59 protein-coding genes and 1 pseudogene (2 of these 60 running past the window's edge) are annotated in these 53,965 nt (G+C 72.7%); 32 read left to right on the forward strand and 28 right to left on the reverse strand.

The window, feature by feature from the left end; translation table 11 throughout:
* A protein-coding gene (locus ACFY0D_RS25315) for an IclR family transcriptional regulator (RefSeq protein ID WP_390800333.1) crosses the window boundary here: on the forward strand, positions 1-585 show its 3' portion. 285 nt of this gene lie to the left of the window's left edge; the window shows 585 of its 870 coding nt (coding positions 286-870); its start codon lies beyond the left edge, outside the window; the stop codon is at positions 583-585.
* An 85-nt stretch (positions 586-670) separates the two neighbouring features.
* Here the strand turns inward: ACFY0D_RS25315 and ACFY0D_RS25320 are convergent, their stop codons facing one another.
* From ACFY0D_RS25320 to ACFY0D_RS25345, 6 genes are all read right to left on the reverse strand, one after another.
* Positions 671-1,738, reverse strand: coding sequence for a 2Fe-2S iron-sulfur cluster-binding protein (locus tag ACFY0D_RS25320; RefSeq protein WP_390800334.1), 1,068 nt, complete (start codon positions 1,736-1,738; stop codon positions 671-673).
* On the reverse strand, positions 1,731-1,970 hold the full coding sequence (locus ACFY0D_RS25325) for a hypothetical protein (RefSeq protein WP_390800335.1): 240 nt from the start codon (positions 1,968-1,970) through the stop codon (positions 1,731-1,733). The genes ACFY0D_RS25320 and ACFY0D_RS25325 overlap by 8 nt, the downstream gene beginning before the upstream one ends.
* Positions 1,970-3,172, reverse strand: a complete 1,203-nt coding sequence (locus ACFY0D_RS25330; protein ID WP_390800336.1) for a Rieske 2Fe-2S domain-containing protein — start codon at positions 3,170-3,172, stop codon at positions 1,970-1,972. Before ACFY0D_RS25330 ends, ACFY0D_RS25325 begins: the two co-directional genes overlap by 1 nt.
* A 181-nt stretch (positions 3,173-3,353) precedes the next feature.
* Complete coding sequence (dmpG, locus tag ACFY0D_RS25335; RefSeq protein WP_390800337.1) at positions 3,354-4,403, reverse strand: 4-hydroxy-2-oxovalerate aldolase; 1,050 nt, start codon at positions 4,401-4,403, stop codon at positions 3,354-3,356.
* Complete coding sequence (locus ACFY0D_RS25340; protein WP_390800338.1) at positions 4,400-5,293, reverse strand: acetaldehyde dehydrogenase (acetylating); 894 nt, start codon at positions 5,291-5,293, stop codon at positions 4,400-4,402. The genes dmpG and ACFY0D_RS25340 overlap by 4 nt, the downstream gene beginning before the upstream one ends.
* Before the next feature lie 26 nt (positions 5,294-5,319).
* Positions 5,320-6,102 carry a 2-keto-4-pentenoate hydratase gene (locus tag ACFY0D_RS25345; RefSeq protein ID WP_390800339.1) on the reverse strand — a complete coding sequence of 261 codons (783 nt, stop codon included), beginning with the start codon at positions 6,100-6,102 and terminating at the stop codon, positions 5,320-5,322.
* 263 nt (positions 6,103-6,365) lie between these two features.
* Here ACFY0D_RS25345 and ACFY0D_RS25350 point away from each other — a divergent pair, with 263 nt between their 5' ends.
* From ACFY0D_RS25350 to ACFY0D_RS25405, 12 genes are all read left to right on the forward strand, one after another.
* Complete coding sequence (locus ACFY0D_RS25350; protein WP_390800340.1) at positions 6,366-6,890, forward strand: flavin reductase family protein; 525 nt, start codon at positions 6,366-6,368, stop codon at positions 6,888-6,890.
* A gap of 38 nt (positions 6,891-6,928) precedes the next feature.
* A complete protein-coding gene (locus ACFY0D_RS25355; protein ID WP_390800341.1) occupies positions 6,929-7,285 on the forward strand; it encodes a chorismate mutase in 357 nt (118 codons plus the stop codon).
* 58 nt (positions 7,286-7,343) lie between these two features.
* A complete protein-coding gene (locus ACFY0D_RS25360; RefSeq protein WP_390800342.1) occupies positions 7,344-8,843 on the forward strand; it encodes an FAD-binding oxidoreductase in 1,500 nt (499 codons plus the stop codon).
* A gap of 44 nt (positions 8,844-8,887) precedes the next feature.
* Positions 8,888-10,066, forward strand: coding sequence for an acyl-CoA dehydrogenase family protein (locus tag ACFY0D_RS25365; RefSeq protein ID WP_390800343.1), 1,179 nt, complete (start codon positions 8,888-8,890; stop codon positions 10,064-10,066).
* Between the two features lie 48 nt (positions 10,067-10,114).
* Complete coding sequence (locus tag ACFY0D_RS25370) at positions 10,115-11,059, forward strand: methionyl-tRNA formyltransferase (protein ID WP_390800344.1); 945 nt, start codon at positions 10,115-10,117, stop codon at positions 11,057-11,059.
* 3 nt (positions 11,060-11,062) lie between these two features.
* Positions 11,063-11,569 (forward strand): cupin domain-containing protein, encoded by a 507-nt coding sequence (locus tag ACFY0D_RS25375; protein WP_051774646.1) that lies wholly within the window; start codon positions 11,063-11,065, stop codon positions 11,567-11,569.
* A 61-nt stretch (positions 11,570-11,630) separates the two neighbouring features.
* A complete protein-coding gene (locus ACFY0D_RS25380) occupies positions 11,631-12,224 on the forward strand; it encodes a TetR/AcrR family transcriptional regulator (RefSeq protein ID WP_390800345.1) in 594 nt (197 codons plus the stop codon).
* Between the two features lie 167 nt (positions 12,225-12,391).
* Positions 12,392-13,588 (forward strand): MFS transporter, encoded by a 1,197-nt coding sequence (locus tag ACFY0D_RS25385; protein ID WP_390800346.1) that lies wholly within the window; start codon positions 12,392-12,394, stop codon positions 13,586-13,588.
* Between the two features lie 46 nt (positions 13,589-13,634).
* Positions 13,635-14,387 carry an SDR family NAD(P)-dependent oxidoreductase gene (locus ACFY0D_RS25390; RefSeq protein ID WP_390800406.1) on the forward strand — a complete coding sequence of 251 codons (753 nt, stop codon included), beginning with the start codon at positions 13,635-13,637 and terminating at the stop codon, positions 14,385-14,387.
* Positions 14,388-14,579: 192 nt separating this feature from the next.
* Positions 14,580-16,214: an FAD-binding oxidoreductase gene (locus tag ACFY0D_RS25395; protein WP_390800347.1), complete on the forward strand. Its 1,635-nt coding sequence runs from the start codon at positions 14,580-14,582 to the stop codon at positions 16,212-16,214.
* On the forward strand, positions 16,211-17,566 hold the full coding sequence (locus tag ACFY0D_RS25400; RefSeq protein WP_390800348.1) for an amino acid permease: 1,356 nt from the start codon (positions 16,211-16,213) through the stop codon (positions 17,564-17,566). Before ACFY0D_RS25395 ends, ACFY0D_RS25400 begins: the two co-directional genes overlap by 4 nt.
* Positions 17,567-17,630: 64 nt before the next feature.
* Positions 17,631-18,350, forward strand: coding sequence for a TetR/AcrR family transcriptional regulator (locus ACFY0D_RS25405; RefSeq protein WP_390800349.1), 720 nt, complete (start codon positions 17,631-17,633; stop codon positions 18,348-18,350).
* A gap of 10 nt (positions 18,351-18,360) precedes the next feature.
* Here ACFY0D_RS25405 and ACFY0D_RS25410 read toward each other — a convergent pair whose 3' ends face one another.
* The 3 genes from ACFY0D_RS25410 to ACFY0D_RS25420 form a co-directional block, all read right to left on the reverse strand.
* Positions 18,361-18,804, reverse strand: coding sequence for a VOC family protein (locus ACFY0D_RS25410; RefSeq protein WP_351159461.1), 444 nt, complete (start codon positions 18,802-18,804; stop codon positions 18,361-18,363).
* 83 nt (positions 18,805-18,887) lie between these two features.
* Complete coding sequence (locus ACFY0D_RS25415) at positions 18,888-19,799, reverse strand: SDR family oxidoreductase (RefSeq protein WP_390800350.1); 912 nt, start codon at positions 19,797-19,799, stop codon at positions 18,888-18,890.
* A 1-nt stretch (position 19,800) separates the two neighbouring features.
* Positions 19,801-20,565, reverse strand: coding sequence for an SDR family oxidoreductase (locus ACFY0D_RS25420; RefSeq protein ID WP_390800351.1), 765 nt, complete (start codon positions 20,563-20,565; stop codon positions 19,801-19,803).
* Positions 20,566-20,621: 56 nt separating this feature from the next.
* On the opposite strand from ACFY0D_RS25420, the gene ACFY0D_RS25425 reads away from it, so the two are divergent.
* The 5 genes from ACFY0D_RS25425 to ACFY0D_RS25445 are packed head-to-tail and all read left to right on the forward strand — an operon-like array spanning position 20,622 to position 25,036.
* Positions 20,622-21,371 carry an enoyl-CoA hydratase family protein gene (locus ACFY0D_RS25425; RefSeq protein ID WP_390800352.1) on the forward strand — a complete coding sequence of 250 codons (750 nt, stop codon included), beginning with the start codon at positions 20,622-20,624 and terminating at the stop codon, positions 21,369-21,371.
* Positions 21,368-22,219 (forward strand): CoA transferase subunit A, encoded by an 852-nt coding sequence (locus ACFY0D_RS25430; protein WP_390800353.1) that lies wholly within the window; start codon positions 21,368-21,370, stop codon positions 22,217-22,219. Before ACFY0D_RS25425 ends, ACFY0D_RS25430 begins: the two co-directional genes overlap by 4 nt.
* Complete coding sequence (locus tag ACFY0D_RS25435; protein ID WP_390800354.1) at positions 22,216-22,974, forward strand: CoA-transferase subunit beta; 759 nt, start codon at positions 22,216-22,218, stop codon at positions 22,972-22,974. Before ACFY0D_RS25430 ends, ACFY0D_RS25435 begins: the two co-directional genes overlap by 4 nt.
* A 4-nt stretch (positions 22,975-22,978) precedes the next feature.
* Entirely contained in the window at positions 22,979-24,061 is a 1,083-nt protein-coding gene (locus ACFY0D_RS25440; RefSeq protein WP_390800355.1) for an NAD(P)H-dependent flavin oxidoreductase, read from the forward strand.
* Positions 24,062-24,091: 30 nt separating this feature from the next.
* Positions 24,092-25,036, forward strand: coding sequence for a tyrosine-protein phosphatase (locus ACFY0D_RS25445; RefSeq protein WP_390800356.1), 945 nt, complete (start codon positions 24,092-24,094; stop codon positions 25,034-25,036).
* A 79-nt stretch (positions 25,037-25,115) separates the two neighbouring features.
* Here ACFY0D_RS25445 and ACFY0D_RS25450 read toward each other — a convergent pair whose 3' ends face one another.
* Both ACFY0D_RS25450 and ACFY0D_RS25455 read right to left on the reverse strand, forming a co-directional pair.
* The gene (locus ACFY0D_RS25450) at positions 25,116-26,798 is read right to left on the reverse strand and encodes a DEAD/DEAH box helicase (protein ID WP_390800357.1); all 1,683 of its coding nucleotides are present in this window, start codon (positions 26,796-26,798) and stop codon (positions 25,116-25,118) included.
* A gap of 101 nt (positions 26,799-26,899) precedes the next feature.
* On the reverse strand, positions 26,900-27,103 hold the full coding sequence (locus ACFY0D_RS25455) for a cold-shock protein (RefSeq protein WP_030010141.1): 204 nt from the start codon (positions 27,101-27,103) through the stop codon (positions 26,900-26,902).
* A 431-nt stretch (positions 27,104-27,534) separates the two neighbouring features.
* Between ACFY0D_RS25455 and ACFY0D_RS25460 the strand changes: the two genes are divergently transcribed.
* Positions 27,535-28,176, forward strand: coding sequence for an SIMPL domain-containing protein (locus ACFY0D_RS25460; RefSeq protein ID WP_390800358.1), 642 nt, complete (start codon positions 27,535-27,537; stop codon positions 28,174-28,176).
* A gap of 210 nt (positions 28,177-28,386) precedes the next feature.
* On the opposite strand, the gene ACFY0D_RS25465 is transcribed toward ACFY0D_RS25460, so the two are convergent.
* From ACFY0D_RS25465 to ACFY0D_RS25480, 4 genes are read right to left on the reverse strand one after another with little or no spacing between them, the layout of a single operon-like run.
* On the reverse strand, positions 28,387-29,544 hold the full coding sequence (locus ACFY0D_RS25465; RefSeq protein ID WP_390800359.1) for an acetyl-CoA C-acetyltransferase: 1,158 nt from the start codon (positions 29,542-29,544) through the stop codon (positions 28,387-28,389).
* 30 nt (positions 29,545-29,574) lie between these two features.
* Positions 29,575-30,204: a TetR/AcrR family transcriptional regulator gene (locus ACFY0D_RS25470; protein ID WP_390800360.1), complete on the reverse strand. Its 630-nt coding sequence runs from the start codon at positions 30,202-30,204 to the stop codon at positions 29,575-29,577.
* 26 nt (positions 30,205-30,230) lie between these two features.
* Positions 30,231-31,013 carry an SDR family oxidoreductase gene (locus tag ACFY0D_RS25475; protein WP_390800361.1) on the reverse strand — a complete coding sequence of 261 codons (783 nt, stop codon included), beginning with the start codon at positions 31,011-31,013 and terminating at the stop codon, positions 30,231-30,233.
* The gene (locus tag ACFY0D_RS25480) at positions 31,010-32,158 is read right to left on the reverse strand and encodes an acyl-CoA dehydrogenase family protein (protein WP_390800362.1); all 1,149 of its coding nucleotides are present in this window, start codon (positions 32,156-32,158) and stop codon (positions 31,010-31,012) included. Before ACFY0D_RS25480 ends, ACFY0D_RS25475 begins: the two co-directional genes overlap by 4 nt.
* 63 nt (positions 32,159-32,221) lie before the next feature.
* Between ACFY0D_RS25480 and ACFY0D_RS25485 the strand changes: the two genes are divergently transcribed.
* Genes ACFY0D_RS25485 through ACFY0D_RS25495 form a run of 3 tightly spaced genes read left to right on the forward strand, consistent with a single transcriptional unit; the run spans position 32,222 to position 35,279 of the window.
* A complete protein-coding gene (locus ACFY0D_RS25485; protein ID WP_390800363.1) occupies positions 32,222-33,094 on the forward strand; it encodes an enoyl-CoA hydratase in 873 nt (290 codons plus the stop codon).
* The gene (locus ACFY0D_RS25490; RefSeq protein WP_390800364.1) at positions 33,094-34,239 is read left to right on the forward strand and encodes an acyl-CoA dehydrogenase family protein; all 1,146 of its coding nucleotides are present in this window, start codon (positions 33,094-33,096) and stop codon (positions 34,237-34,239) included. The genes ACFY0D_RS25485 and ACFY0D_RS25490 overlap by 1 nt, the downstream gene beginning before the upstream one ends.
* Positions 34,239-35,279 (forward strand): acyl-CoA dehydrogenase family protein, encoded by a 1,041-nt coding sequence (locus tag ACFY0D_RS25495; protein ID WP_390800365.1) that lies wholly within the window; start codon positions 34,239-34,241, stop codon positions 35,277-35,279. The genes ACFY0D_RS25490 and ACFY0D_RS25495 overlap by 1 nt, the downstream gene beginning before the upstream one ends.
* Here ACFY0D_RS25495 and ACFY0D_RS25500 read toward each other — a convergent pair.
* Positions 35,260-35,985 carry a class I SAM-dependent methyltransferase gene (locus ACFY0D_RS25500; RefSeq protein WP_390800366.1) on the reverse strand — a complete coding sequence of 242 codons (726 nt, stop codon included), beginning with the start codon at positions 35,983-35,985 and terminating at the stop codon, positions 35,260-35,262. The genes ACFY0D_RS25495 and ACFY0D_RS25500 overlap by 20 nt on opposite strands.
* Positions 35,986-36,041: 56 nt before the next feature.
* Here ACFY0D_RS25500 and ACFY0D_RS25505 point away from each other — a divergent pair, with 56 nt between their 5' ends.
* Complete coding sequence (locus ACFY0D_RS25505; protein WP_390800367.1) at positions 36,042-36,485, forward strand: hypothetical protein; 444 nt, start codon at positions 36,042-36,044, stop codon at positions 36,483-36,485.
* A 533-nt stretch (positions 36,486-37,018) separates the two neighbouring features.
* Here the strand turns inward: ACFY0D_RS25505 and ACFY0D_RS25510 are convergent.
* From ACFY0D_RS25510 to ACFY0D_RS25525, 4 genes are read right to left on the reverse strand one after another with little or no spacing between them, the layout of a single operon-like run.
* Complete coding sequence (locus ACFY0D_RS25510) at positions 37,019-37,567, reverse strand: hypothetical protein (protein ID WP_390800368.1); 549 nt, start codon at positions 37,565-37,567, stop codon at positions 37,019-37,021.
* 7 nt (positions 37,568-37,574) lie between these two features.
* Positions 37,575-38,498 carry an alpha/beta hydrolase gene (locus ACFY0D_RS25515; protein ID WP_390800369.1) on the reverse strand — a complete coding sequence of 308 codons (924 nt, stop codon included), beginning with the start codon at positions 38,496-38,498 and terminating at the stop codon, positions 37,575-37,577.
* Positions 38,495-39,226, reverse strand: a complete 732-nt coding sequence (locus ACFY0D_RS25520) for an SDR family NAD(P)-dependent oxidoreductase (protein ID WP_390800370.1) — start codon at positions 39,224-39,226, stop codon at positions 38,495-38,497. Before ACFY0D_RS25520 ends, ACFY0D_RS25515 begins: the two co-directional genes overlap by 4 nt.
* 3 nt (positions 39,227-39,229) lie before the next feature.
* Positions 39,230-40,351: an LLM class flavin-dependent oxidoreductase gene (locus ACFY0D_RS25525; protein WP_390800371.1), complete on the reverse strand. Its 1,122-nt coding sequence runs from the start codon at positions 40,349-40,351 to the stop codon at positions 39,230-39,232.
* A gap of 129 nt (positions 40,352-40,480) precedes the next feature.
* Here ACFY0D_RS25525 and ACFY0D_RS25530 point away from each other — a divergent pair, with 129 nt between their 5' ends.
* Positions 40,481-41,065 carry a PadR family transcriptional regulator gene (locus tag ACFY0D_RS25530; RefSeq protein WP_351159516.1) on the forward strand — a complete coding sequence of 195 codons (585 nt, stop codon included), beginning with the start codon at positions 40,481-40,483 and terminating at the stop codon, positions 41,063-41,065.
* On the opposite strand, the gene ACFY0D_RS25535 is transcribed toward ACFY0D_RS25530, so the two are convergent.
* Positions 40,987-41,517 carry a flavin reductase family protein gene (locus ACFY0D_RS25535; protein WP_390800372.1) on the reverse strand — a complete coding sequence of 177 codons (531 nt, stop codon included), beginning with the start codon at positions 41,515-41,517 and terminating at the stop codon, positions 40,987-40,989. The two genes, ACFY0D_RS25530 and ACFY0D_RS25535, sit on opposite strands and share 79 nt — an antisense overlap.
* 99 nt (positions 41,518-41,616) lie before the next feature.
* Here ACFY0D_RS25535 and ACFY0D_RS25540 point away from each other — a divergent pair, with 99 nt between their 5' ends.
* The 4 genes from ACFY0D_RS25540 to ACFY0D_RS25555 are packed head-to-tail and all read left to right on the forward strand — an operon-like array spanning position 41,617 to position 45,610.
* Positions 41,617-43,224 (forward strand): FadD3 family acyl-CoA ligase, encoded by a 1,608-nt coding sequence (locus tag ACFY0D_RS25540; protein ID WP_390800373.1) that lies wholly within the window; start codon positions 41,617-41,619, stop codon positions 43,222-43,224.
* Complete coding sequence (locus tag ACFY0D_RS25545; RefSeq protein ID WP_390800374.1) at positions 43,221-44,309, forward strand: acyl-CoA dehydrogenase family protein; 1,089 nt, start codon at positions 43,221-43,223, stop codon at positions 44,307-44,309. The genes ACFY0D_RS25540 and ACFY0D_RS25545 overlap by 4 nt, the downstream gene beginning before the upstream one ends.
* Before the next feature lie 30 nt (positions 44,310-44,339).
* Complete coding sequence (locus tag ACFY0D_RS25550; protein ID WP_390800375.1) at positions 44,340-45,068, forward strand: VWA domain-containing protein; 729 nt, start codon at positions 44,340-44,342, stop codon at positions 45,066-45,068.
* 35 nt (positions 45,069-45,103) lie between these two features.
* Positions 45,104-45,610: a pyridoxamine 5'-phosphate oxidase family protein gene (locus ACFY0D_RS25555; protein ID WP_351159527.1), complete on the forward strand. Its 507-nt coding sequence runs from the start codon at positions 45,104-45,106 to the stop codon at positions 45,608-45,610.
* On the opposite strand, the gene ACFY0D_RS25560 is transcribed toward ACFY0D_RS25555, so the two are convergent.
* Together ACFY0D_RS25560 and ACFY0D_RS25565 are read right to left on the reverse strand one after the other, a co-directional pair.
* Entirely contained in the window at positions 45,607-46,890 is a 1,284-nt protein-coding gene (locus tag ACFY0D_RS25560) for a DUF1906 domain-containing protein (RefSeq protein ID WP_390800376.1), read from the reverse strand. The two genes, ACFY0D_RS25555 and ACFY0D_RS25560, sit on opposite strands and share 4 nt — an antisense overlap.
* Before the next feature lie 255 nt (positions 46,891-47,145).
* A complete protein-coding gene (locus ACFY0D_RS25565) occupies positions 47,146-48,081 on the reverse strand; it encodes an NAD-dependent epimerase/dehydratase family protein (RefSeq protein ID WP_390800377.1) in 936 nt (311 codons plus the stop codon).
* Positions 48,082-48,193: 112 nt separating this feature from the next.
* Between ACFY0D_RS25565 and ACFY0D_RS25570 the strand changes: the two genes are divergently transcribed.
* Positions 48,194-49,156: a GlxA family transcriptional regulator gene (locus tag ACFY0D_RS25570; protein WP_390800378.1), complete on the forward strand. Its 963-nt coding sequence runs from the start codon at positions 48,194-48,196 to the stop codon at positions 49,154-49,156.
* 71 nt (positions 49,157-49,227) lie between these two features.
* On the opposite strand, the gene ACFY0D_RS25575 is transcribed toward ACFY0D_RS25570, so the two are convergent.
* From ACFY0D_RS25575 to ACFY0D_RS25585, 3 genes are read right to left on the reverse strand one after another with little or no spacing between them, the layout of a single operon-like run.
* Entirely contained in the window at positions 49,228-50,262 is a 1,035-nt protein-coding gene (locus ACFY0D_RS25575; protein WP_390800379.1) for an ABC transporter permease, read from the reverse strand.
* The gene (locus ACFY0D_RS25580) at positions 50,259-51,158 is read right to left on the reverse strand and encodes an ABC transporter ATP-binding protein (RefSeq protein WP_390800380.1); all 900 of its coding nucleotides are present in this window, start codon (positions 51,156-51,158) and stop codon (positions 50,259-50,261) included. The genes ACFY0D_RS25575 and ACFY0D_RS25580 overlap by 4 nt, the downstream gene beginning before the upstream one ends.
* Entirely contained in the window at positions 51,155-51,562 is a 408-nt protein-coding gene (locus ACFY0D_RS25585; protein ID WP_390800381.1) for a GntR family transcriptional regulator, read from the reverse strand. The genes ACFY0D_RS25580 and ACFY0D_RS25585 overlap by 4 nt, the downstream gene beginning before the upstream one ends.
* Before the next feature lie 186 nt (positions 51,563-51,748).
* Between ACFY0D_RS25585 and ACFY0D_RS25590 the strand changes: the two genes are divergently transcribed.
* The 3 genes and pseudogenes from ACFY0D_RS25590 to ACFY0D_RS25600 form a co-directional block, all read left to right on the forward strand.
* Positions 51,749-52,078 (forward strand): PadR family transcriptional regulator, encoded by a 330-nt coding sequence (locus tag ACFY0D_RS25590; protein ID WP_390800382.1) that lies wholly within the window; start codon positions 51,749-51,751, stop codon positions 52,076-52,078.
* A gap of 2 nt (positions 52,079-52,080) precedes the next feature.
* Positions 52,081-52,467: a DUF1048 domain-containing protein gene (locus ACFY0D_RS25595; protein WP_390800383.1), complete on the forward strand. Its 387-nt coding sequence runs from the start codon at positions 52,081-52,083 to the stop codon at positions 52,465-52,467.
* Positions 52,468-52,484: 17 nt separating this feature from the next.
* Positions 52,485-52,850: pseudogene (locus ACFY0D_RS25600) on the forward strand (alpha/beta fold hydrolase); the annotation flags it as partial.
* 486 nt (positions 52,851-53,336) lie between these two features.
* Here ACFY0D_RS25600 and ACFY0D_RS25605 read toward each other — a convergent pair.
* The gene (locus ACFY0D_RS25605; protein ID WP_390800407.1) at positions 53,337-53,537 is read right to left on the reverse strand and encodes a DUF397 domain-containing protein; all 201 of its coding nucleotides are present in this window, start codon (positions 53,535-53,537) and stop codon (positions 53,337-53,339) included.
* Positions 53,522-53,965: the 3' portion of a helix-turn-helix domain-containing protein gene (locus tag ACFY0D_RS25610; protein ID WP_390800384.1), read on the reverse strand. The gene runs 393 nt beyond the window's last position; only the last 444 of its 837 coding nucleotides appear in the window; the start codon falls outside the window, past its right edge; the stop codon is at positions 53,522-53,524. Before ACFY0D_RS25610 ends, ACFY0D_RS25605 begins: the two co-directional genes overlap by 16 nt.

Here is a 53,965-nt window from a genome sequence, read left to right on the forward strand (position 1 = left end):
TTGCACGCCCTGCACGAGCAGACCGGGCACGTGGTGCACCTGTCGGTGCTGGACGGGGCCGAGGTGGTCTGCCTGGAGCGGATCGGCGGCTCGGAGGCCACCACCGTGCCCTCCCGGGTCGGCGGCCGGATGCCCGCGTACAGCACGGCCGCCGGCAAGGCGATCCTCGCCTTCGGCGACCCGGAGGCGGTGGATCACGTCCTCGCGCAGGGGCTGCGGCCGCGCACGGCCCGGACGCTGATCAGGCCGCTCGCCCTGCGCGCGGAGCTGGCGGCCGTCCGCGAGCGCGGGGTGGCCCACGACCGGGAGGAGAGCTTCCGCGGCATCTGCTGCGTGGCGGCGCCCCTGCGCGGCGCGGGCCGGGCCGTGGCCGCGGTCTCGGTGTCCTCGTGCCGGGGAGAGCGTGAACTGGCCCGGCTGGGACCGGCCGTGCTGGCCTGCGCGCGGGCCGTGTGGCGCGAGCTGTACGGGCCGGGACGGGCCGGCCGGGCGGCGGCCGCGCGGACTCAGGACCCGCGGCCGGCGGTCTCGGAGCAGGAAATGGACAACATGATGGGCTGGTTGCGGTTCAGCGAGTGGATGTAGCGGGTAGTCATAGGACATCGCACCGATGAAGACTCGGGCCCGACCCCTCGCCAGGGGGCCGGGCCCGCTTCCGTGCCGCGCCGTTTCAGCCCTCGTAGGTGATCCGTACCCGTACCCGGTCGTCGCCGAGCCGCAGCGCCTGGCAGGCCAGGATGTAGCCCTCGGCGAGGTCCGTCTCGTCCAGGACCTCGTTGCGGGACAGCTCCACCTCGCCCTCGACGACCCGGCAGCAGCAGGCGCTGCAGGCGCCCTCCCGGCAGGAGTACGGAGCGGGGATCCCGGCGGCGAGCAGCGCGTCGAGCAGCGGGGTGCCGCCGGGCCAGGGCACGGTGTGCACGGTCCCGTCGAGTTCCACCTCCGCCTGCGCGGCGGCACCGTCGCGGGACGGCGGCGCGGCGGTCGGCGCGGCGGTCGGCGCGGCGGCCGCGAAGACGTCCGTGCCGAGCGAGAAGTACCGCTCGCGGTGGATCGCGCGCGGCGCGGCCCCGGCCCGGCGCAGCGCCGCCTCGGCGGCGTCCATGAACGGGCCGGGCCCGCACAGGTAGGCCTCGCGGCCGGCGTACGGGGCCGTCAGCGGCCCGAGCAGCGCGGCGGTCGGCAGCCCCTGGAGGCTCTCCAGCCAGTGCACGACGGCCAGCCGCCCCGGGTACGCCTCGGCCAGCCCCCACAGTTCGTCGCGGAAGATCACCGACTCGGCGTCCCGGTTGGCGTACACAAGGGCGACCCGGCCCCGGCCCGCGGCCAGCGCCGACTTGGCGAGGGAGAGCACCGGGGTGATCCCGCTGCCGCCCGCCACCAGCAGGAGGTCGCGGTCGAGGCCGCCGGGGCCCGGGGTGAAGGTACCCGCGGGCGGCAGGACCTCCAGCTCGTCCCCGGCGGCCACCTCCTCGCAGAGCCAGCCGGAGCCGAGCCCGCCGGGCACCCGCTTGGCGGTGATCCGCATCGGCTCCCCGGTGTGCGGGGAGCTCGCCAGCGAGTAGCAGCGGGCCGCACCACCCGGGATCCGGACGGTGAGGAACTGGCCCGGGGCGTACGGGAGTTCCGCGTCCAGGACGAGGGAGACCGCCTCGGGAGTCTCCTGGACGCGTTCCTTGACGCGGACCCGCAGCGCGCGGGCGGCCGTGTCCTGTTCCCGGAGCCGGCTGTCAGGCATCGGCGGGCACCTCCAGGGCGCCCTCCCGGACGGCCGCCTCGATGCTCGCCCGCAGCTCCCGGCAGGAGCGGACGCGGGCGCTGAGTTCGCCGGCCGCGACCCGGGCGGCGATGCGCGGGCAGCGCGCGGCGGCGTCGCCGGTCCACTGGATCTGGGTGTGGGCGGGGCTGAACTTCTCGCAGAGCACCCGGTTCCCGCACTCCTGGCAGGTGACGGGCGATCCGGCGCCCATCAGGCGTCCTGCGCCTGCGTGTGCGCCTGCGTCTGTGCCTGCGTCTGTGCCTGCGTCTGTGCCTGCGCCGCGCGGCGGGCCAGGTTGCCGGCGACCTCGGCCTTCCAGGCGGCGGTGGCCCGGCCGGTGTCGATCTCGAACTCGAAGCGCCGGACCATCTCGTCCTCGACGTCGGCGGCGTCCACGTAGAACTGCTGGTACCAGCGGCGGAGCTGGTAGACGGGGCCGTCCTCCTCGGTCAGGAGCGGGTTGTCTATGCGCGTCTTGTTCTTCCAGATCTCGACGTCCTGCTCGAAGCCGACGGCGAGGCCCTCGGAGGTGAGGCGGGCGGCGTCGGCGGCCTGGGCGTCGGTCATGCCGGGGAGCTTCTTGACGATCGCCCCGTACATGAGCATGAAGCTGTTCTCGTCGATCGGGTAGTGGCAGTTGATGAGGACGGATTCGAGCTCGACGCCGCCGCCGACGTCGCTCCACAGCTTGTCGATCATGTAGGAGGGGCCGTGGTAGGAGGCGTCGGAGCGCAGGCCGCCGCCGGTGGAGAGGGTGCCGAGGTCGACGTCGCCGCGTGGGGTGGATTCCATGTACTGGGTGGCGACGTGCCCGTCGAAGACGTTCTTGAAGTAGTGCGGGAAGGCGTAGTGCACGTAGTAGAAGTGCGCCATGTCCACGACGTTGTCGACGATCTCCCGGCAGTTGGAGTTCTCCACGCGCAGGAAGTTCCAGCTCCAGTCGCTCCAGTCGGGGCTGTCCACCCCCTCGATCTCCGGGATGGTGACGGCGGCGGGGGGCGGGTTGCCCTCGGGGTCGTGCCAGACGTAGAGCTGGCCGTTGCGCTCCAGAGCAGTCCAGGCGCGGGTCCGGGCCCGGGGCGGGACGCGGCGGGCGTACGGGATGGCGGCGCAGCGGCCGTTGCCGGACCAGCGCCAGTCGTGGAAGGGGCAGGCGAGGGTGTCGCCCTTGACGGTGCCGTGGGCGAGGTTGCCGCCCATGTGGGGGCAGTAGGCGTTGAGGACGTGCAGTTCGTCCGTCTCCTCGCCGCGGAAGACGACGAGGCGGGTGCCGAAGGCTTCGACCTCGTGCGGGGTTCCGTCCCGGAAGGGGGCGGCGAGTCCGAGGCAGTGCCAGCCGCGGGCGAAGCGGGCCGGTACGGCTGCCGCCTCGATGACGCGGGGTCCTTCTTCGGCTTCGGCCGGTGCGGTCATGGGGCCCTCCACTTCGTTGTGGTGTCGTACGTTCACGGTCGGCTGCGGCGCCGTGTCCTGGGGCTCCGCCCCAGACCCCGCGCCTCAAACGCCGGCAGGGCTGGAGTGGGTGCGCCTCGGACACCGGCGGGGCTGGGTGGGTGCGGCGGCATGACGCCGGCCGGGCTGGAGTGGGTGCGCCTCACACGCCGGCCGGGCTGGAGTGGGCGGATGCGGTGGCCAGTTCGACGGCGATGTCGATGAGCTGGTCCTCCTGGCCGCCGACGAGGCGGCGCTCGCCCGCGCGGAGCAGGATCTGGGCGCCGGACACCCCGTAGCGTTCCGCCTGCCGGTAGGCGTGCTTCAGGAAGCTGGAGTAGACCCCGGCATGGCCCATCAGGAGGGCCATCCGGTCGAGTCGGCACTCCTCGTCCATGACGGGCCGGACCACGTCCTCGGCCGCGTCGATGACGGCGAGGACGTCGATGCCGGTGCGGATGCCCATCTTCTGGCAGACGGCGGCGAAGGCCTCGACGGGCGTGTTGCCCGCGCCCGCGCCGAGCCGCCGGGTGGAGCCGTCGATCTGGAGCGCCCCGGCGCGTACGGCGGCGACCGAATTGCCGACGCCCAGGCCGAGGTTCTCGTGGCCGTGGAAGCCGACCTGCGCGTCGTCGCCGAGCTCGGCGACGAGGGCCGCGACGCGGTCGGTGACCTCGTCCATGACCATGGCGCCGGCGGAGTCGACGACGTACACGCACTGGCAGCCGGCGTCGGCCATGATCCGGGCCTGGCGGGCGAGGTTCTCGGGGGTGGTGGAGTGGGCCATCATCAGGAAGCCGACGGTTTCCAGGCCCATCTCGCGGGCGAGCCCGAAGTGCTGGACGGAGATGTCGGCCTCGGTGCAGTGGGTGGCGATGCGGCAGATCTCGCCGCCACCGGCGTGGGCGGCCCGGATGTCGTCCTTGACGCCCAGTCCCGGCAGCATCAGGAAGGCGATCTTCGCGTTCCGGGCGGTGTCGGCGGCGATCTTGATGAGTTCCTGCTCGGGGGTCTGGGAGAAGCCGTAGTTGAAGGAGGAGCCGCCGAGGCCGTCGCCGTGGGTGACCTCGATGACGGGGACGCCGGCGGCGTCGAGGGCGGCGACGACGGACCGGACGTCCTCCCCGGTGAACTGGTGGCGCTTGGCGTGCGAGCCGTCGCGCAGCGAGGAGTCGGTGATGCGGATGTCGAGGGTGTCGGAGTACGTCGTCACGCGGTGAGTCCCTTCGCGAACTCCTCGCCGACCTTGGTGGCGGCGGCGGTCATGATGTCGAGGTTTCCGGCGTACGGGGGCAGGTGGTCGCCCGCGCCCTCCACCTCCAGGAAGATCGCGACGCGGGCCTGCCCGCCGCTGAGTGCGGAGGGTTCGTCGAACTGCGGCTCGGCGCGCAGCCGGTAGCCGGGTACGTACGCGGCCACCTCCGCGGCGATCCGGTGCACGGAGGCGGTGACGGCCTCCTGGTCGGCGTCCGGCGGGATCGCGCAGAAGACGGTGTCGCGCATGATCACCGGGGGCGTGGCGGGGTTGAGGATGATGATCGCCTTGCCGCGGTCGGCGCCGCCGATCTCCTCGATGCCGCGGGCGGTGGTGCGGGTGAACTCGTCGATGTTGGCGCGGGTGCCGGGGCCGGCGGAGACGGAGGCCACCGAGGCGACGATCTCGGCGTAGGCGACGGGGACCACGCGGGAGACGGCGTACACGATGGGGATGGTGGCCTGCCCGCCGCAGGTGATCATGTTGACGTTGGCCCGGTCGAGGTGGGCCGTGAGGTTCGCGGGCGGTACGACGGCGGGGCCGACGGCGGCCGGGGTCAGGTCGACGGCCTTGATGCCGAGTTCGGCGTAGCGCGGGGCGTGCGCGCGGTGGACGTACGCCGAGGTGGCCTCGAAGACCAGGTCGGGCAGTTCGGCCCGGCCGAGCAGGTGGTCGACGCCCCGGTGGGAGGCGTCGAGTCCGGCGCGGCGGGCCCGGGCGAGGCCCTCGCTGTCGGGGTCGACGCCGATCATCCAGCGGGGCTCGATGTACGGGGAGCGCAGGAGCTTGTGGAGCAGGTCGGTGCCGATGTTGCCGGAGCCGACGATGGCGGCGGTCGCTTTCTTCATGCTGTGCCCCCTGGGGCGTCGGTCACTCAGGAGAAGGTGAGGGACACCGGGCCGAGCCCGGTGAAGTCGGCGGTGTAGGTGCGACCGGCGGTCACGTCCACGGCGCGGGTGCACGAGCCGGGCAGGATGAGGTGGCCCTTGCGCAGCGGGACGCCGAAGCGGGCGACGGTCCGGGCCAGCCAGGCGACGGCGGTGGCGGGATCGCCGAGGACGGCGTCGCCGCGGCCGGTGGCGAGGGTCTCGCCGCCGCTCGCGAGGCGCGCTTCGACGGACTTGAGGTCCAGCTCGCGCGGGTCGCGGCCCTCGCCGATGACGTAGCCGGCGGAGGAGGCGTTGTCGGCGACGGTGTCCGCGAGGGAGATCCGCCAGTCGGCGATGCGGCTGTCGATCAGTTCCAGGGCGGGGACGACCCGTTCGGTGGCGGCCAGGACGTCGGCCTCGGTGCAGCCCTCGCCGGGGAGGTCGGCGCCGAGGACGAAGCCGACCTCGACCTCGATGCGGGGCGCGCAGTAGGCGGCGACGGGGACGGGGGTGTCCTCGCGCAGTTCCATGGTGTCGAGGAGGTGTCCGTAGTCGGGCTCGTCGACGCCCATCATGGCCTGCATCACGGGGGACGACAGCCCGACCTTGTGCCCGGTGACGGCGGCGCCCTCGGCGCAGCGGCGGCGGATGCCCAGGAGCTGGATCTCGTACGCGTCCTGCGCGTCGATGGCTTCGTACCGCTCGGTCAGCGGCCGTACCGGGGCCCTCCGGTGCTGTGCCGCGTACAGGATCTCGGCGGCCTCGCGCCGGTGCCGGTCGTTCAGCATGGGGGTCCTTCCGGCCGCGGTGGTGCGTGGTGTGTGGTGCCGCAGACGGTAGGCGGGGCGCGGGCGCGGGCGGGAGGCCGTGTTCCCGCTGAGCGGGAAAGCCCGCCGACGCTCGGGACGGGAGCCGCCATGCTCCGTTAACTCCATGGTCCAACGGCTATTTCGATTGCGTTAAATGCCGTCAGTAGGCCCCTGACCTGGCTTTCGATCGTTACTAAACTCTGTTAAGTTTTCTTCTGCCGATAACTCCTGAGGAGGGGGAAATGGCCACAACTCTGGGCCCTGCCATGCCCGTACCGGACGATCTCCGGTCGGTGATGCGCCTGTTCCCGACCGGCGTCACCGTGCTGTCGTCGGGACAGGGCGCGCACGCGGCGGCGATGACCGCCAACTCGTTCGTCTCGATCTCGCTCGAACCACCCCGCGTCCTGGTCTCCGTCATGAAGTCCTCCCGGACCTACCCGGCGATCGACACGACCGGGGAGTTCCAGGTCCACCTGCTCTCCGGCCGACAGGGCGACCTGGCGCGGCTGTTCGCCTCCCGTGACAAGCCGTTCGGGCGGGAGCTGGACGCGCACTTCACCACCGAGGGCGAGGGCGTGGAGGCCCGCCCGTACCTGCCCGGCGCCCTGGCCTCCCTCGGCTGCCGGATCGAGGAGCGGTTCCCCGGCGGGGACCACACGCTCTTCCTCGGGCGCGTCGAACACGTACGCCCCGGCGAGGACACCGGAGGCGCGCTGCTGTTCCACCGGGGCCGGCTCACCCCCGCCCCGGCGGGCGCGGAGTGAGCCCCGAAGCCGCAGCAGGGCCTCTCACGCCGTCGGCGGTGACAGCCGTACGGGCCGTGCGCGGCGCGACCACGGTGGCCGAGGACACCCCCCGGCACATCGCCGCCGCCACCCGCGAGCTCGTCGCCGAACTCCTGGTCCGCAACGGCCTGGAGCGCGAGGCCGTCATCAGCCTGCTGTTCACCTGCAGCCCGGACCTCACCAGCGACACCCCGGCCCTCGCGCTGCGCGAGGAGGGCTGGGAGGTGCCCGCGCTGTGCGCGGCCGACACCGCCTGGGCCGGCGCGCCGGCCCGCACCGTACGCGTCCTGGCCCACGTCACCTCGTACGGCCCGCTCGCACCCGTCTACCTCGGCGACTCCGCGCCCACCCGTCCCGCGCAGTCCCCCCGGTAGATCAGTCCCACCAGTCGTCCACCTCACCGACCACCCACATCACGATCGAGGTCGAGGCATGCAAGACCCGTCCCTGTACCCGGATCTCAAGGCCGTGCTGGAAGAACTCCAGCAGGCCCTCGGCGCGGAACGCGCGCGGCACGACGCCGGCGCACCGCTGCCGCCGGACCCCAACGTCTCCGCGTTCGCCCCGCGCGACACCCGTGCCGTCCTGCGTCCCGGTTCGGTCGCCGACGTGACGGCCCTGGTCGGCGCCTTCCACCGCGCCAAGGCCGCCGGCGCCGGACTCCCCGGCCTCCAGCCCCTCTCCACCGGCCGCAACTGGGGGCTCGGCTCCAAGGAGCCGGCCGCCGGCCCCGTCGTACGGGTCGAACTGGCCGGGCTCGACGCCCTGCGCGCCCTCGACACCGAGGCGGGCTACGCGGTCGTCGAGCCGGGCGTCACCCAGAAGGAACTCTCCGAACTGCTGGCCGGCACCGGCCGGATGCTGAACGTCACCGCGTCCTCCGGCCACACCAGCGTCCTGGGCAACACCGTGGACCGCGGGGTGGGCCTGCGCCACCAGCGCACCGAGGACCTGCTCGGCCTGGAGGTCGTCCTGCCCGACGGCTCGGTCGCCCACATAGGCTGGTGGCCCGGCGACGGCGTGCACGGCAAGGGCGACGGCTTCAACCCGCTCGGCCTCGGCCCCAGCCTGCTGCACCTGTTCACCCAGTCCGACCTCGGCATCGTCACCGCCGCCGTGGTCCGGCTGCTGCCGCGCCCGCTGCACCAGAGCACCGTCCGCGCGGGGTTCCACCGCGAGACGCTGCACCAGGCCGTCGACGCGCTGCGCACGTGGAAGGCGAACGGCCTGATCGCGGGCGTCATCAAGGTGTACGACACCGCCTCGACGGCCACGTACGGCGGCGGGGACACCGCCGGCGGCTACGTCGCCCACCTGAGCGTGGAGGGCACCGAGCGCTCGGCCGCCGCCCTGAAGACGGCCCTGCTGGCCGAGATGGCCGAGACGGGCCTGTTCACCTCGGTCACCTCCAGCGACGAGGAGGCGCCCGCCGACGAGGACGTCGTCGCCCACGTGGTGCACGCGGCCTACCGCGGTTCGGTCGCGCACAACGAACGGATGCTCGCCTCGGCCACCGGCGCCGCCGCCGAGCGGGTGGACACGGACGGCAACGGCTGGCTGTTCTTCCTGCCGTTCCTGCCCTTCGACGGCGCCTCGGTGGTCCGGGCCCTGGACATCCTCGACCGCATCCACCTGGCGACCGGCATCCGGCCCGGCTCCACCGTCAACGCGCTCGACGCCGACGTCATCGACCTGGTCGTGTCCTTCCCCTTCGACCGCGCCACGCAGACCGAGGCCGCCCACCGGGCGCTCGACCTCGCCCACCTCTGGTTCGGCGAGGCGGGCCTGCGCCCCTACCGGCTCGACTCCGGTCACTCACGCGCCGCCACCGGCACGGCCGGCACCGCCGGCACCGCCGAGGCCGCCCTCCAGCGCGCCCTGCGCGAGGCCGTCGACCCGCACGGGGTCATGGCCGCCGGCCGCTACGCATGACCGCCGCCCCGTCCCGCCCGCCCCGCACCCCCGATGAGAACGTGATGACGACGATGCCGTACGTACCCGACACCGCCGAGGCGATCCTGGACCGCGCCCGCGCCCTCGTGCCCGTGCTGCGGGAGAACTCCCCGCGCATCGAGGCCGAGCGCCGGCTGCCCGAGGACATCGTCGAACTGCTCCGCGGGGCCGGCGTGTTCCGCGCCGCCATGCCCAAGACCTGGGGCGGCCCGGAGCTGACCTCGATGCAGCAGGCCGAGCTCCTGGAGATCCTCTCCGCCGGCGACGTCTCCGTCGGCTGGTGCGCGATGATCGGCATGGACTCCGGGATCTACTCCGGCTACCTCGACGACGAGGTCGCCCGCGGCATGTGGCCCACCCTCGACATGGCCAACTCCGGCTGGATCTATCCGCAGGGCAAGGCGGTCCGGGTGCCCGGCGGCTTCCGGGTCACCGGCCGCTGGAAGTTCGGCTCCGGCTCCTCGCACTGCGACTGGCTGGGCGCCGGCGTCCACGTCTTCGGCGAGGACGGCAAGCCGGAGGCCGACCCGGTGACCGGCGCCGCACGCCACTGGCGGGTGATGATCGCCCACCCCGGCGACTACGAGTTCCACGACACCTGGCACACCACCGGTCTGGCCGGCTCCGGCTCGCAGGACTACTCCTGCACCGACCTCTTCGTGCCCGAGGAGCGTTCCTTCTCCTTCTCCGAGCCCCGGCGGACCGGCCCGCTGCACGCCACCCCGGACGCCATCCTGCGCAAGATGCCGGGCATCCCGCTCGGCATGGCGCGCGCCGCGCTGGACCACGTACGCGAGCTGGCAGCGCAGCGGACCGACCGCGAGACCGGCACCCCGTGGCGCGAGGACTACCGGATCCAGTCGGCGATCGCCCGCCTGGAGGGGGAGCTGATCGCCGCCCGCGCCGGTGTCTACAGCACCCTCCAGGTGCAGTGGGACGCGCTCGCCTCCGGTGACGAACTGAGCGACGACGCCCGCGTGGCCACCGCGATCGCCCGGCGCCACGCCTTCCGCACGGCGCGCTCCATCGTCCACGAGCTCTTCGACCTCGTCGGCGGATCGTCCGTCTACAAGCCCCATCCGCTGGACCGGTGGCTGCGCGACGCCAACACCATGTGCCAGCACGCCGTCGCCCAGGACTCGGTGCTCCAGCTCACCGGCAACGTCCTGCTGGGCGGCTCCTCCACCTCCCCGTTCTTCTAGAAACAGAGACGAGAGAAGCGTCCGACCGTCATGGATTCCATACGTGTTGTGCTGTTCACCGAAGTCAATTCCAAACTCGGATCACCCTTCCTGAGCATCCTGCACGGCCACCCGAACGTGGAGCTGGCCGCCCTGGTCACCTCACCGCCCGGGAAGCTGTGCGCGTACTTCACCGATGACGAGGAGGCCGTCGACGTCGCCGACCATGCGCGCGCCCTGGGCGTACGCGTCCTGCGCCCGCGCTCGGCGAACGACCCCGACGCCGTGGAGGCCCTCGCCGCGCTGGACGCCGACTACTTCCTCGTCGGCAATTTCCAGCAGCTGCTGAAGGCTCCGCTGCTGGCGCTGCCGCGCCGTACCTCGGTCAACTTCCACCCCTCGCCGCTGCCGGAGTTCGCGGGGCTGGCGCCCTTCTACTGGATGGTCCGCGAAGGGGCCGCGGAGAGTTCCGTCTCCGCCATCGAGATGGGCGTCGAACTCGACGACGGCGACCTGCTGATGCAGCACCACATCCCGCTCTCGGGCCGCGAGACCGGCCTGGAGCTGCGCACCATGCAGGAACGCGCCAACGTCCTGATGCTGCTCGACCTGATCCCGCATCTGGTGGAGGGCACCCTGGAGCGCACGCCCCAGGACCTGTCCCGCCGCTCCTACTACGGGCGGCCCCGCGACGAGCACTACCGGCTCGACTTCGGCCGGCCGGCCGCCGTCGTGGAGCGCCACGTACGGGCGGCCTACCGCAATCCCGGTGCCTGGTTCACGGCCCCCGGCGGGCAGCGCATCCGGCTGCTGTCGGCGGCGTACGGGGAGGGCGGCGGTCCCGCGTCCGGCGGCCGGCCGCCCGGCACGCTGGTGCGCGACGGCAGCGGGCTGTACGTGGCGTGCGCGGACGGCGAGTGGCTGCGGCTGGTCACGGTGGAATGCGCAGGACGTGAGGTGGCGGTCGACGACCCGGTCCTCGCGCTCCTCGGCGAAGCGACGACGGTGGGTTGAGAGATGTCTTTGTTCGAAGCGACACAGCAGGCCGAGGTGCCGACCGAGGTGCGGCGGGTCCTGCACGTCCCGGCGGGTGGCGGCAAGGCCACCTGGCTGTCCGGTGACGTCTACAGCGTCAAGGCGGGCGCGGTCGAGACCGGCGGTTCCATCGCCGTGCTGGAGGCGTCCGTACCGCCCGGCGGCGGCCCCCCGCCGCACCGCCACGCCGACGAGGACGAGGCGTTCTACGTCCTGGACGGCCGGCTGACCATCCGGGTCGGCGAGAACACGTACGAGGCGGCCACCGGCGACTTCGTGTTCGTGCCGCGCGGTACGGCGCACCAGTTCCACAACCACTCCCTGCACACGGCGAAGCTGCTGCTGATCTTCACGCCGGGCGGGGTGGAGAACTTCTTCCTGGAGGCCGGTACGGAGCCCACCGCGGGCGTGCCGGTGCCGGTGGAGGACCCTCCGGGCGTGGCCGAGGTCGGGGCGCGGTACGGAGTGGTTCCGGCCAGTTTCGACTGACCCCGGACTGCTGTGCCACCTTTCTGAAACGACCGGTTGGAAATGGGGTAGCCTCGTGCTCATGGCAAGGCCCAAGGAGTTCGACCCGCAGACCGCCCTCGTGGCGGCCATGGAGCTCTTCCGCCGCCAGGGGTACGAGGCCACCTCGATCCAGGACCTGGTGGACGCGCTGGGCATCAACCGCTCCAGCATGTACGCCGCCTACGGTTCCAAGCACGACCTCTACCTCAAGGCGCTGGACCTGTACTGCGCCGTCGAGGCGGACCGGGCGCAGGAGAGCCTCGCCGAGTCCGACGAGGGTCCCGCCCTGCCGGTCCTGCGCGCCTTCCTCCTCTCCTACGTCGAGTCCGCGCTGGCCGATCCGCTGCGCGGCGGGTGCATGGTCACCCACGGCGTGCTGGAGCGGCTGCCGGGGGACGCGAAGGCCGCCGAACGGCTCGGCGGGGCGCTGGGCTCCCTGGAGGAGGCCTTCGCCTACCTCCTGCTGCGGGCCCGGGTGGCCGGGGAGCTCGCGCCCGGCACCGACGTGCGCACCACCGCCCGCCTCCTCGTCACCCTCACGCAGGGACTGCGCGTCATGGAGCGGGCGGCGGACCGGGACTACCTGACCCAGGTCGTCGACCAGGCCCTCAAGGGCCTGTCCTGTACCGGCTGACACCCGTCCGGCGTCCGGCTCTGCGGACCTGCTGACCTGCTGACCTGCTGACCTGCTGACCTGCTGACCTGCTGACCTGCTGACCTGCAACCACCTTGCTCCGCCCCTGGGTTGCGCCTGCCCACGTTCTGGAACGATCGTTTAGTTATAGAAAGGTTGTGACGGCCGTGCCCAAGGCCGTGTACGTCCTCGCCCTCGGCATCTTCGCCATGGTCACCAGCGAATTCGTGGTGGCCGGCCTGATGCCCCAGATCTCCGAAGGACTCGGGGCCACCATCCCCCAAGTCGGCTACCTGATCACCGCGTTCGCCGTCGCCATGGCCCTCGGCGGGCCGTTCCTGGCCACCGCCGTGCTGAGGCTCCCGCACAAGAGCGCCCTGATGGTGCTGTTCGCGGTCTTCCTCGGCGGCAACATCCTGGCCGCCCTGTCCACCGACTACGTGACGATGGCCATCGGGCGCGTCATCACGGGTGTCGCCTCCTCCGCCTTCTTCGGCGTCTCGCTCTCGGTCGTCGCCGAGATCACCAAGCCGGAGATGCGCGGCAAGGCGATCGGCGCCGCCATGAACGGGCTGATGCTCGGCACCCTGCTCGGCCTGCCCATCTCCACCTTCGTCGGCGGCCAGTTCGGCTGGCGGGCCGCCTTCTGGGCGATCTCGGGGCTGACCGTGCTCGCCGCTCTCGCCACGATTGTCGGCGTCCCCTCCGTGACCGGCGCCGAGGGGGAGGCCGGACCCTCCGTCAAGGAGGAGATGCGCGCCTTCAAGAACCCGCGGCTGTGGCTGGTGTTCTCCACCTCCACGCTGATCATCGGCGCCACCTTCTCCGCCTTCAGCTACTTCACGCCGATCCTGACCGAGCTCACCGGCTTCAGCGAGGGCTCGGTGCCGTGGCTGCTGGTCGCCTACGGAGCCGCGACCGTCGTCGGCAACAACATCGTGGGCCGCTTCGCCGACAAGCACACCATCGTCACCCAGCTCGTCGGGCTCGGGCTCAACATGGTCTTCCTCGCCGGCTTCGCCGTCTTCGCCGAGGTCACCGCGCCCGCGCTGATCTTCATGATGGGCATCGGCCTGGTCGGCGTCACCATGAACCCCTGCATGATCACCCGGGTCCAGCGCACCGCGAACGCCCGCCCGCTGGTCAACACCGTGCACTCCTCCTTCATCACTCTCGGCATCGTCATCGGCTCCTGGCTCGGCGGTGTCGGCATCAACGCCTACGGGCTCCGGGCCCCGCTCGTACTCGGCGTGATCATGGCCTTCCTCGGCCTGTTCACCCTCCTGCCGGACCTGCGGGCCAAGAAGGACGGCAGCGGCGGCGCCGCCCCGGCCGCTCCCGAGCGGCAGCCCGCCACGGCCTGAGCCCGCCACCCTTTCCCTTCACCCAACTCCCCCGCACAGAACAGGAATTGATGTGACGACCACTCTCCACGGCGTGGCCCTGGTGACCGGCGGCTCCCGCGGCATCGGCGCCAAGATCGCCCGTACGCTCGCCGCCCACGGCGCCGACGTCGCGATCACCTACCGCTCGAACAAGGAACAGGCTGAGGAGGTCGCCGGGCAGGTACGGGCCCTCGGGCGCCGCGCCGTGGCCGTCGAGGCCGACGCCGCCGACGCCGAGGCCGTGACGGCCGCGGTGGACCGGGTCGTGCGCGAACTCGGCCCGGTCCGCATCCTCGTCAACAACGCCGGCTACGGGGACATGACCTGCCCGCCGCTCGCCGAGGTGCCGCTGGCCACCCTCGACCGGACCCTGGACGTCAACGTCCGCGGCGCCTTCCTCACCGCGCAGGCCGTCTCCCTGGCCATGCCCGACGGCGGCCGCATCGTCAACGTCGGCTCCTGCCTCGCCACGCAGGTCCCGGCCGCGGGCTTCACCCCGTACGCCATGTCGAAGGCGGCGATCCAGGGCCTGACCGTGGGCCTCGCCCGTGACCTGGGCGAACGCGCCATCACCGTCAACCAGGTGGCGCCCGGCTCCATCGACACCGACATGAACCCCGCCGACGGCCCCTCCGCCGACTTCCAGCGCGGCCTGAACATCTTCGGCCGCTACGGCCGGGCCGCGGAGATCGCGAGCGCGGTCCTCTACCTGGCGAGCGACGAAGCCTCGTTCGTCACGGGCACCACCCTGACCGTCGACGGCGGCGCCAACGCCTGACCGGCAGGACCAGGGGGTGTCCTGCCGGTCAGGCCTGGCCCGACCGGCAGGACACCCCCACCTGGACCCCGGGCCCCGGAGGCGCACAGAGCCCCCCGCTCGCCTCCGGGGCCCGGCTTTACGCCCAGCCCGCCCTCACCCCACCCATCGCACAGCCCCGTACCGCACTCGCGCCACGCAAGGGACCCTGTCATGCCGAATCTGGACCGCCGCGGATTCCTCGCCGCCTCGGCCGTCGCGGCGGGCGCCGCGACAGCCGGCCCCCTCACCGCCACGGACGCCGCCGCCTCCCCCGCCCCCGCCCCCGGGGCGGCGGGACCGAAGATCCTGCCCTCCGACGCCCGCTACCCCTCGCTCCAGACGGGCATCAACCGCCGCCATGTGGCCCGCCCCGAGCACGTCAAGATGGTCCGCTCGGCCCGTGACGCCGAGGACGCGCTCCGCGAGGCGATCGCCCGCCGCAAGCGGGTCTCCGTCCGCTCCGGCGGCCACTGCCTCGCCGACTTCACCTGCAACCCCGAGGTGGAGGTCCTCCTCGACTTCTCCGAGATGACCGCCGTCGGCTACGACGAGCGGCGCCGCGCCTTCTACGTCGAGCCCGGTGCCCACCTCATGGCCGTCTACGAGGCCCTCTACAAGGGCTGGGGCGTCACCCTGCCCGGCGGGGTCTGCCACTCCGTGGGCGCCGGCGGGCACATCAGCGGCGGCGGCTACGGCCTCCTCTCCCGCGACTTCGGCCTGGTCGTGGACCACCTGTACGCCGTCGAGGTGGTCGTCCCGGGCAGCGGCGGCCGCCCCCGCACGGTCGTCGCCACCCGCGAGGCCGGCGATCCGCACCGCGAGCTGTGGTGGGCCCACACCGGAGGCGGCGGCGGCAACTTCGGCCTCATCACCCGCTACTGGTTCCGCACCCCCGGTACCGAGCACGCGCCCCCGGAGCGTCAGCTGCCCGCCCCGCCGGCCCGGCTGCACGCCTCCGCGATCGACCTGTCCTGGAGCGAGCTCACCGAGGACCGCTTCGTGCGGCTCCTGCAGAACTACGGCGCCTGGCACGAGCGCAACTCCGGCCCGGACGCGCCGGGCCGCCACCTGTCCACCCTCTTCAACGCCAACGCCCGCCGCTTCGGCTCCCTCGCCCACTACGCCCAGTCCTCCTCCCGCGCCACCCTCGACCAGTACCTCGCCGCCCTGCTGGACGGCACCGGCCTGACCCCGCGCCCGGTCGAGCGGCCCAGCGGCGAGCTGGCGGCCATGCCGAACCTGTTCACCCCCCGCGAGCTGCCCTGGCTGGACGCGGCCCGCATGGTCGGCTCGCCCAATCCGGTCTGGGCCAACCCGCTGGCCCGGGTCGGGCTCAAGTCCGCCTACCACCGGCGCAACTTCACCGGGCACCAGCTGAAGGCCGCGTACCGGCACCTGTCACGGACCGACAACCCGGACACCTCGCTGGTCCTGCTCTCCTTCGGCGGCGCCATCAACGCCCACGGCGAGGCGGACACCGCCGCCGCCCAGCGCGACTCCGTCTTCAAGGTCCTCTACCAGGCGATCTGGTCGCGGCCGCAGGACGACGAGAAGGAGACGGCCCGGCTGCGCGCCTTCTACGGCGACGTCTACGCCGAGACCGGCGGCGTCCCGGTGACCGGCGGGGTGACGGACGGCTGCTACATCAACTACCCCGACACCGACCTGGCCGACCCTGCGGTCAACACCTCCGGCGTCCCCTGGCACGAGCTCTTCTACAAGGGCGGCCACGAGCGGCTGCGGGCGGTCAAGCGCCGCTACGACCCGCACGCGGTCTTCCGGCACAAGCTCTCGGTCGCGCCGTGACGAAGGACGGCGGGCAGGCGTTCCGCAGCCGCCACCTGACCATGATGGCGATGGGCGGCGCGGTCGGCACCGGTCTCTTCGTCGGTTCCGCGCAGAGCATCCGGGCCGCCGGGCCCGCCGCCCTCGTCAGCTACGCGCTGGCCGGGCTGCTGGTGCTGCTGGTCATGCGGATGCTCGGGGAGATGGTCGCCGCCCGCCCGATGGCCGGGTCCTTCGCCGACTACGCCCGCCTCGCCCTCGGCGACTGGGCGGGATTCACGGTCGGCTGGCTCTACTGGTACGCCTTCGTCGCCATCGTGGCCATCGAGGCGATCGCGGGCGGCCAGATCGTGCACGCCTGGTTGCCGCAGGTGCCGGCCTGGTCCTGCAGCCTGCTCCTGCTCGGCGGGCTGACGGCGGTGAACCTCCGCTCCTCCCGCGCCTTCGGGAACGCGGAGTTCTGGTTCGCGGTCGTCAAGATCGGCGCGATCCTGGCCTTCCTGGCCCTGGGGACCGCGTACCTGCTGGGCGAGGGCCCTTCCGGTCCCCCGCTGGGGAACCTCACGGCGTACGGGGGGTTCGCCCCGCACGGCTTCGGCCCGGTCCTCACCGCCACCGTCGGCGTCGTCTTCGCCTTCGGCGGTACCGAGATCGTGGCCGTCGCGGCCGCCGAGTGCCCCGACCCGGGCCGGGCCGTGGCCCGCGCCACCCGCCAGATCGTCTGGCGGATCCTCGTGTTCTTCCTCGGCTCGGTCCTGCTGGTCCTCGCGATCGTGCCCTGGCCGGAGATCACCGGCGGCGAGAGCCCGTACGTGACGGCCCTGACCCGGATCGGGGTGCCCTTCGCCGGAACGGCCATGAGCATGGTGATCCTGACCGCGCTGCTGTCGGTGCTGGGCTCCACGCTGTACGCCTCCTCGCGCATGCTGGCCACCCTCGCCGGGCACGGCGACGCGCCCCGGTGGGTAGCGGCACCGCGGCGCGCGGTCCTGCTCGGTACCGTGGCGGGCTGCGGGGCCGTCGCGGCGCAGGCGGTCAGTCCGGGGCGGGCGTTCCCGTTCCTGCTCAACTCGACCGGCGCGGTGCTGATCATCATGTACCTGGGGATCGCCGTCTCCCAGTTCGTCCTGCGGATCCGCACCGAGCGCACCGCCCCCGAACGGCCGGCTTTCCGCATGTGGGGCTTCCCGTACCTGACGCTGCTGGTCATCGCGGCCTTCTCGGCGATCCTGTGCTCGATGCTGTTCAGCGCACAGGCCCGCCCCCAGCTGCTGATGAGCCTGGGCAGCCTCGCCGTGGTGCTGGTGGCGTGCGCCCTCACCAAGGTCCGGAGGAGGTCTGCCGAGTTGCGGTTCGTCAACACGGTAAGGTAAGTAAACGGTGTTTGTACGGGGGTAGAAGACACTCTCGCCGTGTCCCTGAGGAGGAGCCCCCGCCATGCAGACCCTGTCGCGCCGTGAACGTCTTCGGATCGAGACCACCGCCGAGATCAAGGAGGTGGCGCTCGCCCTGCTCGCCTCCGGCGACGTCGCCGGGATCACGCTGCGCGGCATCGCACGCGAGATGGGCATGACCGCCGCGGCCCTGTACGGGTACTTCGACACCCGGGACGATCTGCTCGCCACGCTGGCGGCAGACACGTACAACCGGCTCGCCGACCAGCAGGAGCTGGCCCGCGACGCGCTCCCCGAGGAGGCGACCGCGGCCCGGCTCCTCGCGGTCGCGGACACCTTCCGGGAGTGGGCCCGGACCCGCCCGGCGGAGTTCCGCCTCACCTACGGGGACAGCTCGCCGGGGTACGCGCCGACCCACGACAACGTGGTGGCGGCCGCCCGCCGGTGCTGCATGATCCTCCTGGGCCTGGTCGACGCCGCCTGGCCCGCCGCTCCCGAGCAGCTCAAGCGGGCCGAGGCGCAGTGGAGCGACTTCGTCCCCTCCCTCGCGGCCCTCGCCCGCGAGTGCTTCCCCCACTTGCCGCCGCAGGCGCTGCTGGCCTCGCTGCGCGTGTGGGGCCGCATGTACGGCCCCGTCGCGCTGGAGGTCTACGGTCAGTTCGGCCCCGAGGCCAACCCCCGCGTGCTGTTCCAGGCGGAGATGGACTCGGCGCTGGAGATGCTCGGCCTCGACCAGCCCCGGCCGGGCGGCGCCGGCTCCTGAGCCCGGCCCCTCACCCGCCCGCGCTGGGCGGGGCCGCGACGTTCAGCTGCCAGGAGACTCCGAAGCGGTCGTTCACCCAGCCGAACCGGTGGCTGAATCCGTACGAGCCCAGGGGCATCAGCTCCTGGCCCTGCTCGGCGAGCGCGCGGTAGAGGCGGTCGATCTCGGCGTCGTCCTCGCACTGGACGTACAGCGACACCGCGGGCGTGAAGCCGAACGCGTGCTGCGCCGGGCTGTCGATGCACATGAACTGCTGTCCGGCCAGGGAGAAGGTCGCGTGGCGCACGGTTCCCGCGGGCCCGGCCCCGGGTCCGGTCTCGTCGGGGCCGTAGCGGCTGACGGCAAGCACCTCGGCGTCGTCGAACAGCGAGACGTAGAAGCCCATGGCTTCCTCGGCCCGCCCCTCGAACATCAGAAACGTGGTGATCTTCTGCGGGGTCGGCGTGACGGCCATCGTCGGTACGTGTCCCTTCGGCTTCTTGTCCCGGACCAGGAACCTTAGCCTCCGCCCGCGCCGCCGGGACCGGACCGGGGCGGCTACCGCGCGCCGTACACCGGCAGCGGAGCCTGCGCCGCCGCGAGGAGTTCCAAGGCGGCCGCCCCCGCCTGCGCCGGGGTCCAGCGGGCGCCCCGGTCCGCCGTGGGGCCCGGCCGCCAGCCCTCCATCACCGTGATCCGGCCGCCCTCCGTCTCGAAGACCCGGCCCGTGACCCCCGCCGAGGCGTCCGCCCCCAGCCAGACGACCAGCGGGGAGACGTTCTCCGGGGCCATCGCGTCGAAGCCGCCCGCCTCGGGGGCGGCCATGGTCTCGGCGAAGGTCCGCTCCGTCATCCGGGTCCGCGCCGCCGGGGCGATCGCGTTGACCTGGACCCCGTAGCGGCCCATCTCCTGCGCCGCGACCATCGTCAGGCCGAGGATCCCGGCCTTGGCCGCGCTGTAGTTGCCCTGGCCGACCGAGCCCAGCAGTCCGGCCCCGGAGGAGGTGTTGACCACCCGGGCGGCCACGGGCCGACCCGCCTTGGCCTCCGCCCGCCACCACGCGGCCGCCGACCGCAGCGGCAGGAAGTGGCCCTTCAGGTGGACCCGCATGACCGCGTCCCAGTCGTCCTCGTCCAGGTTGACCAGCATCCGGTCCCGCAGGAAGCCCGCGTTGTTGACGAGGGTGTCCAGGCGCCCGAAGGTGTCCACGGCCGCCGTCACCAGTGAGGCCGCGCCCTTGGACGTGGCGATGTCCCCGCCGTGCGCGAGCGCCTCACCGCCCAGCGCCTCGATCTCGGCGACCACCTGGGCCGCCGGGCCGTCCGGCCCCGGCAGCCCGTCGAGCCCGACCCCGAGGTCGTTCACGACGACCTTCGCCCCCTCCGCCGCGAAGGCCAGCGCATGGGCCCGCCCCAGCCCCCGCCCCGCGCCCGTCACGATCACGACCCGGCCTTCACACAGTCCCGCCATCTCAGCTCTCCTTGTTGACAGTTGCCGCATCCAGGAACGCCGGGCGCTCCCCGCCCCCGTGCACCAGCAGGCTCGCCCCGCTCACGTACGCCGCCCGGTCCGAGGCCAGGAACACCGCCGCCTCCCCCACGTCCGAGGGTTCCGCCAGCCGCCCCAGCGGGACGGTGGCGCCGACCGACGCGATGCCGGCCTCGTCGCCGTAGTGCAGGTGGGCCAGTTCGGTCCGCACCATGCCGAGGAGGAGTGAGTTGACCCGCACGTCGGGGGCCCATTCGACGGCCATGGACCGGGCCAGGTTCTCCAGCCCGGCCTTGGCGGCGCCGTACGCGGCCGTCCCCGGCGAGGGGCGGGTCCCGCTGACGCTGCCGATCATGACCACCGAGCCGCGCGCTTCGCGCAGCCAGGGGTAGGCCGCGAGCGAGGCGGTCATCGGCGCGAGCAGGTTGAGCTCGACGACGCGCGCGTGGCGCTGCGCCTCGCCCTCGCCCAGCAGCCGGTACGGGGTGCCGCCCGCGTTGTTGACCAGGCAGTCGAGTCGCCCGTACCGGCCCGCGACCGTGCCGAAGAACGTGTGCACGGCGGCCGGATCGCGCAGGTCGACCGGGGTGAAGGCGGCCGTCCGGCCGTCCGCCGCCACCTCCTGGTCCGGTGGCCGCCGGGCGCAGACGACCACGTCCGCGCCGGCCGCGAGGAACGACCGGGCGATCCCGGCGCCGACGCCCCGGGTTCCTCCGGTGACGACGACGACCCTCCCGTCGAGCTCCATAGGCTGCTACCTTCCTCACCTAACAAATGTTTGGTGGAAAGGTAGCTGATCCGCTCATGGGTGTCTCCACCTCAAGCCCCGACAAGGGCATCGCACTCGTCACAGTCGACTTCCCACCCGTCAACGCGCTCCCGGTGCAGGGCTGGTACGACCTCGCCGACGCCCTGCGGGCGGCCGGCCGCGACCCCGAGATCCGGTGCGTCGTCCTCGCCGCCGAGGGCCGCGGCTTCAACGCCGGCGTCGACATCAAGGAGATGCAGCGCGACACCGGACACGCCGCCCTGGTCGGCGCCAACCGGGGCTGCTACGAGGCCTTCGCCGCCGTGTACGAGTGCGAGGTGCCGGTCGTCGCGGCCGTGAACGGGTTCTGCCTGGGCGGCGGCATCGGGCTCGTCGGCAACGCCGACGCGATCGTCGCCTCCGAGGACGCCACCTTCGGGCTGCCCGAGCTGGACCGGGGCGCGCTCGGCGCCGCCACCCACCTGGCGCGGCTGGTCCCGCAGCACCTGATGCGCACGCTGTACTACACCTCGCGCACCGCGACCGCCGCCGAACTGCACGCCCACGGCTCGGTCTGGAAGGTGGTCCCGCGCACGGAACTGCGCGCCGCCGCCCTGGAGCTGGCCGCCGAGATCGCGAAGAAGGACGGCTACCTGATCCGGCTCGCCAAGGCGGCCATCAACGGGATCGACCCCGTGGACGTGCGCCGCAGCTACCGCTTCGAGCAGGGCTTCACCTTCGAGGCCAACCTCAGCGGGGTGGCCGACCGGGTCCGCGACACCTTCGGGAAGGAAGAGCGCGCATGACCGACAAGTCCATGACCCCCGACGAGGTGGTCGGACAACTGCACAGCGGGATGACCATCGGCATCGGCGGCTGGGGATCCCGGCGCAAGCCCATGGCCCTGGTGCGCGCACTGCTCCGGTCCGAGATCACCGATCTCACCGTGATCTCCTACGGCGGCCCCGACGTCGGCCTGCTGGCCGCCGCCGGCCGGATCCGCAGACTGGTCGCCCCCTTCGCCACCCTGGACTCCATCCCGCTGGAGCCGCACTTCCGGGCCGCCCGCGAGCGCGCCGCCTTCACCCTCACCGAGCTCGACGAGGCCATGTTCATGTGGGGCCTGCACGCCGCCGCCAACCGGCTCCCCTTCCTCCCGGTCCGGGCGGGTCTCGGCTCCGACGTGATGCGGGTCAACCCGGAGCTGCGTACGGTCACCTCCCCCTACGACGACGGCGAGGAGCTGGTCGCCGTCCCCGCGCTGCGCATGGACGCCGCCCTGGTCCACCTCAACCGCGCCGACCGCCTCGGCAACGCCCAGTACCTGGGCCCGGACCCGTACTTCGACGACCTCTTCTGCGAGGCCGCCGACGCCGCCTACGTCTCCTGCGAGCAGCTCGTCGAAACCGCCGAGCTCACCAAGTCCGGCCCCCCGCAGTCCCTCCTCGTCAGCCGGCACTCCGTGACCGGGGTCGTGGAGACCCCGAACGGTGCGCACTTCACCTCCTGCGTCCCCGACTACGACCGCGACGAGGCCTTCCAGAAGCTGTACGCGGCCACCCCCTGGAACGAGTTCGCCGACCGTTTCCTGTCCGGGGCGGGCGAGCACGACTACCAGCTGGCCGTCCGGACCTGGCACGAGGAGCAGCAGTGACGAGCACCGAAGCCGCCACCACCGCCACCCGCGCCGTCTCCCGCGCCGAGTACTGCGTGATCGCCTGCGCCGAGGCCTGGCGCGACAACGGCGAGGTGCTCGCCAGCCCGATGGGCCTGATCCCCTCCTTCGGGGCCCGGCTCGCGAAGCGGACCTTCTCCCCCGACCTGCTGCTGACCGACGGCGAGGCGATGCTCGTCGGGCTCGACGGCACGGCCGAGGGCTGGCTCCCGTACCGGCGCCACCTGACGATGGTCACCGGCGGCCGGCGGCACGTGATGATGGGCGCCAGCCAGATCGACCGGTTCGGCAACCAGAACATCTCGTGCATCGGCGACTGGCAGCGGCCGGCCCGCCAGCTCCTCGGGGTGCGCGGCGCCCCCGTGAACACCCTGAACAACCCGGTGAGTTACTGGGTGCCCAAGCACTCGACGCGGGTGTTCGTCGAGCGCGTCGACATGGTCAGCGGGGTCGGCTACGACCGTGCGGAGGCGGCCGGGGTGACCCGCTTCCACCGTCTCCCCCGGGTGGTCAGCGATCTCGGCGTCTTCGACTTCGCCGGGCCCGGTCACTCGATGCGCCTGGTCTCCGTGCACCCCGGCGTCACCGTCGAGGAGGTCCGGGCGGCCACCGGGTTCGAGCTGGCGGCCGCCGAGGAGGTCCCGTACACGCGGGAGCCGACGCCGGACGAGCTGCGGCTGATCCGCGAGGTGATCGACCCCAAGGGACTGCGCGACCGCGAAGTGCGGGGCTGATCCGATGGAGACGGCATTCACCAAGCTGGTCGGTGTCGAGCACCCGATCGTGCAGACGGGCATGGGCTGGGTCGCCGGCCCCCGCCTGGTGTCGGGCGCGGCCAACGCGGGGGCGCTGGGCATCCTGGCCTCGGCCACGATGACGCTGGACCAGCTGCGTTCGGCGGTCCGCGAGGTCACGTCCCGCACGCCGGAGGGGACCCCCTTCGGGGTCAATCTGCGGGCGGACGCGGGGGACGCGGCCGAGCGGGCCCAGCTGATCATCGACGAGGGGGTGCGGGTCGCCTCGTTCGCGCTGGCGCCGTCCAAGGAGCTGATCGGGCGGCTCAAGGACGCGGGCGTGGTCGTCATCCCGTCGATCGGGGCCCGGCGGCACGCCGAGAAGGTGGCCGCGTGGGGCGCCGACGCGGTGATCGTGCAGGGCGGCGAGGGCGGCGGTCACACCGGGGACGTGGCCACGACGGTGCTGCTGCCGCAGGTCGTGGACGCCGTGGACATCCCGGTGATCGCGGCGGGCGGCTTCAGCGACGGTCGCGGCCTGGTCGCGGCGCTGTCGTACGGGGCCGCGGGCATCGCCATGGGCACCCGGTTCCTGCTGACCTCGGACTCGACCGTCCCGGACGCCGTGAAGGCCGAGTATCTGAAGGCCACGGTCAAGGACGTCACCGTCACCACGGCCGTCGACGGGCTGCCGCACCGCATGCTCCGTACCGAGCTGGTCGACTCCCTGGAGCGGGCGGGCCGCGCCCGGGCGCTGGTCCGGGCGGTCCGGCACGCGGCCGGCTTCCGGAAGCTGTCCGGGCTGAGCTGGCCGCAGATGGTCCGCGACGGCCTCGCGATGAAACACGGCAAGGACCTGTCCTGGAGCCAGGTCCTGCTCGCCGCGAACACCCCGATGCTCCTCAAGGCGTCCATGGTCGAGGGCCGTACGGATCTCGGCGTCATGGCATCGGGCCAGGTCGCGGGGGTGATCCACGATCTTCCGTCCTGTGCGGAGCTCGTCTCCCGCGTCATGGCCGAAGCACAACAGGCACTGGAATCACTCGAAGCACTGCACTCGCTCCGCACCCTGCCACCACCAGGGTGATCCCCCTTCTCCGTCACAGGAGTCGCCCCTATGAGCCGTGCCCGCATCCGCCTGGCGACCGCGGCGGCCGCCGCCGCTCTCGCCGTCGGGACCCTGCCCGCCTCCGCGTACGCGGCGGCGGCGCCCGGAGCCGGGGTCAGCGCCCGGCACCACCAGCACCCGCAGCAGCAGCAGCAAGCCGAAACGATCCGTCAGATCCCCCTCCAGGGCGCCGTCAACGTCCGGGACATCGGCGGATACCGCACCTGGACCGGCGGCCGGGTCCGCCAGGGCCTGGTCTACCGCTCCGACGCACTGAGCAAGCTGACCGACGCCGACGTCACCACCGTCTCCGGTCTCGGCCTCACGAAGGTCGTCGATTTCCGCATTCCGATGGAGCTCCAGTACGACGGCGCCGACCGGCTGCCCACCGGGCTCTCCCCCACGTCGCGCGCCGTCAGTGACCTCGGCCTCTACGGAACCCTCGTCGGCGCGATCGGCAGCGGCGACCCCGTCGTCCAGGAGCAGATGCTCGGCGGCGGCCGCGCCGAGGCCTACATGCGCGACATCTACCGCACCTTCGTGAGCAGCCCCGAGAACCGGGCGCAGTTCGCGGCGACCCTGCGGGAGATCGCCGACGGCCGCCAGGGCCCGGTCCTGTACCACTGCACGTCCGGCAAGGACCGGACCGGCTGGATGAGTTACGTCCTGCTGCGCGCCCTCGCCGTCCCCGAGGACACCGCGGAGCGCGACTACCTGGCGTCGAACACCTTCCGCGCCGCCTACGACGCCCGGGTGCGGGCGGGCCTCAAGCAGTCGGGCCGGATGCAGAACCCGGACCTGCTGATCCCGCTCCAGGAGGTCCGCCAGGACTACCTGGACTCGGCGACGGCGCAGCTGGAGGCCGACTACGGCAGCTTCTACGGCTACCTGACCCAGGGCCTCGGCCTGGATCTGCGGACCCTGGCGAAGCTGCAGGCCAAGATGGTCCGGTAGCGACAGCGGCAGCGGACAGCACGACGCCGGGCAGCGCTTCTCGCGCTGCCCGGCGTCGTCGTGTGTGTGCGGTGAGGGGTCAGACCGCCCGGCGGCGGCCCTGGCCGCCGGAGCCGACCCGGCTGCGCGCGGAAGCCGCGGCCGCGCCGCCACCGGCGCCGCCCGTCCCGCGCCGGCCGCGCTCGCCGGAGCCACCGGCCACCGCGCCGCCGCCCTGGCCGCCGCGCCGGGCCTGGCCCGAACCGGAGGCCGCCGGGGCCTGCCCGGAGGCGCCCCCACCGGAACGACGGCCACGACCGCCGGCCGCCGGAGCACCGCCCGTGGCGGCACCGGTGCGCGGCCCGCCGCCCGAGCGGCGGCGCGAGCCGGAGCCCGCACCGGAGCCGGAACGCGGCTTGGGCGCGGTCGGCTGCGGAACCTCCAGCACGACCGGGATGCCCGAGGGCTCCTTGGCGCCGGTCAGCCGGGCCAGTTCCTCGTCGGAGGACTTGATCTGCGCGGTGCGCGGGGAGATCCCGGCGTCCGACATCAGACGGCTCATGTCCCGCTTCTGGTCGGGGAGGACCAGGGTGACCACGCTGCCGGACTCGCCGGCCCGGGCGGTACGGCCGCCGCGGTGCAGGTAGTCCTTGTGGTCGGTGGGCGGGTCCACGTTGACGACGAGGTCGAGGTCGTCGATGTGGATGCCGCGGGCCGCGACGTTGGTGGCGACCAGCGCGGTGACCTCGCCCGTCTTGAACCAGTCGAGGGTGCGGTTGCGCTGCGGCTGGGAGCGGCCGCCGTGCAGGCCGGAGGCGCGTACGCCGTCCGCCAGCAGCTTCTTGACCATGCGGTCGACCCCGCGCTTGGTGTCGACGAACATGATCACCCGGCCGTCGCGAGCGGCTATACGCGTCGCCACGGCCTTCTTGTCGGTCTCGTCCATGACGTACAGGACGTGGTGCTCCATGGTGGTGACCGCACCGGCCGACGGGTCGACGGAGTGGCCGACCGGGTCGGTCAGGAACATCTTGACGAGCTTGTCGATGTTCTTGTCCAGCGTCGCCGAGAACAGCATCCGCTGACCGCCGGCCTCGACCTGCTTGAGCAGCGCCGTGACCTGCGGCATGAAGCCCATGTCGGTCATCTGGTCGGCCTCGTCGAGGACGGTGATCGAGACCTGCGAGAGGTCGGCGTCACCGCGGTCGATGAGGTCCTTCAGGCGGCCGGGGGTGGCGACGAGCACCTCGGCACCGCGGCGCAGGGCGCCCGACTGCCGGTTGATCGACATGCCGCCGACGACGGTCGCGATGCGCAGGTTGACGGCCGTGGCGTACGGGGCCAGGGCGTCGGTGACCTGCTGCGCGAGCTCACGGGTCGGTACGAGGACCAGCGCGAGCGGCGCCTTCGGCTGCGCGCGGCGGCCGGCGGTGCGGGCCAGCAGCGCCAGGCCGAAGGCCAGCGTCTTGCCGGAGCCGGTACGGCCGCGGCCGAGCAGGTCACGGCCGGCGAGGGAGTTCGGCAGCGTCGCGGCCTGGATCGGGAACGGCTCGGTGACGCCCTGGGCGGCGAGGGTCTTCAGCAGCGCCTCGGGCATGTCCATGTCCCCGAACGACTCGACCGGCGGCAGCGCCGGGGCGATCGGCTCGGGCATGGTGAATTCCTGGGGCCTGGCAACGGGCGCGGACTTCTGCCGTCCCGCGCCAGACTTCGGACGCCCCTGGGCCGCACCTCGACCCCGGGTGGGGCGGCGGCTGGGTCGTGCGGAGCTGGAGCTGGTCATGCGAGAAAGCCCTCCTGAAACCGGCAGGTAAAACAAAGGTCGAAACAGCAGACAAGCCGGGGCCCGCACCTCGCGGTGCGGACCCCGGCATGCTGAAGAACTTAGGCGGGGATGATGTTCTCCGCCTGGGGGCCCTTCTGGCCCTGGGTGACGTCGAAGGACACGCGCTGGCCCTCCTGGAGCTCACGGAAGCCCTGGGTGGCGATGTTCGAGTAGTGGGCGAAGACGTCCGGGCCGCCACCGTCCTGCTCGATGAAGCCGAAGCCCTTTTCCGAGTTGAACCACTTCACGGTGCCAAGTGCCATTTTAAATCTCCTGAATAGGCGGCAAAGGGCCCCATCCGGAGATTCCGGCAAAACAATAAAAGCGCCTGCGGAGCATTCCCGTCAGGCGCACATAAAGTTCATGGGTACCACAACTGCAACGAGCTCTAAGCTAGCACACCTCGCTGCGGGGAGTCCCGGGGCGAGGGGTGTGACCTGCGCCCTCCACCCCGCCGGCCTGCGGTGTGCAGGCCGGCCCGGTGGGGTGGTCGGGGGGCCGGAACCCGCGCCCCCCTTGGGTCGTGGGCGGTCCTGGGCCTTCCGGACGCCCTGCCCGACCGGGCGGGCCGGGTCCGCCGACGGCGAAAAGATTCATCCCTACGGGTCGGACCGGGCCGGCCGGTACGGTCCGTACGCCGTGCGGGCGGCGGAGGCCCCTGGCGGCCGCCCACCCCAGCTGGTTTGATCATGGAATGGCAGCGATCAAGGAGCCCTGGGGGCTCAGTGTGCTCGGCGCGGGCAGCGTGTCCGCCGAACCCCGACTCGCCCACGTGGACCTGGCGGTCGATCTCCTCGCCCCGACCCCGAAGGCGGCCTTCGCCGAGGCGGGCGCGGCCGTCACCCGGCTGCGGGACGTCCTGCGCGAGCACGGCATACCGGACTCCGACGTGTCCGGCTCACGGCTGGAGCTCTCCTCGCAGTACAAGGGCTACGGCGCGGACCGGACCTTCCACGGCTACGGCTGCGTGGCCACGTACACCGTGCGGACGGAGGCGCTGGCCGGGCTGGAGCTGCTGATCGAGGACGCGGTGACGGCCGGCGCGAACCGCGTCGACGCCGTGCGGTTCGAGGTGGAGGACAAGCCCGCGATGCGGGACGAGGCCCGGCGCCGGGCGGTGGCGGCCGCCCGGCGCAAGGCCGAGGTGTACGCGCAGGCGTGCGGGGTGGGGCTGGGGCCGGTCATCCACATCGAGGACGTCGACCCGGAGTCGATGGGCAGCTACAGCCACGGCCGCCGGAAGGGCGGGGACCCCGAGGAGGACGGCGCCCTCACCCCGGGCTCGGTACGCGTCGAGGCGGCCGTCCTCCTCGGCTTCGCGCTGCTCCCGGAGTGACCGGCGGGCCGACCCGGGCGGCTACAGCCGTTCGATGCCGCTCCGAGCCGGGGCCTACAGCCGTTCGATGATCGTCACGTTGGCCTGGCCGCCGCCTTCGCACATGGCCCCTCCCTCACGGCCCCCTCGCACCGCTCGGCCCCGGGGGCCTCACAGGCATCGGCAGCCTGCGCCGGCCTCCGGCCGACGGACGCCGCTCCGAACCGGGACCTACAGCCGTTCGATGATCGTCACGTTGGCCTGGCCGCCGCCTTCGCACATGGTCTGGAGGCCGAAGCGGCCGCCCGTGCGTTCCAGTTCGTGCAGGAGGGTGGTCATCAGCTTCACCCCGGTCGCCCCCAGGGGGTGGCCGAGCGCGATCGCGCCGCCGTTGACGTTGACCCGCTCCGGGTCGGCCCCGGTCTCCTTCAGCCAGGCCAGCACCACCGGGGCGAACGCCTCGTTGATCTCCACCAGGTCGATGTCGGCCAGCGACATGCCGGTCTTCTTCAGCGCGTAGGCGGTGGCCGGGATCGGCGCGGACAGCATGCGGATGGGGTCCTCGCCCCGTACCGAGAGGTGGTGGATGCGGGCGCGCGGCCGCAGGCCGTGTTCCCGTACCGCCCGCTCGGAGGCGATCAGCATCGCCGCCGCCCCGTCCGAGACCTGCGAGGAGACGGCCGCCGTGATGGTGCCGCCGTCGACCACCGGCTTGAGGGTGGCCATCTTCTCCAGGGTCGTGTCCCGGCGCGGGCCCTCGTCCACGCTCACGTCCCCGTACGCCACCGTCTCGCGCGCGAAGCGGCCCTCGTCGATGGCCCGGACCGCCCGCCGGTGGGAGCGGAGCGCGAACTCCTCCATGTCCTGCCGGGTGATCCCCCACTTCCGCGCGATGAGCTGGGCGCCGTGGAACTGGTTCACCGGGGCGTCCCCGTACCGGGCCCGCCAGCCCGCCGAGCCCGCGTACGGTCCCTCGTCCAGGCCGAGGGGCTCCGCCGCCTGCCGTGAGGCGAAGGCGATCGGGATCATCGACATGTTCTGGGTGCCGCCCGCGACCACCAGGTCCTGCGTGCCGGACAGGACGCCCTGCGCCGCGAAGTGCACGGCCTGCTGCGAGGACCCGCACTGGCGGTCGACGGTGACCCCGGGCACCTCCTCGGGCAGGCCGGCCGCCAGCCAGGCCGTCCGGGCGATGTCCCCCGCCTGCGGCCCCACCGTGTCGAGGCAGCCGAACACCACGTCCTCCACGGCGGCCGGGTCCACCCCGGACCGCTCGATCAGTGCCTTCAGGACGTGTGCGCCCAGGTCGGCGGGGTGGACGGCGGACAGACCGCCGCCCCGCCGCCCGACGGGCGTGCGTACCGCATCGACTATGTAGGCCTCGGGCATCGGGACTCCTCAGACGGTCGGGTCGGTCGGTCAGGTGGGGCGCAGTGCGATCCCGTCCAGCACCATCGACAGGTACTGGCGGGCGATCTCCTCGGGGCTGTGCTGTCCGCCCGGCCGGTACCAGGAGGCCGCGACCCACACCGTGTCGCGCACGAAGCGGTAGGTCAGGCGGATGTCGAGGTCGGTGCGGAAGACCTCGGCCTCGACGCCCCGCTCCAGCGTCCCGAGCCAGGCCTTCTCGAACTTCTGCTGCGAGTCGGACAGGTAGTGGAAGCGGGGCTGGGCGGAGAGGGTGCGGGACTCCTTCTGGTAGATGGCGACGGCGGCGCGGTGCCGGTCGATCTCCCGGAAGGACTCGGTGACGAGGGCCTCGATGGTCTCCCTGGGGCCGAGACCGGCGGCCAGGACGGTGTCGTACCCGTCCCACAGTTCGGTCAGGAAGGCCGAGAGGATCTCGTCGAGCATCGATTCCTTGGAATCGAAGTGGTAGTAGAGGCTGCCGGCGAGCATGCCGGCGGCGTCGGCGATCTTGCGGACGGTGGTGGCGTTGTAGCCCTGCGCGGCGAAGACCTCGGCGGCGGTGTCGAGGAGTTCACGACGCCGTTCGGGGGAGGCCGTCACCTGCGGCTTCTTCTGGGATGTCGGCTTGTTCGTTGGCACGCGTCCATTCTCGGCCAAGCCATCCGTCAGGCGTGCTGGCTGCTGACCGAGACCGTCTCGCCGGTCATGTACGACGAGTAGGCGCTGGCCAGGAAGACGATGACGTTGGCGACCTCCCAGGGTTCGGCGTAGCGGCCGAAGGCCTCGCGGGCGGTGAGTTCGGCCAGGAGCTCCTCGCTGGTGACCTTCACCAGGTGCGGGTGCATGGCCAGGCTCGGGGCGACCGCGTTGACGCGTACGCCGAACTCGGCGGCCTCCAGGGCCGCGCAGCGGGTCAGGGCCATCACCCCGGCCTTGGCGGCGGCGTAGTGGGCCTGGCCGGTCTGGGCGCGCCAGCCGATGACGGAGGCGTTGTTGACGATCACTCCGGCGCCGCCGGACGCCTTGAACGCGCGCAGGGCGGCGCGGGTGCAGCGGAAGGTTCCGTTCAGGGTGACGTCGAGGACGCGGGACCACTGGTCGTCGGTCATGTCGACGAGGGCGGCGGTGCCGCCGAGGCCGGCGTTGTTGACGACGATGTCGAGGCGGCCGTGGGTGTCCTCGGCGAGCGCGAAGAGGGCCTGGACCTGGTCCTCGTCGGTGACGTCGCAGGGCAGGGAGGTGACGCGGTCGGCCCCGAACTCGGCGGCGAGCGCCTCCTCGGTCTCCTTCAGGCGGCGGGTGTGGGCGTCGCCGATGACGATGCGGGCGCCCTCCTCCAGGAGGCGGCGGGCGGTGGCTCCGCCGATGCCGGCCCCGGCGGCGGCGGTGACGACGGCGGTGCGGTCCTTCAGCAGTCCGTGCCCGGGGACATAGTCGGGAGCGGTCACGCCGGTACCTCCTTGGGAAGGCCGAGGATCCGCTCGGCGATGAGATTGCGCTGGATCTCGTCCGAGCCCGCGTAAATGGTGTCGGCGCGGGAGAAGAGGAAGAGCCGCTGCCAGTCGTCGAGGTCGTACGGGTCCCCGTGCGCGCCCTCGGCGAGGAGCGAGGGGGCGGCGCAGACGTCCATGGCGAGCTCGCCGAGGTCGCGGTGCCAGCGGGACCGGTACAGCTTGGCGGTGGAGGGCGCGGTGGCGGGGTTCAGGGCGGTGGCGCGCATGGTCTCCAGGCCGATCCAGGCCTGGACGAGGCGGTCGCGGATCAGCGGGTCGGCGAGGGCCCCGTTGGCGCGGGCGAGTGCGGCGAGGGCTTCGAGTTCGCGGCGGAAGCCGACCTGCTGGCCGAGGGTGGAGACGCCGCGCTCGTGGCCGAGGGTGGCCATGGCGATGCGCCAGCCGTCGCCGGGGGCGCCGACGATGTGGGCGGCGTCGGTGCGGGCTCCGTCGAAGAAGACCTCGTTGAACTCGGAGGTGCCGGTGAGCTGGACGATCGGGCGGACCTCGACCCCCTCCTGGTCCATGGGGACCAGGAGGTAGGAGAGGCCGCTGTGGCGGCGCGAGCCGGGTTCGGTGCGGGCGAGGACGAAGCACCACTGGGAGGCGTGGGCGAGCGAGGTCCAGGTCTTCTGGCCGTCGACGATCCACTGCCCGCCCTGGAGGGTGGCGCGGGTGCGGACGGCGGCGAGGTCGGAGCCGGCGCCCGGTTCGCTGTAGCCCTGGCACCACAGCTCCTCCACGGCCCGGATGGGCGGCAGGAAGCGGCGCTTCTGCTCCTTGGTGCCGTGGTCGATGAGGGTGGGACCGAGGAGCTGTTCGCCGATGTGGCCCACGCGGGCGGGGGCGTCGGCGAGGGCGTACTCCTCGTGGAAGGCGATCTGCTCGGCGGCGGACGCGCCGCGGCCGCCGTACTCGACGGGCCAGCCGAGGCAGGTCCAGCCGTGGGCCGCCATGTGGCGCTCCCAGGCGAGGCGTTCGGCGAAGGCCTCGTGCTCGCGGCCGGGGCCGCCGCGGCCCTTGAGCGCGGCGAACTCGCCGGTGAGGTGGGCCCGTAGCCACCCCCGGACCTCGGTGCGGAACTCCTCGACGCTGCTCACGGCCGTACGTTAACCTACCAAACACTTGTTAGGGAAGCTTCGCTCGTGAAGGATGGACGCCGCATGCCCGACGACCGCAGGCCCCACGACCGTTCGCCCGACGACACACCCGTGCTCTACGAGCGCCGCGGCCCGGTCGCGTACGTGACGATGAACCGCCCCCGCTACCGCAACGCGCAGAACAGCGCGATGACGTACGCGCTGGACGACGCCTTCTACCGGGCCGCCGAGGACCCCGAGGTGAAGGTGGCCGTCCTCGCCGGGGCCGGTGAGCACTTCTCCGCGGGCCACGACATCGGCACCCCCGGGCGCGACGCCCACCTGCCCTTCGAGCGGCGGGCCGGCCTGTGGTGGGACCACACCGGGCGGCCGGGCGCCGAGTCCCGCTTCGCGCGCGAGTCGGAGGTGTACCTGGGGATGTGCCGGCGCTGGCGCGAGCTGCCGAAGCCGGTGATCGCCTCGGTGCGCGGCGCCTGTGTGGCGGGCGGGCTGATGCTGGCCTGGGTCTGCGACCTGATCGTGGCGGGCGAGGACGCCTTCTTCGCGGACCCGGTCGTACGGATGGGCATCCCCGGGGTCGAGTACTTCGCGCACCCGTGGGCGATGCCGCCGCGGATCGCGAAGGAGTTCCTCTACACCGGCGACCGGATGACGGCCCGGCGCGCGTACGAGGTCGGCATGGTCAACCGGGTCGTGGCACCGGGCGACCTGGAGGCCGAGACCGAACGGCTGGCGCTGCGGATCGCCGGGATGCCCGCCTTCGGCCTGGCGCTGACCAAGCGGGCCGTCAACCAGGCCGAGGACCTCCAGGGCCTGCACACCGGCATGGACTCGGTGTTCGGCCTGCACCACCTCGCCCACGCGCACAACGCGGAGACGGCGGCGGACTCGCTCGGCGGCATCGACATCGCCGCCCTGAAGGAGGCGAACACCTGATGGAACTCACGCATACGGCGGACGTGGAGGCCTTCCGGGCCGAGGCCCGCGACTGGCTCCGCGCCCATGTCCCGGCCCGGCCCCTGCCCTCCCTGGAGACGGCCGAGGGCTTCGCGGCGCACCGGGAGTGGGAGGCGCTGCTGCACGCGGAGCGCTGGTCGGTGGTCTCGTGGCCCGAGGAGTACGGGGGCCGGGGCGTGGACATCGTCAAGTGGCTGGTCTTCGAGGAGGAGTACTGGGCCTCGGGCGCGCCCGGCCGGGTCTCGCAGAACGGCATCAGCCTCCTCGCCCCCACCCTCTTCGACCACGCGAGCGCGCGGCAGCGCGCGCGGGTGCTGCCGTCCATGGCGAGCGGCGAGGTGATCTGGGCGCAGGCGTGGTCGGAGCCCGGGTCGGGGTCCGACCTGGCCTCGCTGACGTCGCGGGCGGTCCGCACGGAGGGCGGCTGGCTGCTGACCGGGCAGAAGACCTGGTCCTCGCGGGCGGCCTTCGCGGACCGCGCCTTCGGGATCTTCCGCACGGACCCGGACACCCCGAAACCCCACCAGGGTCTGACCTACCTGATGTTCGGCCTGCGGGCGCCGGGGGTGACGGTACGGCCCATCGGCCGGCTCGACGGCAAGCCGGCCTTCGCGGAACTCTTCCTGGACCAGGTGTTCGTACCGGACGAGGACGTGATCGGGGAGCCGGGGCAGGGCTGGCGGATCGCCATGTCGACGACCGGCAACGAACGCGGGCTGACCCTGCGCTCCCCCGGCCGTTTCCTGGCCGCGGCGGACCGGCTGGTCGGCCTGTGGCGCGAACACGGGGACCCGTCCGACACCGCGCTGCGGGACCGGGTGGCGGACGCGGTGGTCGGGGCCCGCGCGTACGAGCTGTTCACCTGGGCGAACGCCTCCCGATTCGCGGCGGGCGCGACGATCGGCGCCGAGTCCAGCCTGAACAAGGTGTTCTGGTCGCAGTACGACATCGCCCTGCACGAGACGGCACTGGACCTCCTGGGCCCGGACGCGGAGCTCGCGGAGGGCGAGTGGGCCGAGCCGTGGGTGTTCTCCCTGGCCGGGCCGATCTACGCGGGGACGAACGAGATCCAGCGCGACATCATCGCCGAGCGGCTGCTCGGCCTTCCGAAGGGCCGCCGCTGATGCGCTTCGTGCTGACCGACGAGCAGTCGGACTTCGCCCGTACGCTGCGCTCCCTGCTGGGCTCGGCACAGGTCCCGGCGGCGGTGCGGGCCTGGGCGGACGGCGACGCGGGGCCCGGGCGGACGGTGTGGTCCCGGCTCGCGGGGACGGGGCTGTTCGCGCTGGCCGTCCCGGAGCCCTACGAGGGGGCGGGCCTGCTCCCGGCGGAGCTGTCCCTCGGCTTCGTGGAGCTGGGCCGGGCCGGGGTGCCGGGGCCGGTGGTGGAGAGCGCCGCGGTGTCGGTGCTGCTGGCGGAGCTGGCGGACGAGGCGCCGGCCAAGCGGTTCCTGCCGGGGCTGGCGCAGGGCGGGACCTCGGCCACGCTGACCCTGCCGGGCGGGAGCCCGTACGCCCTGGACGCGGACGCGGCGACGTACTGCTTCACGGTGTCCCCGGCGGGCGAACTGCGAGTGGCGGGCGGTACGGGCGGCGCAAGCGGCGGGGGCGGCGCGGGCGGCGCGGGCTCGGCGGATGAGTCGCTCCGGTCGACGGACCCCGCACGCCGGCTGTCCCGCCCGCCGGCCGGCGCGGGTGAACTGCTGGCGGCGGGCCCGGCGGTGGCCCGGGCGGCCGAGGTGGCCGGACGCTGGGCCCGGCTGCTGACGGCGGCCCAGTGCCTGGGCGTCGGCGAGGCGCTGCTGGCCAGGACGGTGGAGTACGTGAAGCAGCGCACGCAGTTCGGGACGCCGATCGGGACCTTCCAGGCGGTGAAGCACCGGCTGGCGGACACCCTGCTCGACCTGGAGTTCGCCCGCCCGCTGGTGTGGGCGGCGGCGCTGTCGCTCGACCCGGGCGAGGTGGCGGCGGCAAAACTGGCGGCCGGCGAGGCGTCCTACCGGGCGGCGATGACGGCGCTCCAGCTCCACGGTGCGGTGGGCTACACCGAGGAGCTGGACCTGTCCCTGTGGCTGCGCAAGGCCCGCCCCCTGCGGGACGCCTGGGGAACGCCGTCGGCCTGCCGGGCCGAGGTCCTGCGGTCCCTCACACCACCGCGACGCTGAGGCTCACGACGTACTGCTCCTCGACGATGCCGTCCGGGAAGAGCGGGTTCAGCAGCTCCCGCTCCCCCGCGAAGTACGCGCGGGTGCGTTCCTCGCCCAGGACCAGGAAGGCGGAGTGGCTGGCGAGGTTGGCGAGGTGGTCGTCCAGCGTGATGCGCCGGGTCCACGTCACGGAGCGGGTGGTGAACTCACCGAGCCCCTCGGGCAGGGTGCGGTGGGTCTCCCCCTTGACCTCGAAGAAGACCCGGAGCCGCTCCTCCTGTTCGGCGATCCACGGCACGGTGGCGTCCGTGTCGTTCCACCAGAGCGCGAGCGCGCCGCCGGGGCGCAGCACCCGCCGGGCCTCGGGCACGGAGCGGGCCGGGTCGGTCCAGTGCCAGGCCTGGGCGTAGGTGAGCAGGTCGAACGCGCCGGTGGCCAGCGGCAGCCGGTCCCCGTCGCCGCGCACGATCGGGATCCCGGGGTACGTGCGGCGGAACTCGGCGGCCATTCCGTCACCGGGCTCCACGGCGAGGACGTCGGCCCCGCGCTCGTGCAGGAGCGCGGTGGCGATCCCGGTCCCGGCTCCTACGTCGGCCACCCGGGCCCCGGCGAGCGGGCGCCCGGTGAGGGACTCGACGGCGTCGAAGAGCGCCGGGGGGTAGCTGGGGCGGTGGGCCGCGTACGAAGCGGCTGCTGCGTCGAAGGAACGGGCACGTGTGGTCATGCGTCCATTGTTTTCGATCACACAATCGACAACAACAAGATCGAGGTACTTGCACCATGCGAAGGACGATGACCGGGGTGACCGTGTGCGCCGCGGCGGCCGTACTGCTCACCGGCTGCGGGAGCGCGGAGCCGAAGCCGGCCGGGGAGAGCGAGCGCCCCACGGCCTCCGCGAGCGCCTCGTCCGCCCCCGCCAAGGCCGGCGGCGCGACCCACGAGGTGACCCTGGAGGTCGGCGGCACCGGAAAGACGGCGGTCATGTACAGCGGCATCGGCAGCGGCTTCGAGCCGCAGACCCTGCCGTGGTCGAAGAGCGGTACCGCGGAGCTCACCGCCGCGGAGCAGAAGGTGGGCTACCTGGTCAACGTGGTCCCGGGCACGATCGCGGGCCCCGACGGCAAGCTGCAGCAGGCCCCGTGCGTCATCAAGGTCGACGGGAAAAAGGTCGCGGAGAGCGACGGCGTGACGACCGTGAAGGGCTGCTCCTACACGATCAGGTAGGCGCACGTACATCGGCGGTCCAGGCTGTATGGCTTTGCCACACAGCCTGGACCGGAACTCAACTGTTCATGTCAACGATGACTTCTCCCGTCTCGCCGACCTACCAGCGCCAGTCCCAGTGGCCGTGACAGTGGTTGTGGTGATGGTGGCCGTGGTGCCCGTGGCCGTGGCCGTGGCCGTGCCCGTGCCCGTGCCCGTGCCCACCGTGTTTGACTGCCATCGTGGTGGTTGCGGCACTGACGTTCGACGTTGTCGGCGCGGCGAATGCGCTGGAGGGCAGCAGTGCACCTGCTGCGGCCAGGGCGGACGCGGCCGTAAGGATGGCGAGACGCCGTGTGACGAATGTGTGAGTCATGAGAATTCACCTCCGGTGAGAAAGGACCACGCCGCCAGATCCGTTCCGGACGGCGCGGGTGGGTCACCTGGTCTGCGTGAACCCATGACTCAATTAGGCCCGGGGTGGCGAAATGCTTCACGTCCCTGGATTTCGGGACTTGACACATGACGGCGGTCTCGAAATCGCCGGACACCCCCTAGTTCCGGGGGCGCAGGGAGAGCCGGCCGACGAGGGCGGTCTGGAGCAGGATCAGGGCCCCGGTGCCGGCCGCCGGCCAGAGCGGGCGGTCCGGGCGGCCGCCCACGGCCCAGGCCGGGCCGTCGGGGTCCACCGTCACGGTCAGCCGGGCGCCCACCGGGAGGTCCGTCGCCACCGGTCCGGGCAGGTCCCGGCCGGCCGCCGTGCGCAGCCGCAGCGACGGGGAGGTGGCCGAGCCGTCCTGCACCATGGTCCGCTCGGCGACGACCGCCTGTTCCTCCCGGCCGCGGTCGTGGAGGGTGTGCCGGTCCCAGGTGATCCCGCCGGCCACCGCGATGCCGACCGCGAGGAGGGCGACACAGGTGCGGGCGACGAATTCCGCGCCGGTGCCGTGCGGTACGGCCGCCCCCGCGACGAAGACGGCCAGCAGGACCGGGATCCAGGCTCCCCCGGGTCCCCGGAGCAGCCAGATCGCACCGAACTCCACCGCCAGGAGAAGGCAGTTGCGCAGGACCGCGCCCGGCAGTCTCCGTATCAGTTCAGCCATGGACACATCATGCCTGGGAGCCCGGCGACCCCGCCCTTCCCACCCCCGCCACCCAGGCCGCGGCCGCCCGGAGCGCGGCGGCGCCCGCCGGAAGCGGCAGGCCCAGGAACCCGTGGAAGACGCCCGGGTGGAGCTGGAGCGTGCAGTCGACGCCGGCCGCCGCCAGCCGGCGGGCGTACGCGAGCCCCTCGTCGCGCAGCACGTCGCAGTCGGCGAGGACGATCAGGGCGGGCGGCAGGCCCGACAGGTCGGGGGCGCGCAGCGGCGAGACGTGCGGGTGCTCCGGATCGCCGCCGTACTGGTCCCAGTACCAGGCCATGTGGGCGGCGGTGTGGAAGTAGCCCTCCGCGTACGTCTCCACGGAGGCGGAGTCCATCCGGGCGTCCAGCGGTGGATAGAACAGCACCTGTCCCGCTACGAGTTCGGGCGCGCGCAGGGCCGTCACGGCCGCGAGGTTGCCGCCGCTGGAGTCCCCCGCCAGCACCACCCGGCCGGGGTCGCAGCCGAGCGCCCGGGCCCGGTCCCGGGCCCAGAGCAGGACGGTGAGCGCGTCGTCCGGCGCCGCCGGCCAGGGGTGTTCCGGGGCCAGCCGGTAGTCCGCCGAGACGACCACCGCTCCCGCGGCCACGGCCAGGGAGCGGCAGGTCGCGTCGTGGCTGTCCAGACCGCACATCACCCAGCCGCCGCCGTGCAGGAAGACGACCAGGGGCCGGCCGGACCGGCCGGGCGCGGGATCGTAGATGCGGACCGGGACCCCGCCCGCGACGGCGTCGCACACCGAGGCCACGGCCGGGCCCTCGCGGCCGGACCCGGTCGCCGCGGCCGCCCGCAGCGCGCGGATGTCGCCCGGCCCCGGGAAGCCGGCGGCCATCGCGTCGCACAGCCGCCTGGCCTGCGGTGCGAGGGGGTCGGGTGCACGGAGGTCGCTCATGCCGTCGTCATCCCCCCGTCCACGGTGAACTCGCTGCCCGTCACGTACGAGGACGCGTCCGAACAGAGGAAGAGGACCAGCTCCGCGACCTCCTCCGGGCGGCCGATGCGCCCCAGCGGTACGTGCGACCAGTCCCGGCCCGCCACCGCCTCGGCCACCATCGGGGTGTCGACGGCCCCCGGGTGCACCGAGTTGACCCGGATCCGGTCCCCGGCGAGGTCGAGCGCCGCCGACCGGGTCAGTCCGCGCAGCCCGAACTTGGTGGATCCGTAGGCGGCGTGGCCCGGTATCCCGACCAGTCCGGCGGTGGAGGAGATGTTGACGACCGAGCCGCCCCCGCCCGCCCGCAGCAGCGGCGCGACCGCCTGGATGCCGAGGAACGGGCCGAGCAGGTTGACCCGCAGGAGCGCTTCGAAGTCCTCCAGCCGCTGCTGTTCCACGTGGGCGGTGCGCCACAGGGCCGCGTTGTTGACCAGCGCCGACACCGTCCCGAAGGTGCGGATCGTCTCCTTCACCACCGTCGCCCAGCTCGCCGCGTCGGCCACGTCGTGGCGGACGTACAGCCCTTGGCCGCCGAGTTCGGCGGCCACCGCCCGGCCCTCGTCCTCCCGTACGTCGGTGACGACGACCCGGGCCCCCGCCTCCGCGCACAGCCGGGCCTCGGCGGCGCCCTGGCCACGCCCGGCGCCGGTGATCACGACGACCTTTCCGCCGAGCCGCTCCCCCACGGCTCAGCCCTCCAGCGCGCGGAAGTGCGGGATGACCTTCTCGCCCCACTGCCGGATGGTCTCCATGCACGCCTCCTGGGGGACGGTGCCCATCTGGATCAGGCACATCACCTCGTCGACGCCGATCTCGCGCAGCTGCTCGACGTAGGCGATGGCCGTTTCGGCGCTGCCGTACGCGTGCTCCGCGTTGTAGGTGCCGGTGTCGACGGGCCGGGCGGGGATGTTCGCCTCGTGCAGCCGGGCGACGAGCTCCTCCCGGCCCTTGGCCAGCGCCCCCACGTGGTCCTCCTCCTCCGCGTACCCGGTGGGCTCGGGGCCGTTCCCGTACCAGTGCGCGATGGACTCGGCGAAGAAGCGCTGCCCGCGCGTGCCCAGCCGCAGGGCCCGCTCGGCGTCGTCGAGGACGATGGTCGGGCAGAGCGCGGAGAGGTGGTCGTTGACCTCGGCCGAGACGAAGCGCTCGCCGCTGCGGGTGGCGATGGCCTCGTCGTAGACCTTGCGCATGGCGCGTACGTCGTCGGCGCCGGCGAAGCCCATCACCAGGGCTCCGATGCCGAGCTCGGCGGCCAGCTTGAGGGTGTCGTGCTTGGAGCAGGCCATGAACAGCGGCGGGTGCGGGTCCTGGACCGGGCGGGGCAGGATCGCACCGGGGCCGATGTCGATGGAGCCGTGCCATTCGAAGGTCTCCTCCTTCCAGGCCGAGGAGAAGATCCGCAGTGCCTCCTCCATCTGCGGGTAGGTGTCCTCGGGCCTGACCCCGTACATGGACATCTCCTGGCGGGTGGCACCGCGCCCGGCGCCGATGTCGACGCGGCCGCCGGAGAGCACGTCGAGCATGGCGGCGCGCTCGGCGACGCGCACCGGGTGCTGGTAGCCGAAGGGCATGGTGACGACGCCGTGGCCGATCCGGATCCGGCGCGTGCGGGCGGCCACCCAGGTCAGGAAGATCTCGGAGGCGCTCATGTGCGCGTACCGGGTCAGGGAGTGGTGTTCGACGGCCCAGATCCGGTCGAAGCCCATCTCCTCGGCGTGGACGGCCTGTTCGACGCAGTCGTGGATGACCTGGCGTTCACGTTCGGGGGTGGGGTCGGCGAGCTGCGCCTCGAAGATCATCGAGAACTTCACGGTGAGGTCCCTCCATCCAGTACTTCGAGCCCGTATGTCAAGTAATGAATATTTCGAATAGGCATACTTCTAGCAGTCACACCGTGCAAGGGGAAGGGTGCCGCGAGGACCGGTCGTAGACTGCGCTGCGTGGCAGACGAGACGAACAAGCGCGCGCTCCCGGCGACCAGCTGGGCGGTGCTCGGGCTGCTCTCCTTCGGAGAGGAGCTCTCCGGTTACGACCTGAAGAAGTGGTCGGACTGGTCGCTGCGGTTCTTCTACTGGAGCCCGTCGTTCAGCCAGATCTACAGCGAGCTCAAGCGCCTGGAGAAGGCGGGCTACGCGTCCTCGCGGATGGTCGCCCAGGACACCGGAACGCGCGACAAGCGGGTCTACCGGATCACGGACGAGGGCATGACGGCCGTACGGGAGTGGGCCCGCGAGGCCCCCGTCGACCCGCCCGTCCTCAAGCACGGGCCGATGCTGCGGCTGTGGCTGGGTCACCTGCTGGAGCCGGAGCAGTTGCGCGAAGTCCTCGTCCAGCACCAGGAGTTCGCGGAGAAGATGCGCCGTCGCGCGGTGGCCGACGGGGAGGGCGCCAAGGACGAGAGCGCCTGGGCGTACCCGACGCTCACCCTCAAGTGGGCCGAGCGGTACTACGCCTCCGAGCGCGACCTCGCGGCGGGCATGCTCGCCGACATCGACGAGCTCGAAGGGCTCGGCAAGCTGCCGTAGGAACGCCGGAAGTACAGCAGCGGCGGCCCGTCGCGGTGCGCGGCCAGGGCGGTGACCCGGCCGAGCACGATGACGTGGTCACCGCCGTCCAGCACGCCCTCCAGATCGCATTCGACGCTCGCGAGGGCCCCGTCGAGCAGGGGCGCGCCGTTGCCGCCCGCGCTCCAGGGCACACCGGCGAACTTGTCCCCGCCCGTGACGGCGAACCGGCGGCACAACTCCTCCTGGCCGGCGGCCAGGATGTTGACGGCGAAGGCGCCGGCGGCCTCGATCCGCGGCCAGGAGGCCGAGGTGCGGGCGGGGCAGAAGCAGACCAGCGGCGGGTCCAGCGACACCGATGAGAAGGACTGCACGGCCATCCCGGCGGGACGGCCGTCGGCTCGGCGTGCCGTGATGACGGCGACTCCGGTACAGAAGCTGGACAGGGCGGACTTCAAGTCCAGGGACGTCATGGAGGCCTCCTGATTATTTCTACTAGGTATATGCCTAACCGAAACACGTGTGATTGGATACCGCCCACGCTCGCTCGTCAAGCAGGGAGGGTCCGTCCGATGCCACCGCCGCCCCCGGTGCCGCCACCGCCGGTGCCGCCACCACCGCCCGCCACGCTCGCCCGGCTCCCGGAGTACGCGGCCGCCGCGTACGGGGAGCGCGAGGCACTCGCCGACGGCGAGGTCCGCTGGACCTTCGTCCGGCTGGCCGCCGAGATCGCGGCGGCCGCCCGCGCCGCCATCGCCCACGGAATCCGGCCCGGGGACCGGGTGGCACTCTGGGCCCCCAACAGCCGCGAGTGGATCGCCTGCGCACTCGGCGCCGCCGGCGCGGGAGCCGTCCTCGTCCCCGTCAACACCCGCTACAAGCCCGCCGAGGCGGCCGACGTCATCCGGCGCAGCGGCGCCCGCGTCCTCTTCACCGAACGCGGCTTCCTCGGCACCGACTACGCCGATGCCCTGCACTCCTCGGGCGAGGACCTCGGGGCGCTCTCGTCCACCGTCGTCCTGCGCGGCGGCACGGGGCCCGGGTCCTGGGAGGCGTACCTGGCCGCCGGAACGTCCGTCACGGAGGCGGAACGCCTCGCCCGCGCCGACCTGATCCGCCCGGAACACCTGAGCGACATCCTCTACACCTCCGGCACCACCGGGCGCTCCAAAGGCGTGACGACCACCCACGGCCAGACCATCCGGCTCTACACCTCCTGGTCCGAGCTGGTCACCCTGCGCCCCGGGGACCGCTACCTGCTGGTCAACCCCTTCTTCCACACCTTCGGCTACAAGGCCGGGGTCCTCGCCTGCCTGCTGCGCGGGGCGACCATGCTCCCGGAGGCCGTCTACGACACCGACCGCATCCTGGTCCGCATGGCCGCCGAGCGGGTGTCCTGCCTGATGGGCCCGCCGACCGTCTTCCACGGCCTGATCCGCCACCCCGGGCGCGCCGCCTTCGACCTGTCCGCGCTGCGGCTGGCCGGCACCGGCGCGGCCACCGTGCCCACCGCCCTCGTCGAGGAGATCCGGGAGGTGCTCGGCGCCCCCGACGTGTTCACCGCGTACGGACTGACGGAGTCCGGCGGCGTGGTCACCGTCTGCCCCACCGACGCCGACGCCTGGACCGTCGCCCACACCGTCGGACTGCCGCTGCCGGACACCGAGGTACGGATCGCCTCCCCGCTCGGCGAGGCACTGCCCGCCGGGGAGCCCGGCGAGGTGCAGGTCCGCGGCTACCACGTCACCCCCGGCTACCTGGACGACCCCGCGGCCACCGCCGAGGCCGTCCTGCCCGACGGCTGGCTGCGCACCGGGGACATCGGCGTGCTGGACGCGCGCGGCTACCTCTCGATCACCGACCGGCTGAAGGACATGTACGTGGTCGGCGGCTTCAACGCCTATCCGGCGGAGGTGGAGAACGTACTGCTGACCCACCCCGCCATCACGGACGCGGCCGTCGTCGGCGCCCCGGACGAGCGGCTCGGCGAGGTCGGTGTGGCCTACGTGGTCACCTCCGCCCCGGTCACGGCCGCCGAGCTGACCGTCTGGACCCGGGAACGGCTGGCCAATTTCAAGGTGCCGCGACGCTTCACCCGGCTGCCGGAGCTCCCGCGCAACGCGGGCGGCAAGCTGCTGAAGACGGAGCTGCGGCGCGCGGCCCGAGGGGATTCGGCGTGAGCGGCGCGAAGACGCGGGCACAAGTACAGGCGCAGGAGCTGGCGGAACTGGGGGACGCCGTACGGGCGGTGCTCGCCCGCCATCCCGGCCACGCGGCCTGGGCCCCGCTGACGGCCCAGGTGGGCGCGGCCGCGCTGGCCGTGCCGCAGGAGTACGGCGGGCTGGGCCGCGGGACCGCCGAGGTCGCGGTGGTCATGGCGGAACTGGGCCGCGCGCTGAGCCCCGTACCGTATCTGGGCTCGGCCGTGCTGACGGCGGGGGCGCTGCTCGCGGCCGGTGACCCGGCGGCCTGTGCCCGGCACCTGCCGGGGCTGGCCGAGGGCTCGGTGGTGGGCGCGCTGGCCTGGGCGGAGACCTCCGGCTGGGAGGCGGCCGGCCTGACCGCGCGGGCCGAGCCGGCCGAGCCGGCCGGGGCCGGGTGGCTGCTCACCGGAACCAAGCGGTACGTGCCGGCCGGCCCGGCCGAGCCGGGCCTGGTGCTGGCCTTCGCCAGGGCTGCCGACACCGCGAGGCTCGGCCTGTTCGAACTGACCGCCGCACCGGCCGGGTTCACCGTACGTTCCACCCTGGACCGCACCCGGCCCCTCGCGGAGCTGACCCTGGACCGGACCCCGGCCCGGCTGCTCTCGCCCGACGGAGCCGCCGTCCTCGCCCGGGTCCGCGACCTGGCCTGTACGGCGCTGGCCGCCGAGCAGGTGGGGGCGGCCGCACGAGCCCTGGAGGTGACGGTCCGGTACGCGAAGGACCGGGTCCAGTTCGGCCGGCCCATCGGCTCCTTCCAGGCGGTCAAGCACCGGCTCGCCGACATGCACACGGCGGTGGAGACGGCCCGGGCGCTCGCCCGCGCGGCGGCCGCGGCCGAGGCTCCGCCGCACCTCGCGGCCGCCGCGAAGTCGGCATGCTCGCAGGCGTTCTCGTACGTGGCCGGGGAGATGATCCAGCTGCACGGCGGCATCGGCATCACCTGGGAGCACGAGGCGCACGAGTTCTTCAAGCGGGCCCACGGCTCCGCCCTCCTGCTCGGCGCGCCGGCCGCGCACCGGGCACGGCTGGCGGCCGGCCTCGGTTTCACCGAGACGGACTAACGGGCGCACTCGCTGCCGTACGCTCGCGCCATGACGGGCAGTGCGATCGACCTCCGCAAGGTGGAGGAGACGGCTCCGGCGCTCGTGAGCCTCTACAAGAGTGCCGGAATCTCCCTGCGCAAGTACGGCTTGGAGGGCGGGCGGGCCGCGGTCTACCTGGTGCTGGACTACTCCGGGTCGATGAAGCCGTACTACGCGGACGGCAGCATGCAGGCCCTCGCAGACCAAGTGCTGGGCCTCTCGGCCCACTTGGACGACGACGGCCGGGTGCCGGTGGTCTTCTTCTCCACCGAGGTCGACGCGGTGGAGGAGATCTCCCTGGCCGCGCACGAGGGCCGGGTCACCGAGATCGCCTCCCGGCTGGGCCACATGGGCAGGACCGCCTACCACGTGGCGATGGACGCGGTCATCGACCACTACCTGGACTCGGGGGCGACGGCCCCCGCCCTGGTCGTCTTCCAGACCGACGGGGGGCCGATCAACAAGCTCGCGGCGGAACGGTATCTGTGCAAGGCGGCCCGGCTGCCGCTCTTCTGGCAGTTCGTCGGCTTCGGCAACACGCGCAGCACGCAGTTCGACTTCCTGCGGCGGCTCGACGAGCTACCGGTGCCGGCGATGCGGGTCGTGGACAACGCGGGCTACTTCCACGCGGGAGCGGATCCTCGCAGGGTGCCGGACGGCGAGCTCTACGACCGCCTGCTCGGGGAGTTCCCGGAATGGCTGGTGGCGGCGCGGAGTGCGGGCATCGTGCGCGCCTGACCTGCGCCCGCCGGTACCCGCGCTTTGATGGACGTATGACGCATACCAGCTGGGCAGTCTTCGAGACGGCGGAACCGGAGTTCGCTGCGGCCGTCCAGGCCCGTTTCGCGCAGTACCCGCACCACGTCCTGGCCACCCTGCGCAAGGACGGCTCCCCCCGCGCGACCGGGCTGAATGTCGACATCCGGGGCGGGGAGCTGTGGCTCGGCATGATGTTCGGCTCGATGAAGGCCAGGGACCTCCAGCACGACCCGCGCTTCGCCCTGCACACCAACCCGGGCGCGGGCGAGGACATGCCGGACGGGGACGTACGGATCTCCGGGCGCGCGGTGGAGCTCGTGGACCCGCCCGAACTGCACCGGTACGCGGAGGAGACGGCGACCCCGCACCCCTTCCACCTCTTCTACGCCGACCTGACGGAGGTCGTCCGCGTCCGCGTGGAGGGCGACGAGCTGCTGGTGCGGTCGTGGACCCCGGAGCACGGCCTGCGCACCCTGCGCCGGGGCGACGACGACGAACCGCCGCGCGAGGAGACGCCCTAGCTGAGCGGGGGCAGGCCGCCGATCGGGCCGAGGGCGGCGGGGTTCACGTCCACCCGGCTGCGGTCGATGTTGAGGGTGATCCCGCCGTAGGTGGCGTCGTGGTCGCCGCGGAACTGGTGGGCCCGGCGCGGGCCGGCCCACTGGGCCGTGCCCGCCGGCAGGCCCATGTCGGCGTCGCCGACGGAGGCCGACAGGTTCCAGCGGGCGGCCCAGAGCACGTCCGGCATGGCCTGGGGGGCCTGGTGGTAGTGGGCGCTCAGCGCCTTGACCCCGGAGCTCACCGACACGTAGGCGGCGGAGCGGAAGCCCAGCTCGTGCAGCCGGTCCGTCCAGGCGGTCAGATAAGCCACGACCGGGGCGTCCCAGGTGGCTCGGTCCGTGTAGTTCTCCAGGTCGTTGTAGAGCACCGTGCCCTCGGCCAGCCCCAGCGACCGGGCCGCGTCCGCCGCGCCCTCGGCGGCCTCCCGGCCCTGCCCGTTGGCCTCGGAGGGGTCGGTGGACAGGCCGGTGGCGGCGTTGTGCCAGGGCTGCGGGCCCACCCAGATCGGCATCAGGTGCCAGCCCGCGGCGGCCTGCCGTTCCACCCAGCGGGCCGTGAGCCGCGGCTGGGCGCAGGCCCGGGCCCGGCCGCCGATGTAGACGCCGATCGCGCCGAAGGGGGAATCGGCCCGCCAGGTGTCCATGGCCTTCTGGGTGGGGGCGGTGCAGGCGTCGAAGCCCTCGCCCTTGAAGGGTTCCTGGGCGCTGCGGGGCTTCGGTCCTCCGGCGGCCGGCACGGCGACGACGGGGGCGGGGCCCGGCGGGGGCGCCATGGCGCGGGCCTGCGCCAGGACGGCGCGTACGGCGTCGGGCGTGGCCCCGTAGGAGACGGTGGCCATGACGCGGGCGCGGCGCAGGGCGTAGCGCAGCTCGTTGCTGTCGGAGCGGGGCGGGACCTCGCGCAGCACGTTCCAGGAGTCGACGGCGACGGTCGGGATGTCGGCGCGCTCCGGGGCCCCGTCGAGGGGTTCGAGGTGCAGGGTGTCGGCGCGGCTGACGACGGCCCGGCCGGTGCACTCGGCCTGGGTGCCGGCGTGACCGAGGTACAGGGTGGGCAGGTCGAGGCGCAGGCACGCGTCGGGGTTCCGGTCGAGGTCGACGACCCGCCAGTCGGCGGGGAGGGTGACGCGCAGACCGTGGTAGTCGACGGTCCGGCCGTCGTCGGCGGTGGCGGAGGGCTGGGCGGAGACCAGCAGGGCGGCGCCGAGCAGGCCGCTCAGCAGGGTTCGGGTGGGGGCCATGACCCAGATGGGTACCAGACTGCGGGGCCCCTCAACTGTCCGGAGAGGTACCGCAGATGCTCCGTCCGGCCCAGGGGCCGGCCGGTCCTCACGGCCCGGCCGGGTGGGTCGCGAGGATCCGTTCCTTCCCTCCGTGCGCCCGGAGCCCGGCAGGAGCGTCCCCCGCCCTCCCCCATCGGGTCACCCGCACGAGCGAATCGGGCTCGGCCCCGTCGGCCGGTACGCCGCCGGCCCGGGAAGCCACGCCCGCCGGTCTCACCGCCCCGTCTGCGCCGACGGCCCGGTGGAGATCAACTCCTTCAGCACGTGGTCCAGTTCGGTGGCCCGTACGCCGAGGAGGCGCTCGGTGTCGGAGGCGTCGAGGCGCAGCTCGCCGTCGTACTGGTAGGCCATCTCCGGCATCTCGGCCATCACCGGGTCCGCCGCGGCCGCCGCGTCGAGCTCCTCCCGCGTCGTGGTCCTGAGCCGCGGGCTCGGCGCGCCGGCGGCTTCGGCCAGCCGCCCCATCAGTTCCCTCGGGGACAGTTCGCAGGTGGAGGGCACGTGCCAGGCGCGGCCCCAGCCGTCGTCCCGCCCGCCGACCGCGATCAGGGTCCGCGCGACGTCGTCCGCATAGGACCAGGCGTGCGGCGCGTCGAGGGCGACCGGCAGCACGGCCTCCGTGCCGGCCAGTACGGCGGGCACGGCCAGGAGGGGGAAGAGCCCGAGGACGTTCGCCCCGAGGAAGTCGCCGGCGCGCACCTCGGCGACCCGGACCCGCCCGGCCCGGTGCGCGGCCAGCGCCTCCTCCCACATGGCGGCGCGCACCCGTCCCTTGTCGGAGTTGGGCCTCATGGGCAGGTCGGGCGTGAGAGGGCCTTCGACGGGCCCGTACCCGTACACGTTGCCCAGCATCACGTAGCCGGCGCCGGTCCGTTCGGCGGCGGCGAGCAGTGAGGCGGCGAGGGGCGGAAAGGCGGTCCGCCAGTCCTGGTAGGCCGGCGCGGCCGCGTTGTAGAGGGTCCGGGCTCCGTGCAGCAGCTCGGCGAGCCGGCCGGTGTCGGTGATGTCGGCGGCGACCCGCTCGACGAGCGGAAGATCGGGCCCGCCGCCGCTGCGGGTGATGACGCGGACCCGCTCACCGGATGCGGCGAGCAGGCGTGCGGTCGCGGTGCCGATCGCACCGGCGCCCGTGATGACGTGCAGGGCCATGGCTGTACTCCTGTGCTGGTACGACGAGTTGCTGTTGCTTGCAGGTCAACCTTCGTCCCGGGCGCGGCCGTACAGTAGTGGCCTAAATGCCAGCCATCCGGAGATTCGAGCCATGCCGATCACTGCCCCGCACCGCGTCGCGGTCATCGCGTGCCCGCCGGTCACCACCTTCGACCTGTCGATCCCGGGGGTGGTGTTCGGCGCGACGACCGTCGGTGAGCAGCCTGCGTACGAGGTGACGGTCTGCACGCTCGTCCCCGGCGTGGTGCAGGCGCGGTACGGCACGGACGTGGTGGTGCCGCACGGCCTGGAGGCGGTGGAGCGGGCCGACACGGTGATGGTGACGGGGACGGCCGACCGGGAGGGCCCCGACCCCCGGGTGCTGGACGCCCTGCGGGCCGCCGCCGCGCGGGGCGCTCGCATCGCCTCCATCTGCACGGGCGCCTTCGTCCTCGCGCAGGCGGGTCTCCTGGAAGGCCGCCGCGCCACGACCTTCTGGACGGCGTCCGCGGAATTCGGGCGGCTCTTCCCCGAGGTCGACCTCGTGCCCGCCGTGCTGTTCGTCGAGGACGGCAGGGTGCTGACGTCGGCGGGCATGTCGGCCGGGATCGACCTGTGCCTGCACCTGGTGCGCCGCGACTACGGCGCCGCCGTCGCGAACACCACGGCCCGTCTGGTCGTGGCGGCCCCCGTACGGCCGGGCGGCCAGGCCCAGTTCATCGAGACCCCGCTCCCGCCCGAGCGCGGCACCTCCCTGGCGGCCACCCGCGCCTGGGCGCTGGCCCGCCTGCACGAGCCGACGACCCTGGCCGAGCTGGCCCGGCACGCGGGCACGAGCACCCGGACCCTGACCCGCCGCTTCCGCGCCGAAACGGGCCTCAGCCCCCTCCAGTGGCTGCTGCACCAGCGGCTGGACCGCGCCTGCGAGATCCTGGAGACCACCACCCTCCCGATGGACCAGGTGGCCGCCCGCAGCGGCCTCGGCACGGCGGACTCCCTCCGGACCCACCTGTCCCGTCACACGGGCCTGACCCCGAGCACCTACCGCGCCACGGCGCGGGCGCGGCGGCCGTAGAGTCGAGGGAGCGGCCGAAGCCAGTTGCGTTGGCTTCGGCCGCCCCTCATCCCCTCGTCCCCTCGCCCGGGTCAGGCCGCCCGGCGGCGCAGCCACCAGGAGCAGAACCCGGCGAGCAGGCCGGAGAGCGCGAGGAAGATCCCGGTCTCGATCCACTGGAAGGTCCAGTAGCGGTCGGCGGGCTGGTAGTCGACCTCGATGTGGTGCTTCGAGGTGGCGAAGCACTCGAAGGGGTCGGTCCTGGGTTCCGCGCAGCCCTCGGCGCCGCGGACCTCCTGGCCGGAGGGGTCGAGCACCCTGCCGAGATCGGACACGACCCAGACGCCGGGCCTGAGGACCCCGATCCGCAGGTGGGCATCGTCCCCGGAGCCCTTCAGCTGGATGTGGTTCCCGTTCCAGCCGCCCTTCATCGCACCGGACTCCTCGCCGCCTCCGACCGGCGCCATCACGAGGGAGCTGAGCGCGACATCGGTGTGCTCCGGCGTCACGAAGTGCGGGCGGATCGCGAAGGGCACGAGGATCTGGACCGCGAGGAAGGCGACGAGGGTCGCGGCCATCGCGGGCACGGTGCGCCGGATCAGCAGTCCGGCGGCGGCGCCGAGGGTGAAGGCGAACGCCGCGTAGCCGAGGGGGACGATCCCGCGGCCGCTGAACATGAGGGCGGTGAACCGGTCCAGGTTGACCCGGTCGATGGGACTCGCCCACCAGGTCACCAGGAGGCTGAGCACCCCGGTGACGGCGACGGCGATCAGGCCGACGGCCCCGAGCTTGACCAGGAGCCAGCGGCCCCGGGTGATGCTCTGGTTCCAGATGAGCCGGTGGGTGCCGGTCTCCAGTTCACGGGCGATCAGCGGGGCGCCCCAGAAGATCCCGATGATGCCGGGTGCGGCGAGCAGCAGGCTCGTGACGTAGTAGGTCAGGGTCTGGTACTCGACGACCAGGGCGTTCTTCGCCGATTCGCAGTCGCTGCCGCAGCCGGCGACGGTGCTGTCGTAGACCTCGCGCATCCGGAGGCCGGTGACGACGAGGAATATCGCGATCGCGGCCAGGACGGCGAGCGCGGCGAGGGTCTGGACGCGGTACTGGCGCCAGGTCAGCCAGATCATCGCTGGTTCTCCCGGGTGGGTCGGGGGCCGGGCCCGGCCGTGGCCTGACTCATGTAGGTGAGGACGAGGTCCTCCAGGTCGAGCGGCTCCATGACCCAGGAGGGGTCCTGGAGCGCCTTGTCGGCGCGCACGATGAAGGTGCTCTGCCGCTCGGTGTGGGTCTCCTGGATGACCTGCATGTCCCGGGGCAGGGTGGCCGCCTCGCGGCGGGCGGTGGTGAGCCGGAAGTGGGTGGCGAGCAGGTCGTCGACGTCGCCCGCGACCTGGACCCGGGAGGCGACCAGCGAGATCAGGTGGTCGCAGACCCGTTCCAGGTCGGACACCAGGTGCGAGGAGAGCACGACGGTGGTGCCGTGTTCGGCCACGACCTCCATCAGGCTCTGCAGGAACTCCCGCCGGGCCAGCGGGTCCAGGGCGGCGACGGGCTCGTCGAGGATCAGCAGCTCGGGCCGTTTGGCGACGGCGAGGGTCAGGGCCACCTGGGCGCGCTGGCCGCCGGAGAGCTTGCCCGCCTTCTGAGCGGGGTCCAGGCCGAGCTGCCGGATCCGGTCTCCCGCCAGCTGTGCGTCCCAGCCCGGGTTGAGCCGGGCGCCCAGCTTCAGGTGGTCGGCGATGGACAGCCCGGCGTACGTGGGCGTGTCCTGGGCGACGAACCCGACCTTGGCGAGTTGCTCGGGCCCGGAGGCGGGCCGGCCGCCGAGCACCTCGATGGTGCCGGAGGTCGGGCCGATCAGGCCGCAGGCCAGCTGCAACAGGGTGGACTTTCCGGCCCCGTTGGGCCCGACCAGGCCGACGACCCGCCCGGACGGCACGCTCAGGGTGCAGTCGCTCAGCGCCTCTTTGCGGCCGTACCGCTTGCCCAGCGCGCGGGCTTCCAATATTGCGGTTGCGGTCATTTCTCCTCTTCGATGTGCGGGTCCGTGCCGGTCCGGGCGCGGAAGGTGCTCAGGAACAGGGCCTCGATGCTTTCCTCGCCCAGCCCGGCGGCTCGTGCCTTGTCGAGCCACAGCTGCAACTCCCGGCGCAGCGGCTCGTGCTCGGAGAGCGAGTCGTCGCTGAGCGTGCCGGAGATGAACGTGCCGACCCCGGGCTTCTTCGCGACCAGGCCCTCGTATTCGAGCTCCCGGTAGGCCTTGAGCACGGTGTTCGGGTTGATCGCCACGCTGACCGCGACGTCCTTGACGGTCGGCAGCCGGTCCCCCTCGGACAGCAGCCCCAATCGCAGTGCCTGACGCACCTGGTGGACGAGCTGCATGTACGGAGCGACGCCGGACCGGGCATCGAGGTGAAACTCGATCACTGTCCTCCTCTATTCATCTAGCTTCCTAGCACTATAGGACTCTACGTATGTGGCGACTGTCAACCACCGTCCGAGGGAGCGGAGTTGCCAGCCCTCCGGGCTATTCACTCTTGCTAGGTACCGGTAGTCAGCGTTACGGTGTACCAGTACTCAGCAACACCGAATAGCTCAGGGAGGAGGTGTTCCATGCCCAAACTGCTGACGGAAATGCTCAAGGGCACGCTGGAGGGCATCGTCCTCGCGACCCTGTCCGGCCGGCCCGCGTACGGCTACGAGATCACGGCATGGCTGCGGGAGCAGGGGTTCTCCGACATCGCCGAAGGGACCATCTACGCGCTGCTCGTCAGGGTCGAGAAGCGCGGTCTCGTCGACGTGGAGAAGGTCCCTTCCGAGAAGGGGCCGCCGCGCAAGGTGTACTCCCTCAACCCCGAGGGGCGGGAGTACCTCGAAGAGTTCTGGAGGACCTGGAGCTTCCTCACGGAACGACTGGACCAGCTCCGCGAAGGGGGCGAGTAACCATGTCCGATGGTGAGAAGAGCGGTTTCATCGCGAAGGTGATCGGACCGAAGAAGCGCTGGAGGGCGTACAAGGCGCGCGTCAAGGAGCTCCCCGAGAGCCGGCGCACGGCGGTCGAGGCGATCGAGCGGTACCTGATGCACTTCGTGCCGGCCGACGGCGACAGCAACGCGTCGATGTTCGAAGACCTCGCCGACCTCTTCGAGCAGGCCGCGGCGGACGGAACGCCGATACGCGAGATCGTCGGGGAGGACCCGGTGGAGTTCGCCGACGCGTTCGCCCAGAACTACTCGGAGGGTGGCTACGTCCCCGCCCGCGCGAAGAAGCAACTGACCGAAGCCCTCACCCGCGCCGAGGAGGCCGAGGACACGGCCGGGGGCACGGCATGACGGCCTTATGGACCGGCATGGTGCCGGTCGACGACACGGCCCTGGCCGTCACCGACACCGGAGGCCCCGGCACGCCCGTGGTCTACCTCAACGGCCACTTCGCCACCCAGGGGTACTGGCGGCGGGTCATCGCCGACCTGGGGCCCCGGTGGCGGCACATCACCTACGACGAGCGGGCCCGCGGCAGGAAGTCGAAGCGCTCGGCCGACTACTCCTTCGAGGCGGCCGTCCGGGACGTCGACGCCGTGCTCGCGGCCAGGGACGTGGACCGGGCGCTGGTGGTGGGCTGGTCCTACGGGGCGTTCGTCGGAGCCCACTGGGCGAGCCGCAATCCGGACCGCGCCCTCGGTGCGGTCCTGGTGGACGGCGCCCAACCGTACGACTGGCTCACCGAGGAGATGGAGCGGGGGATCCGCAGGTTCTTCAGGCGGATGGGCCCGCTCATGCCACTGCTTCGCCCGACGGGCCTGACCCCGCGGATGACCGCCGAAGAGATGGCCGACAGCAACATCGAGGTCGGCCGGCTCGCCCGCGAGCGCGAACTGGGCCCCGTACTGGACGGCATCACCGTCCCGGTGCGGTACGTACTGGCTTCGGGAACGTCCTTCGGGAGCAAGGGCGACGAGCAGGAACGGATCCGCGCCGGCCTCGACCCGGTGTTCCGGCGCAATCCGAACATCCGGCTCAGCGCGAAGGTCCCCAGCAACCACGGCGCGATCCTGAGGAAGGACGCCCCGGCCGTCGCCACGGCCGTACGCGAGACCGCCGCCCTCGCCCACGACCGACCCTTAAGCCCGGCGCCCGTCAGGTTCCCGGCCGGGGACCGACGGGCGCCGCGCCGGCCGGACGTCAGCAGTGGCGCCACGAGATCAGGCTCGACCCTTCACAGCCCGGATGAACGGAGCCCACGCGGCGGCCGGGAACACCAACACCGGGCCGGCACCCGCGAGCTTGGTGTCCCGGACGGGGACGACGCCGGGGAGGTCGTCGGAGACCTCTACACACTCGCCGCCCTCCCCGTTGCTGTACGAAGGCTTCCGCCAGGACAGGCCGTTCACGTCTGCGCGCATCTCGCGTGCTCCTCCGCCACCGACTCAATCAAGGCCAGGGACGCCTCCGGCGACAGCGCGGCAGCCCTGGCAAGATCGTATGACCTCCAGTGACGCCGAACCAGCGCCGGGCAGTCGAGCAACTGCCCTGCGTGGGGGCCCTCCGTGTAAGCAGCGTCGGGTGCGTCGACGAACTGCATGATGCGCACATACGCCCCCAGAGCACCGTGGGCACCCGCCGCAAATGGCACCACCTGGACGGTGATCCGATGCGCGCGAACGCAGGAGGAGATATGCCTCAGCTGGGCAGCCATCACAGCGTGCCCTCCGACTGCCGTACGCAGTACGGCTTCGTGCAGAACAACCCACAATTCGGGGGTATCTGGGTCGTCAAGAATTCGGGCACGCTCCATGCGAGCCGCGATCAGGGAATCGACACGGTCCCCCAG

It is taken from the genome of Streptomyces sp. NPDC001502, from assembly GCF_042894785.1.
In the GTDB taxonomy this organism is placed as follows: Bacteria; Actinomycetota; Actinomycetes; order Streptomycetales; family Streptomycetaceae; genus Streptomyces; species Streptomyces kutzneri.

Coding starts and splice junctions, on each gene's coding strand:
- ACFY0D_RS25320 (WP_390800334.1), bottom strand. CDS start 1,738: ATGCCTGACAGCCGGCTCCGGGAACAGGACACGGCCGCCCGCGCGCTG.
- ACFY0D_RS25325 (WP_390800335.1), bottom strand. CDS start 1,970: ATGGGCGCCGGATCGCCCGTCACCTGCCAGGAGTGCGGGAACCGGGTG.
- ACFY0D_RS25330 (WP_390800336.1), bottom strand. CDS start 3,172: ATGACCGCACCGGCCGAAGCCGAAGAAGGACCCCGCGTCATCGAGGCG.
- ACFY0D_RS25340 (WP_390800338.1), bottom strand. CDS start 5,293: ATGAAGAAAGCGACCGCCGCCATCGTCGGCTCCGGCAACATCGGCACC.
- ACFY0D_RS25345 (WP_390800339.1), bottom strand. CDS start 6,102: ATGCTGAACGACCGGCACCGGCGCGAGGCCGCCGAGATCCTGTACGCG.
- ACFY0D_RS25350 (WP_390800340.1), top strand. CDS start 6,366: ATGGCCACAACTCTGGGCCCTGCCATGCCCGTACCGGACGATCTCCGG.
- ACFY0D_RS25360 (WP_390800342.1), top strand. CDS start 7,344: ATGCAAGACCCGTCCCTGTACCCGGATCTCAAGGCCGTGCTGGAAGAA.
- ACFY0D_RS25365 (WP_390800343.1), top strand. CDS start 8,888: ATGACGACGATGCCGTACGTACCCGACACCGCCGAGGCGATCCTGGAC.
- ACFY0D_RS25375 (WP_051774646.1), top strand. CDS start 11,063: ATGTCTTTGTTCGAAGCGACACAGCAGGCCGAGGTGCCGACCGAGGTG.
- ACFY0D_RS25380 (WP_390800345.1), top strand. CDS start 11,631: ATGGCAAGGCCCAAGGAGTTCGACCCGCAGACCGCCCTCGTGGCGGCC.
- ACFY0D_RS25395 (WP_390800347.1), top strand. CDS start 14,580: ATGCCGAATCTGGACCGCCGCGGATTCCTCGCCGCCTCGGCCGTCGCG.
- ACFY0D_RS25405 (WP_390800349.1), top strand. CDS start 17,631: ATGCAGACCCTGTCGCGCCGTGAACGTCTTCGGATCGAGACCACCGCC.
- ACFY0D_RS25410 (WP_351159461.1), bottom strand. CDS start 18,804: ATGGCCGTCACGCCGACCCCGCAGAAGATCACCACGTTTCTGATGTTC.
- ACFY0D_RS25415 (WP_390800350.1), bottom strand. CDS start 19,799: ATGGCGGGACTGTGTGAAGGCCGGGTCGTGATCGTGACGGGCGCGGGG.
- ACFY0D_RS25420 (WP_390800351.1), bottom strand. CDS start 20,565: ATGGAGCTCGACGGGAGGGTCGTCGTCGTCACCGGAGGAACCCGGGGC.
- ACFY0D_RS25425 (WP_390800352.1), top strand. CDS start 20,622: ATGGGTGTCTCCACCTCAAGCCCCGACAAGGGCATCGCACTCGTCACA.
- ACFY0D_RS25430 (WP_390800353.1), top strand. CDS start 21,368: ATGACCGACAAGTCCATGACCCCCGACGAGGTGGTCGGACAACTGCAC.
- ACFY0D_RS25440 (WP_390800355.1), top strand. CDS start 22,979: ATGGAGACGGCATTCACCAAGCTGGTCGGTGTCGAGCACCCGATCGTG.
- ACFY0D_RS25445 (WP_390800356.1), top strand. CDS start 24,092: ATGAGCCGTGCCCGCATCCGCCTGGCGACCGCGGCGGCCGCCGCCGCT.
- ACFY0D_RS25450 (WP_390800357.1), bottom strand. CDS start 26,798: ATGACCAGCTCCAGCTCCGCACGACCCAGCCGCCGCCCCACCCGGGGT.
- ACFY0D_RS25455 (WP_030010141.1), bottom strand. CDS start 27,103: ATGGCACTTGGCACCGTGAAGTGGTTCAACTCGGAAAAGGGCTTCGGC.
- ACFY0D_RS25460 (WP_390800358.1), top strand. CDS start 27,535: ATGGCAGCGATCAAGGAGCCCTGGGGGCTCAGTGTGCTCGGCGCGGGC.
- ACFY0D_RS25465 (WP_390800359.1), bottom strand. CDS start 29,544: ATGCCCGAGGCCTACATAGTCGATGCGGTACGCACGCCCGTCGGGCGG.
- ACFY0D_RS25485 (WP_390800363.1), top strand. CDS start 32,222: ATGCCCGACGACCGCAGGCCCCACGACCGTTCGCCCGACGACACACCC.
- ACFY0D_RS25490 (WP_390800364.1), top strand. CDS start 33,094: ATGGAACTCACGCATACGGCGGACGTGGAGGCCTTCCGGGCCGAGGCC.
- ACFY0D_RS25495 (WP_390800365.1), top strand. CDS start 34,239: ATGCGCTTCGTGCTGACCGACGAGCAGTCGGACTTCGCCCGTACGCTG.
- ACFY0D_RS25500 (WP_390800366.1), bottom strand. CDS start 35,985: ATGACCACACGTGCCCGTTCCTTCGACGCAGCAGCCGCTTCGTACGCG.
- ACFY0D_RS25505 (WP_390800367.1), top strand. CDS start 36,042: ATGCGAAGGACGATGACCGGGGTGACCGTGTGCGCCGCGGCGGCCGTA.
- ACFY0D_RS25510 (WP_390800368.1), bottom strand. CDS start 37,567: ATGGCTGAACTGATACGGAGACTGCCGGGCGCGGTCCTGCGCAACTGC.
- ACFY0D_RS25515 (WP_390800369.1), bottom strand. CDS start 38,498: ATGAGCGACCTCCGTGCACCCGACCCCCTCGCACCGCAGGCCAGGCGG.
- ACFY0D_RS25535 (WP_390800372.1), bottom strand. CDS start 41,517: ATGACGTCCCTGGACTTGAAGTCCGCCCTGTCCAGCTTCTGTACCGGA.
- ACFY0D_RS25540 (WP_390800373.1), top strand. CDS start 41,617: ATGCCACCGCCGCCCCCGGTGCCGCCACCGCCGGTGCCGCCACCACCG.
- ACFY0D_RS25550 (WP_390800375.1), top strand. CDS start 44,340: ATGACGGGCAGTGCGATCGACCTCCGCAAGGTGGAGGAGACGGCTCCG.
- ACFY0D_RS25555 (WP_351159527.1), top strand. CDS start 45,104: ATGACGCATACCAGCTGGGCAGTCTTCGAGACGGCGGAACCGGAGTTC.
- ACFY0D_RS25560 (WP_390800376.1), bottom strand. CDS start 46,890: ATGGCCCCCACCCGAACCCTGCTGAGCGGCCTGCTCGGCGCCGCCCTG.
- ACFY0D_RS25565 (WP_390800377.1), bottom strand. CDS start 48,081: ATGGCCCTGCACGTCATCACGGGCGCCGGTGCGATCGGCACCGCGACC.
- ACFY0D_RS25570 (WP_390800378.1), top strand. CDS start 48,194: ATGCCGATCACTGCCCCGCACCGCGTCGCGGTCATCGCGTGCCCGCCG.
- ACFY0D_RS25575 (WP_390800379.1), bottom strand. CDS start 50,262: ATGATCTGGCTGACCTGGCGCCAGTACCGCGTCCAGACCCTCGCCGCG.
- ACFY0D_RS25580 (WP_390800380.1), bottom strand. CDS start 51,158: ATGACCGCAACCGCAATATTGGAAGCCCGCGCGCTGGGCAAGCGGTAC.
- ACFY0D_RS25590 (WP_390800382.1), top strand. CDS start 51,749: ATGCCCAAACTGCTGACGGAAATGCTCAAGGGCACGCTGGAGGGCATC.
- ACFY0D_RS25595 (WP_390800383.1), top strand. CDS start 52,081: ATGTCCGATGGTGAGAAGAGCGGTTTCATCGCGAAGGTGATCGGACCG.
- ACFY0D_RS25605 (WP_390800407.1), bottom strand. CDS start 53,537: ATGCGCGCAGACGTGAACGGCCTGTCCTGGCGGAAGCCTTCGTACAGC.